Origin of the sequence: Serratia fonticola, assembly GCF_001006005.1 — a bacterium.
GTDB lineage: Bacteria > Pseudomonadota > Gammaproteobacteria > Enterobacterales > Enterobacteriaceae > Chania > Chania fonticola.
This window is the reverse complement of sequence record NZ_CP011254.1, coordinates 1,841,167-1,898,837: the sequence shown is the minus strand read 5'-3', so window position 1 is coordinate 1,898,837 and position 57,671 is coordinate 1,841,167. Positions and strand designations below refer to the sequence as shown.

The 57,671-nt window shown below is 55.2% G+C and carries 47 protein-coding genes and 1 tRNA gene (2 of these 48 only partly in view); 14 read left to right on the top strand and 34 right to left on the bottom strand.

Features of this window, described 5'->3' with window-relative positions; all coding sequences use genetic code 11:
• The 7 genes from WN53_RS08370 to WN53_RS28615 all read right to left on the bottom strand — a co-directional run.
• On the bottom strand, positions 1–1,191 hold the 5' portion of the coding sequence (locus WN53_RS08370) for an AAA family ATPase (RefSeq protein WP_024483240.1). It extends 558 nt beyond the left edge of the window; 1,191 of the gene's 1,749 nt are visible here — the first part of the coding sequence; the start codon lies at positions 1,189–1,191; the stop codon falls past the left edge of the window.
• Position 1,192: 1 nt separating this feature from the next.
• Positions 1,193–3,196 (bottom strand): restriction endonuclease subunit S, encoded by a 2,004-nt coding sequence (locus WN53_RS08365; RefSeq protein WP_024483241.1) that lies wholly within the window; start codon positions 3,194–3,196, stop codon positions 1,193–1,195.
• On the bottom strand, positions 3,196–4,977 hold the full coding sequence (locus WN53_RS08360) for a class I SAM-dependent DNA methyltransferase (RefSeq protein ID WP_024483242.1): 1,782 nt from the start codon (positions 4,975–4,977) through the stop codon (positions 3,196–3,198). The genes WN53_RS08365 and WN53_RS08360 overlap by 1 nt, the downstream gene beginning before the upstream one ends.
• A 109-nt stretch (positions 4,978–5,086) precedes the next feature.
• On the bottom strand, positions 5,087–5,326 hold the full coding sequence (locus WN53_RS27140; RefSeq protein WP_235166931.1) for a type I restriction-modification enzyme R subunit C-terminal domain-containing protein: 240 nt from the start codon (positions 5,324–5,326) through the stop codon (positions 5,087–5,089).
• A 675-nt stretch (positions 5,327–6,001) separates the two neighbouring features.
• On the bottom strand, positions 6,002–7,216 hold the full coding sequence (locus WN53_RS08350; protein ID WP_024483244.1) for a tyrosine-type recombinase/integrase: 1,215 nt from the start codon (positions 7,214–7,216) through the stop codon (positions 6,002–6,004).
• A complete protein-coding gene (locus WN53_RS08345) occupies positions 7,203–7,655 on the bottom strand; it encodes an Arm DNA-binding domain-containing protein (RefSeq protein ID WP_051346228.1) in 453 nt (150 codons plus the stop codon). Before WN53_RS08345 ends, WN53_RS08350 begins: the two co-directional genes overlap by 14 nt.
• Positions 7,656–7,811: 156 nt before the next feature.
• Positions 7,812–7,906: transfer RNA gene (locus tag WN53_RS28615), tRNA-Sec, on the bottom strand.
• Between the two features lie 174 nt (positions 7,907–8,080).
• Here WN53_RS28615 and WN53_RS08340 point away from each other — a divergent pair.
• The 3 genes from WN53_RS08340 (at position 8,081) to WN53_RS08335 (ending at position 10,291) form a co-directional block, all read left to right on the top strand.
• Positions 8,081–8,665 (top strand): DJ-1/PfpI family protein, encoded by a 585-nt coding sequence (locus WN53_RS08340; protein ID WP_024483246.1) that lies wholly within the window; start codon positions 8,081–8,083, stop codon positions 8,663–8,665.
• A 506-nt stretch (positions 8,666–9,171) separates the two neighbouring features.
• On the top strand, positions 9,172–9,336 hold the full coding sequence (locus WN53_RS28610) for a hypothetical protein (protein WP_158645273.1): 165 nt from the start codon (positions 9,172–9,174) through the stop codon (positions 9,334–9,336).
• Positions 9,337–9,346: 10 nt separating this feature from the next.
• The gene (locus WN53_RS08335) at positions 9,347–10,291 is read left to right on the top strand and encodes an Rpn family recombination-promoting nuclease/putative transposase (protein WP_024483247.1); all 945 of its coding nucleotides are present in this window, start codon (positions 9,347–9,349) and stop codon (positions 10,289–10,291) included.
• 366 nt (positions 10,292–10,657) lie between these two features.
• Here WN53_RS08335 and WN53_RS08330 read toward each other — a convergent pair whose 3' ends face one another.
• From WN53_RS08330 to WN53_RS28605, 9 genes are all read right to left on the bottom strand, one after another.
• Complete coding sequence (locus WN53_RS08330) at positions 10,658–12,010, bottom strand: amino acid permease (protein ID WP_024483248.1); 1,353 nt, start codon at positions 12,008–12,010, stop codon at positions 10,658–10,660.
• A gap of 80 nt (positions 12,011–12,090) precedes the next feature.
• On the bottom strand, positions 12,091–14,409 hold the full coding sequence (locus tag WN53_RS08325; RefSeq protein ID WP_024483249.1) for an Orn/Lys/Arg family decarboxylase: 2,319 nt from the start codon (positions 14,407–14,409) through the stop codon (positions 12,091–12,093).
• Between the two features lie 121 nt (positions 14,410–14,530).
• Positions 14,531–15,220 (bottom strand): helix-turn-helix transcriptional regulator, encoded by a 690-nt coding sequence (locus tag WN53_RS08320; protein ID WP_024483250.1) that lies wholly within the window; start codon positions 15,218–15,220, stop codon positions 14,531–14,533.
• Positions 15,221–15,480: 260 nt separating this feature from the next.
• Positions 15,481–16,827 carry an esterase-like activity of phytase family protein gene (locus WN53_RS08315; RefSeq protein WP_024483251.1) on the bottom strand — a complete coding sequence of 449 codons (1,347 nt, stop codon included), beginning with the start codon at positions 16,825–16,827 and terminating at the stop codon, positions 15,481–15,483.
• Between the two features lie 166 nt (positions 16,828–16,993).
• Positions 16,994–18,172: a D-xylose utilization transcriptional activator XylR gene (gene xylR, locus WN53_RS08310; protein WP_024483252.1), complete on the bottom strand. Its 1,179-nt coding sequence runs from the start codon at positions 18,170–18,172 to the stop codon at positions 16,994–16,996.
• 51 nt (positions 18,173–18,223) lie between these two features.
• Complete coding sequence (gene xylH, locus WN53_RS08305) at positions 18,224–19,408, bottom strand: xylose ABC transporter permease XylH (protein ID WP_024483253.1); 1,185 nt, start codon at positions 19,406–19,408, stop codon at positions 18,224–18,226.
• The gene (locus WN53_RS08300; protein ID WP_024483254.1) at positions 19,386–20,927 is read right to left on the bottom strand and encodes a xylose ABC transporter ATP-binding protein; all 1,542 of its coding nucleotides are present in this window, start codon (positions 20,925–20,927) and stop codon (positions 19,386–19,388) included. The genes xylH and WN53_RS08300 overlap by 23 nt, the downstream gene beginning before the upstream one ends.
• Positions 20,928–20,955: 28 nt before the next feature.
• Positions 20,956–21,951 carry a D-xylose ABC transporter substrate-binding protein gene (gene xylF / locus WN53_RS08295; RefSeq protein ID WP_024483255.1) on the bottom strand — a complete coding sequence of 332 codons (996 nt, stop codon included), beginning with the start codon at positions 21,949–21,951 and terminating at the stop codon, positions 20,956–20,958.
• A gap of 135 nt (positions 21,952–22,086) precedes the next feature.
• Positions 22,087–22,329, bottom strand: a complete 243-nt coding sequence (locus WN53_RS28605; protein WP_152526572.1) for a hypothetical protein — start codon at positions 22,327–22,329, stop codon at positions 22,087–22,089.
• Here WN53_RS28605 and xylA point away from each other — a divergent pair.
• From xylA to WN53_RS08275, 4 genes are all read left to right on the top strand, one after another.
• Positions 22,328–23,647: a xylose isomerase gene (gene xylA / locus WN53_RS08290; protein WP_024483256.1), complete on the top strand. Its 1,320-nt coding sequence runs from the start codon at positions 22,328–22,330 to the stop codon at positions 23,645–23,647. The two genes, WN53_RS28605 and xylA, sit on opposite strands and share 2 nt — an antisense overlap.
• Before the next feature lie 51 nt (positions 23,648–23,698).
• Entirely contained in the window at positions 23,699–25,150 is a 1,452-nt protein-coding gene (gene xylB, locus WN53_RS08285; RefSeq protein ID WP_024483257.1) for a xylulokinase, read from the top strand.
• A gap of 157 nt (positions 25,151–25,307) precedes the next feature.
• Positions 25,308–25,865 carry a cysteine hydrolase family protein gene (locus tag WN53_RS08280; protein ID WP_024483258.1) on the top strand — a complete coding sequence of 186 codons (558 nt, stop codon included), beginning with the start codon at positions 25,308–25,310 and terminating at the stop codon, positions 25,863–25,865.
• Positions 25,866–26,174: 309 nt separating this feature from the next.
• Positions 26,175–27,092, top strand: a complete 918-nt coding sequence (locus WN53_RS08275) for a GlxA family transcriptional regulator (protein WP_024483259.1) — start codon at positions 26,175–26,177, stop codon at positions 27,090–27,092.
• Here the strand turns inward: WN53_RS08275 and WN53_RS08270 are convergent.
• Positions 27,089–28,081, bottom strand: coding sequence for an acyltransferase (locus WN53_RS08270; RefSeq protein WP_024483260.1), 993 nt, complete (start codon positions 28,079–28,081; stop codon positions 27,089–27,091). The genes WN53_RS08275 and WN53_RS08270 overlap by 4 nt on opposite strands.
• Before the next feature lie 354 nt (positions 28,082–28,435).
• Here WN53_RS08270 and WN53_RS08265 point away from each other — a divergent pair, with 354 nt between their 5' ends.
• Positions 28,436–29,668, top strand: coding sequence for an MFS transporter (locus tag WN53_RS08265; protein ID WP_024483261.1), 1,233 nt, complete (start codon positions 28,436–28,438; stop codon positions 29,666–29,668).
• Positions 29,669–29,812: 144 nt separating this feature from the next.
• Here WN53_RS08265 and exaC read toward each other — a convergent pair whose 3' ends face one another.
• The 8 genes from exaC to fdnG all read right to left on the bottom strand — a co-directional run bounded on the left by exaC (position 29,813) and on the right by fdnG (position 41,243).
• Positions 29,813–31,351: an acetaldehyde dehydrogenase ExaC gene (gene exaC, locus WN53_RS08260; RefSeq protein WP_024483262.1), complete on the bottom strand. Its 1,539-nt coding sequence runs from the start codon at positions 31,349–31,351 to the stop codon at positions 29,813–29,815.
• A 219-nt stretch (positions 31,352–31,570) separates the two neighbouring features.
• A complete protein-coding gene (selB, locus tag WN53_RS08255) occupies positions 31,571–33,412 on the bottom strand; it encodes a selenocysteine-specific translation elongation factor (RefSeq protein ID WP_024483263.1) in 1,842 nt (613 codons plus the stop codon).
• Complete coding sequence (gene selA, locus WN53_RS08250; RefSeq protein ID WP_024483264.1) at positions 33,409–34,800, bottom strand: L-seryl-tRNA(Sec) selenium transferase; 1,392 nt, start codon at positions 34,798–34,800, stop codon at positions 33,409–33,411. The genes selB and selA overlap by 4 nt, the downstream gene beginning before the upstream one ends.
• A 71-nt stretch (positions 34,801–34,871) precedes the next feature.
• Positions 34,872–35,516: a DcrB-related protein gene (locus WN53_RS08245; protein WP_024483265.1), complete on the bottom strand. Its 645-nt coding sequence runs from the start codon at positions 35,514–35,516 to the stop codon at positions 34,872–34,874.
• Positions 35,517–35,710: 194 nt separating this feature from the next.
• Positions 35,711–36,640: a formate dehydrogenase accessory protein FdhE gene (gene fdhE, locus WN53_RS08240; protein WP_024483266.1), complete on the bottom strand. Its 930-nt coding sequence runs from the start codon at positions 36,638–36,640 to the stop codon at positions 35,711–35,713.
• Positions 36,637–37,275, bottom strand: coding sequence for a formate dehydrogenase cytochrome b556 subunit (gene fdoI / locus WN53_RS08235; protein ID WP_021181336.1), 639 nt, complete (start codon positions 37,273–37,275; stop codon positions 36,637–36,639). The genes fdhE and fdoI overlap by 4 nt, the downstream gene beginning before the upstream one ends.
• The gene (fdxH, locus tag WN53_RS08230) at positions 37,272–38,183 is read right to left on the bottom strand and encodes a formate dehydrogenase subunit beta (RefSeq protein WP_024483267.1); all 912 of its coding nucleotides are present in this window, start codon (positions 38,181–38,183) and stop codon (positions 37,272–37,274) included. The genes fdoI and fdxH overlap by 4 nt, the downstream gene beginning before the upstream one ends.
• A gap of 12 nt (positions 38,184–38,195) precedes the next feature.
• Positions 38,196–41,243, bottom strand: a complete 3,048-nt coding sequence (gene fdnG / locus WN53_RS08225; protein WP_080660652.1) for a formate dehydrogenase-N subunit alpha — start codon at positions 41,241–41,243, stop codon at positions 38,196–38,198.
• A 206-nt stretch (positions 41,244–41,449) separates the two neighbouring features.
• Between fdnG and fdhD the strand changes: the two genes are divergently transcribed.
• The 5 genes from fdhD to WN53_RS08195 all read left to right on the top strand — a co-directional run bounded on the left by fdhD (position 41,450) and on the right by WN53_RS08195 (position 46,766).
• Positions 41,450–42,244, top strand: a complete 795-nt coding sequence (gene fdhD, locus WN53_RS08215) for a formate dehydrogenase accessory sulfurtransferase FdhD (protein WP_390901742.1) — start codon at positions 41,450–41,452, stop codon at positions 42,242–42,244.
• A gap of 128 nt (positions 42,245–42,372) precedes the next feature.
• Positions 42,373–42,996, top strand: coding sequence for a superoxide dismutase [Mn] (gene sodA / locus WN53_RS08210; RefSeq protein WP_024483271.1), 624 nt, complete (start codon positions 42,373–42,375; stop codon positions 42,994–42,996).
• 246 nt (positions 42,997–43,242) lie between these two features.
• Positions 43,243–45,165: a methyl-accepting chemotaxis protein gene (locus WN53_RS08205; protein ID WP_024483272.1), complete on the top strand. Its 1,923-nt coding sequence runs from the start codon at positions 43,243–43,245 to the stop codon at positions 45,163–45,165.
• Positions 45,166–45,265: 100 nt separating this feature from the next.
• Positions 45,266–45,937, top strand: a complete 672-nt coding sequence (yiiM, locus tag WN53_RS08200; protein WP_024483273.1) for a 6-hydroxyaminopurine reductase — start codon at positions 45,266–45,268, stop codon at positions 45,935–45,937.
• A 49-nt stretch (positions 45,938–45,986) separates the two neighbouring features.
• Positions 45,987–46,766 (top strand): class I SAM-dependent methyltransferase, encoded by a 780-nt coding sequence (locus WN53_RS08195; protein WP_024483274.1) that lies wholly within the window; start codon positions 45,987–45,989, stop codon positions 46,764–46,766.
• 467 nt (positions 46,767–47,233) lie between these two features.
• On the opposite strand, the gene WN53_RS08190 is transcribed toward WN53_RS08195, so the two are convergent.
• Together WN53_RS08190 and WN53_RS08185 are read right to left on the bottom strand one after the other, a co-directional pair.
• Positions 47,234–47,596 (bottom strand): YibL family ribosome-associated protein, encoded by a 363-nt coding sequence (locus WN53_RS08190; protein ID WP_024483275.1) that lies wholly within the window; start codon positions 47,594–47,596, stop codon positions 47,234–47,236.
• 67 nt (positions 47,597–47,663) lie between these two features.
• Positions 47,664–49,133 carry an aminotransferase-like domain-containing protein gene (locus WN53_RS08185; protein ID WP_024483276.1) on the bottom strand — a complete coding sequence of 490 codons (1,470 nt, stop codon included), beginning with the start codon at positions 49,131–49,133 and terminating at the stop codon, positions 47,664–47,666.
• Between the two features lie 137 nt (positions 49,134–49,270).
• On the opposite strand from WN53_RS08185, the gene WN53_RS08180 reads away from it, so the two are divergent.
• Positions 49,271–49,879, top strand: a complete 609-nt coding sequence (locus tag WN53_RS08180; RefSeq protein ID WP_024483277.1) for a LysE family translocator — start codon at positions 49,271–49,273, stop codon at positions 49,877–49,879.
• Here WN53_RS08180 and WN53_RS08175 read toward each other — a convergent pair.
• From WN53_RS08175 to glyS, 7 genes are all read right to left on the bottom strand, one after another.
• Positions 49,876–50,433 (bottom strand): MltR family transcriptional regulator, encoded by a 558-nt coding sequence (locus WN53_RS08175; protein WP_024483278.1) that lies wholly within the window; start codon positions 50,431–50,433, stop codon positions 49,876–49,878. The two genes, WN53_RS08180 and WN53_RS08175, sit on opposite strands and share 4 nt — an antisense overlap.
• 164 nt (positions 50,434–50,597) lie before the next feature.
• Positions 50,598–51,746, bottom strand: a complete 1,149-nt coding sequence (locus tag WN53_RS08170; protein ID WP_024483279.1) for a mannitol-1-phosphate 5-dehydrogenase — start codon at positions 51,744–51,746, stop codon at positions 50,598–50,600.
• 62 nt (positions 51,747–51,808) lie between these two features.
• The gene (locus tag WN53_RS08165; RefSeq protein WP_024483280.1) at positions 51,809–53,725 is read right to left on the bottom strand and encodes a PTS mannitol transporter subunit IICBA; all 1,917 of its coding nucleotides are present in this window, start codon (positions 53,723–53,725) and stop codon (positions 51,809–51,811) included.
• Positions 53,726–54,291: 566 nt separating this feature from the next.
• Entirely contained in the window at positions 54,292–54,576 is a 285-nt protein-coding gene (locus WN53_RS08160) for a HigA family addiction module antitoxin (protein WP_024483281.1), read from the bottom strand.
• The gene (locus tag WN53_RS08155) at positions 54,576–54,854 is read right to left on the bottom strand and encodes a type II toxin-antitoxin system RelE/ParE family toxin (protein WP_024483282.1); all 279 of its coding nucleotides are present in this window, start codon (positions 54,852–54,854) and stop codon (positions 54,576–54,578) included. The genes WN53_RS08160 and WN53_RS08155 overlap by 1 nt, the downstream gene beginning before the upstream one ends.
• A 268-nt stretch (positions 54,855–55,122) precedes the next feature.
• Positions 55,123–55,842, bottom strand: coding sequence for a DUF3053 domain-containing protein (locus WN53_RS08150; RefSeq protein WP_024483283.1), 720 nt, complete (start codon positions 55,840–55,842; stop codon positions 55,123–55,125).
• A gap of 197 nt (positions 55,843–56,039) precedes the next feature.
• Positions 56,040–57,671 carry the 3' portion of a glycine--tRNA ligase subunit beta gene (gene glyS, locus WN53_RS08145; protein WP_024483284.1) on the bottom strand. 438 nt of this gene lie beyond the right edge of the window, so the window shows 1,632 of its 2,070 coding nt (coding positions 439–2,070); its start codon lies off the right edge, out of view; the stop codon is at positions 56,040–56,042.

Here is a 57,671-nt window from a genome sequence, read left to right as displayed (position 1 = left end):
GGGTTCATCAAGCAGGAACAGGCATTGGTCGTCACGGGTGATGCGCATCAGGCCCAACACGGTGAGCATTTGCAGCTCGCCTTCTGACAGATGGGTGAAGCTTACCTTGCCGCCGTGTTCATCGCGCTTCTTCACCGTGATGCGCACTTCTTCGATCAGGTCACCAATGTAAGCCCCCTCGGCGTAGCGGAAAAAACTGTCGGTACTGCCGACCAGTTCGCCAAGTAGTTTAAGCTTCTCCTGACTTGGCACGAAAAGGTACAGCTGCTTCTGTTTTTCGGTGCGACCACGGAAGTCGATCTGTTTGGTCGCCTCTTGCTCAATCGGAGCCCAAGCCACTTGCCACAGCTTGTCGAGGAACTCGCTCACCACATTGCCACGCGCATACCAGAAGCGCGGGTCGCCTTCGTTCAGTTCCTGTTCGTCAAACTTGCCACCGCGGCGCTTTTCTCGCAGGCGATGCGGTTCTTTCAGCACGAACAGTGCGGACTCCAGCGACTCAATGTGCAGGTTCTTCAGCACCTTCTGAAACACTGGGTCGTCAGACAGTAGGCAGGCCAGCAGCACCAGTTGGCTATGGCCACCACGACAGTAAAACAGGCGGCGCAGGCGGTCGTCACCTGCTTGTTTCAGCCGCGACTCGCGGCGGTGTTTGGCTTCTTCGACAGCGCGAATATCTGCCTCGGAGCCGGTAAATTTTTCCAGCAGTTGCTCAGACAGCACTTCATCTGTAGTGATTTCCTGGCGCTGGTTGAAGCGGCGCTGGTGTTCTTGAAACAAGGTTTCGATACGCTCGTTGCGGCCCGAGTAATAGGCAAAAATATGCGCAGGCAGCAGCTCACGGTTTTTCAGCAAATAGCCCTGTGATTCGGCTTTACCGTCCACCCACACATAGGGGCGCTTCTGCTTGGCGGTATCGGCCTCAATGCGCACAACATGACCACGAATGCTATATTCCAGCGTGTAATCGAACGCCGATTCGCGGTCCAGATCCACATCGCGAAAGAGGGTGATCAGCGCCTCGATCAGGTTGGACTTGCCGGTGCCGTTTTGACCAATCAGGGCGTGGCTACGGATGGGCTTGAGCGGTGCATCTGTTGTACTCGCCGTTGGCTGTAAGTGCGTTGCGAAAGCGATGTCGAGATCGCGCAGATTGCGAAAAGTTGGGATGAGGATGCGCAGCAATTGCATATCAGGCGCTCACCTTGTCGGTTGGTTTTTCACGCACTTCAGCAGGGGCCGGTTCCAGAATCCAACCGTGCACCACTTCTGTTTTCAATTGCGCGTAGAAGGCATCAATCTCACCGCCAAAGCGCTGCCATAAATCCTTGGCACTCATCTCGCCATGGTGACGAGCCAGAATGGTAGCCAACGGCGCTTGGGCTTTGATGTCGGGTGCTGTTCCCAAGCGTAGTGGGGCGATCAGCTCGGTTTGAGGGGCTTTCATGGGTTCCTCTTCTTGTTCGATGGCAATGCCGGTGAGGCTGGAAACAGACGCGGCTGCAGCCTGTTCTGCCAATCTGTTTTTTTTAAACAGACGCTCGCTATAGCTGTCGATAATCTTCATTATTAGTTCAATCTTTTCTAGTATTCGCCGTTGCTCTTCGATTGGTGGTAACGGAATGGTGATTGAGCGGAGCTTGTCTTGGGAAATGTTCATCTGGCTTTCCGCCATACCAGATTTCAGTCGTTCTACAGTGCGGCCGGGTTCACCCGCCGACAAGCAAACTGCAACAAAGCGTGGATTGATGAGATCGTCAACGATATGAAAGCGAATCAACTTATCCGAGATCATCAACCTCGCAGGGGCCGTATCAGCAACACAGCAAATACCTACACGGTTTCTGGGACCAGCTCGTGTGATCAGAATATCCCCAACCTCGATTTGATACTGGGGACGAGGGTCAAGCGATGCAGGTAATTCTTTATGCTCGTGTGGAAGGAAACGTAGAACCTGTACAGCCGTTGTTTTCAACACAGCCCACTTATTTTCATCATCACGAGGATTGGGGAGACAGGCTGGACTCCAACCCGCATCGATAGTGGAAATGGCCTCATCTAATGTAATGCATTCCCAGTGGGCTGGTAGCATCGTTTCTTCGAGTTTTTCTGGCTTGACGTGTTTCTTTCGGGAGAAAGAGCCGTCTGCAATTCCTCGCTCCTTAGCGGTCAGAATCTTTGCTTTTAAGGTGGAAGACTGCTCATCAAGTTGATTTGGATTGCTCAGATAGCCTGATACGGCCAGATCAAGCACTGCCTTTCGCAACTCATCCACATCCTCTGGCGTATGAAACAGCCGCCCGAAGTTGTTAGCCAAGCGCGTCCAGGTGGTTTGCAGTTCATGCGGGCTAGTGCCGCTGGCGACGGCTTGCAGGATGGACTGGCGCAGTGCGTTTTGTAGTTTGCGGCGGGCTTGCTGCTGCGCCTCCAGCTTGTCGCACAAAGCCATCAGCTCATCGACTTTGTCGACTATGCGGAATTGTTCAGCCGTAGGTGGTAATGGCATGGCGCAAAGCGCGAAGTAATCTGTGGGTAAGCGTTTTTGCCCTGCTGTACCAGTCATACTGGCTTCCCCCTTTACCCGAAACAAAGGTGAGCGCAAGAACAGGTACACATAACCAGGGTAAATAAACTGGCTAATTGAGCGAAAAACATGGAATTCTGTGGAGCCAGCACCGATATCATGTTCGAGGCCGGAAACAACAGCTGCTTTACCGTTTTCAAAACAGGGAGTGATTTTTGCCAAAAGAACATCGCCGTTGGAAAAATGGGTATACCCTTTGTGTATTTTTGACCAAGGTTTTATTTCACCTGATATTTCTTTTGAATGTTTTTCAGAAACTCCAGACATGGGAACGAATGTGGCCATGGCCGCTTCTTCGGCTTGGTTGCGTGGATTGATTTCACCAAGATCTAGTAATCGACTCCAGCGCCAATTGAGGGGAAGATCAATGGCTGGTGGAACAAGATTTGATGACTCCAATTTTGGTGAGCGCTTATATTTTTTTCCGGCAATAAGTTGCTGACGGATGCGGGCAACGTTGTTGAGAACATCGTCCGCATCGCTATCTTTTTCATCTTGGCTGGTTAGTCTACCCGTTACTGCAAGTTGATAAATCAATTCTCGCAGCCGTGCAATCCCTTCCGGCGCATGAGCCACATGTCCAAATTCAGCCAAAAATTGTTTCGCGTCCATCAAGCATCCTCACCAGAAAAGTGGTGAGCTAGGGCTGCGGCTAACTCGCTTTTGAGCTGATTTTCGGTTTCCTCAATCTCTCCCAGCAACTTTTTGTATTTGATCAAAAGTTCTTCGGGATCAAGACCTTCTTCTTCTGGAGCATTGGGGTTTTTTAGGTCAAGATTGAAAATCGGCCAATAATGGCGATCACCCGCCGCTTGGGCATCACGTGCTTTTAAGCGTAGGCCCTCACTTTCATAGCGCAAAATTTCAATTTCATCATCAACAGCTTGGCGCTGGGTTTTATCACTGACACCTTTAATGGAATCGCGCATATCACGGATGCGGTTATCCAATACGCTGGCTTTGTTGTTGAGCGCTTCGGCGACATGCCAGTGCGGTTGCGCAACAGCTTCGGCCTGTTCGCGCTTAGTTTTGAAATCCACCTTCCAAGCGAATTCGTTTTCTACGCGGTCGGCAAAGTCGTTTTCCTCCGAGCCCCACCAGTCTCGTTCGGGTTCGAATTCTTCTAGCCGGATGGGTTTAGTTTTGGAGTAGCTCTTGTAGCCCGTTGGGTAGGGGTGTTCGTAAAACCAGATGGTGTCGGTGTGGAAGTATTCGGTGCCATCGTCCATCGAGCTGCCCTTGGTGAAGAACAGCAGGTTGGTCTTGATGGTGGTGTACGGCGCAAAAACGCCTTTGGGTAAGCGGATGATGGTGTGCAATTTGCAGTCGCGCAGCAGCAGTTTTTTCAGCGTGCCTTTGATGCCATCGCCAAACAGAAAACCATCGGGTAACACCACGGCGGCGCGCCCCTTTTCCTTCAACAGTTTCTTGATGATGAGCGCCATGAACATGTCAGCGGTTTCGCGGGTGCGCAGGTCAGCCGGATAGTCGCTGCCCACGCCATCGTCTTCATACCCTCCGAATGGGGGGTTGGTGATAATGCAGTCAACCTTGTCGCTGGCCTTCCACTCGTTCCAGCCGATGCCTAGGGTATTTTTGTGCTCGATCTGGCTGGGAACGTCAATTCCATGCAGTAGCATGTTGGTGGTGCAGAGCAGGTGCGGCAACTGCTTCTTTTCGATGCCGTGGATCAGCTTTTCAATGGCTCCCTTGTCTTCAGGACGCGGTGATTTCATTGCCGCGAGTTGGTTGCGGAAATGCTCTATGGCGGCAGTCAAGAAACCGCCTGTTCCACAGGCGGGATCCATTACTGTCTCACGCTTATCTAGACGAGGATTGACTCTATCAACCATAAAAGCTGTGATGGCGCGCGGGGTGTAGAATTCCCCTGCATTACCTGCGCCTCGCAAATCGTTGAGTAATTGCTCGTACACATCGCCAATATTGGCGCGGATGGTAAAATCGTGGAAATTGATAGCGTCTTCCAGCTTCTCGATCACGGCCAGCATCTGCGGGCCGGATTTCATGTAGTTATTCGCATCTTCAAAGACACTACGGATGACTTTGTGCTGGGAGCTCTTGTTAGCATCAATCTCTTTGAGCGTTGGGAATAACTCGTTGTTGACGAAGCTAATCAATTCACTACCAGCAATTTGTGGTTTCTTTTTACCATCATCACCCGCTATATAAGCTGCCCAGTTACGCCAGCGGTACTTTCCGGGCAAGGGAGAGGTATACGCCGGGTTATCATCCGCCCATTCCTCCTCACGTTGGTCAAACACCTTGAGGAACAACATCCATGTGAGTTGGCCGAGACGCTGTGCATCACCGTCGACGCCGTCATCTTTGCGCATGATGTCTTGAATGGATTTGATGGTACTGCTGAGATTCATCTTTCTATTCGCTTGTTGAGGGCTCGTTGTTTAATCAGGCCTGTTTTTGTTCGGATATGTTGTAGAGAGCCAGTTCCAGCTCCTTCACAGCTTGGGTGTATTGCTCTACTCAACCAAAAATACCCCGCCGGATTTGTGTTTTGCTGCCAAATTGGTCAAATGGTGGTAATTCCAGTACGTTGGCATCCTCTATGTCTTGTACACCATGATCGGCACATTTTTCGAGTAACGCTTCCAGTACCGCCTTGGCTTGCTCACCATATTTGCCGAACACATCACACTTTTTCACGTTGTTGGCTCGTTCACGCCGAGTGAGTGGCTTCTGGTCAAAGGCGACATGGGTGACCAGATCAAAAGCATCCAGTTCGCTGCCGTTAGCGACAGCCTGTTGCAGGATCTCGAATGGTAAGCTCCTTCAACGTTCCGGTGTGTGTGCCTTAGGTGCTATGAATAAGCATCAAATGTTCAAGTTTGACAGAGTACGCATATGAATGGATATTAATCATCCACAGACCTAAATCCGACAAATAAAATGCCCTCCAAAATGCAAGTTTCATGATACAACACATCTGTTTCATCGGCTCGCTGATCTTCCTGTAGGCTTACAGCCAAGAGCCAGTGCATAGACTCTATGTCCCAGTAGCCCGTACTGCTTCCATGGCCTTTTCAGATGTTAACTTACTGTAACTAATATAATAACGTTGTTCTACTTCCGCCGGTCTCCCCCTTCTTTGACCGGTAGTTTTAAACCGACAGAAACACTGTTCTCGAACAGCTTTTGCTTGAAAAACCATTCATGATGCTCTCATACATACTCGCTGATCTCAGTCCAGCCGCGAGCACCAGCGATGACAGCTCAAAGAGAGCAAAACAGGATATCAACGTAGGTAATCAACTTTTGCGCTCTGACGCACATCACGAATGATGCCTAATGCTCCGTCTTAAAAAATAAGTCCCGCGAAAACTAACAGCACTAGCATCATTGCCAGCGCTGTTGGCCTTCTTCAGAAAATACCACTATCAACTAAGCACGACCCCCAAACTCCCCATGCACCACATTCCCATCACGCTCCAAGTTATCCATATAGTCGGCATACCACTGCAGCATCTCACGTCGCCCATCCAGATACTTCGCATGGTTGTATGTACCACGGATGCTGTTCTTATCCACATGGGCAAGCTGCGTCTCAATCCAAGCCGAGTTATAGCCTTGCTCATGCAGGATGGTACTCATGGTGTGACGGAAACCATGGCCAGTCAGACGTCCCTTGTAACCCAACAACTCGATAACCTGATTGATGCTTTCCTTGCTGATTGGCTTACGCTGATCGTTTCGGCCAATGAACACCAAGGGATAGCCACCAGTCATTGGCTTGAGAGAGCTGAACAGTTCGATAACCTGCGTTGATAATGGAACGACATGGGGCCGCTTCATTTTCATCACTTCAACCGGTATGTTCCACAAGCCCTTATCGAAGTCGATATCCTGCCAACGCGCAAATCTCAACTCCTGGGTTCTTACGCCCGTCAGCATGATGATCTTGGTTGCCGTTTTAGTGATGACACTGCCAGTGTAGCCAGATAGGTCTTTGAGGAAATATGGCAGTTCTTGAGCCGTCAGGAAGGGGAAGTGCTCTTTCTTCGGCGTTGCCAAAGCGCTGGCGAGATCGGGTGCAGGGTTGTAGTTAGCTCTGCCAGTGATAATGGCAAAACGAAAAACCTCTCCGCAGCGTTGGCGAACCTTACGCATCTTCTCCAGCGCCCCGCGCTTCTCCATTTTGCGCAGCGCTTCCAGCAACTCCATCGGCTTGAGATCGGCAATAGGCCGCTTGCCGATATAAGGGAAGATGTCTTTCTCGAAGGTATCAATGATTTCATCACGGTAGCGCAGTGACCAGCGGTCGGCCTTAGTCTGATGCCACTCGCGGGCGATGGCTTCAAAGGTGTTCTCCGCATTCAGCTTCTGAGCGAGTTTCTCGGCCTTTTTGGTTTCACTAGGGTCACCGCCTGCCGCCAGGATCTTTTTGGCTGCATCGCGCTTTTCACGAGCATCTGCCAGTGAAACATCGGGATAAACGCCAAAGGCAAGACGCTTCTCTTTACCGGCAACCCGGTATTTCATGCGCCAGTAACGCGATCCATTCGTTGCCACTTCAACGTATAGCCCCCCGGCGTCACCTAAGCGGTACGGCTTATCTCTTGGCTTTAATGCCCGAACTTTTGCATCAGTTAATGGCATCGTTGTTTCCTCCTGAAAGCAAGAATGCTTTGACGGCCTGAGTTTGCTCTGGCGTAAGCGATAGGGTTTGCTTAGTTGTTTTGATGATCAACCCACCGGGTTCGGTGAGCGAAAGTTGGAAAGCTTGCTTGGTACGTTCCTGGCGGCGTTGTTCCCTCTCCAGAGTTTTATCAATCGCGGGATCATAACCATCTTTGATCTTCGCTCTGGCTTCTTCCCTTAACATGATGGCTTCGCTAATCGTGACAGCAGGGTATGTCCCGAATGCCAGGCTCTTCTCCTTCCCGTCTATGCGGTACTTCAGACGCCAGTATTTTGAGCCTGTAGGCACTACCAGCAGATAGAGCCCCCTACCGATAGAAAACTTGTAGGGTTTGCTACGGGTATCAAGTGACGCTATTGTTTGATTATTAATGGTTTTTATCTGTTTTGGTGGCATGTGATTTTACCCACAGTGGTCGGTTTGCCCAATAGTGCCCCCAGGGGCATATTGATACCAGTAGACTCCTGTTGACTTCGGAATACAAGGAAGGCTTGATACACAAGGGTTTAAAGGGGGTTTAGTTGACGTTGGGAGAGCTCAGAAGAGGTCGAATGGCGGAAGATCACAGGAGTCGAACCTGCCCAGGACCGCTGGCGGCCCCAACTGGATTTGAAGTCCAGCCGCCCCACCGGGGACGAGGATCTTCCTCTAGAACTAGGAAGCAAGTCGCAGATTATAGCGCGAATCCCCCTAGCTGCTAAGAGGGAATTCAAGTTTCCGCGATCCCCTTCGTACACTTGCTCTCCCGCACAAAACTCCCGCCTTTTATCTGCTACCCTAGCCGAGCCCGGGTTATTAACCCGTACATTGCTGGAGATGCTATGACCAAGAAAGTTGCCGTCCTGCTGAGCGAAGGATTTGAAGAGGCCGAGGCGGTTATCGTGATCGACGTGTTACGTCGTATGGAGATAGAGGTAGAGCTGCTGTCCTGCCAGGATAGGCTGGAGCTGCGCAGCTATCACCAGATACGTATGTTTGCCGATGCTCTGTTGGAACGCCGCATGGACCAACTGTACGATGCCGTGGTGATCCCCGGTGGGCCGCAGGCTACTGCCGCAATGGCGGAAAACGAGCTGGTCGTGGAGTTTATCCGCCGCCACGATCGTGCTGCCAAGCTGATCTGCCCGCTGTGTTCTGCCGCCGCTCGCGTGCTGGCTACCAACAAACTGCTGCAAGGCCGCCGTTATGTCTGTTCTGGCGATCTGCATCAGGAGATCGAAGATGGTACCTACGTGGCTGAAAGGGTTGTGGAAGATGGCAATCTGATCAGTGGCCAAGGGTTGGGGGCCGCGTTTGATTTTGCCTTCACCGTGGCCTACCGCCTGACCGGCGATCGCACTACCACGCAAGAGCAAGCCGTACATATCTATCACGAAAACTGGCAAGCCCCACAGGCAGTGCATTAATCGCTACTGCTGCTAACTAGGCGCGGCACAGTTTGCGTTTTCCGGCTCCGATGCCGAAAGCGAAAATTGTTACCGCGCTTTCTGTTTTTTACGGCTACTCCTCGCTATCCAGGTACAACATTTTGATCCCGCTTTTGCTACATTTAGCGGCAACCAACGCATAACAATGACCTGTAACTGTTTTACCAGATTAGCCGAAGCCGTGGTCAGTAATACCACGATCATCTGCACGCCGGTAAAAATCCCCTCTAACCGGCCCATCATTTTTTAACCACGAAAAAGAAATGCGGGAATGAGCTTCACCTTTGGCGAAAATTATTCAGGTTGATGACGATGCGGGTGTTTTTCTGAATTTTTCGGGGCAAATATATTCGACCGTAGGGTCGAAGTCGGTTGAAGAAAACGTGACGTCTCTAATACTTATTCACCTGTAGTGGTCGGTGGTGCATAATTACATCATGTAATGCCTTCACGGGATCTATGCTAAAAAAGAGAGGGAATTCTTTATGGGTATGCCACAAACAAAATCTGAATTAATTTCATATCTTAATAAAAACATCGGTGAATTAATAAATGTCCTGAATACAGGTTCGCCGGAGTTTGCCTCAGATAAATCAATGGAGGGATATGCGAAAAATAATAACGTCAGCTTAAAATCAGTATCGGAGTGAAATGATTATGATGAAAAAGAAAAACAACACGCCAACGCCCCACGATGCCACATGCAGACAGTTCCTGACCCAGCCAGAGGTTGCCCGTGATTTCATGGAACTACACCTCCCGGCAGAGCTGCGTGCCATCTGCGACCTTAACACCCTGAAACTGGAATCAGGCTCCTTTGTGGAAGATAACCTCCGCCAGTACTTCAGCGACGTGCTCTACAGCCTGAAAACCACTGCTGGGGATGACGGTTATGTCCACGTGCTCATCGAACACCAGTCCACCCCGGATCAGCACATGGCTTTCAGGCTCATCAGGTACGCAGTAGCGGCCATGCAGCGCCATCTTGAGGCGGGCCACAAAAAGCTGCCTCTGGTAATACCGATGCTATTCTATACCGGTAAGCGCAGCCCATATCCCTATTCCACCCGGTGGCTGGATGAGTTTGCTAACCCAGAGCTGGCCGGTAAACTTTACAGCGCTGCTTTTCCGCTTGTCGATGTCACCGTCATCCCTGATGACGAAATCGCAGGCCATCGCAGCATGGCGGCTCTGACACTACTGCAGAAGCACATTCATCATCGGGATCTGGCAGAACTGGTGGATAGGCTCGCTCCCATCCTACTGGCCGGATATCTCTCTTCATCCCAGGTAGTATCGCTGGTACACTATATTGTACAGGCGGGCGAAACGTCAGACGCCGAAGCCTTTGTACGCCAACTGGCACAGCGAGTGCCGCAACATGGGGACACACTGATGACCATCGCACAACAGCTTGAACAGAAGGGCATTGAGAAGGGTATCGAGAAGGGTATTCAGCTTGGTCGGCAGGAAGGGCATTCAGAAGGCGAGCGCGATGCTACGCTGAAAATTGCCCGTACCATGCTGCAGAACGGTCTCGATCGCAACACTGTCATGAAAATGACCGGTCTGACTGAAGACGAGCTGGCACAGATCCGCCACTAATCTTATTAGAACAATGTTCTAGCCTTACTGTCGGACCTTGCCAGTAGTCTGAATAGTCGCAAAGGGACTATTTTATGGTGGGACTATTACCTGATGATATAGCAAGGTTTGACAAATAACGGTGGTATGAAGAATTGCCGTGTAGTCTCACCGCCAGATATTACACAAAATTGAACGTAACGCGTTTAATTAAAATGAAAAACTAATACTGGCAGGGTCTTATATCTCCCGAAAAGGGGTGATTCGCTGTATTTTATTTGTCACCGTCATAAAAAGCCTCCCCACCAAGGAGAAGGCTTTGAGATAAAAGAGCCATTCACTGTTGCAGTAATGCCTTCATTGTTACCGCGCTTTCTGTTATTACGGCTACTCCTCGCTATCCAGGTACAACGTTTTGATCCCGTTTTTGCTGCGTTTTGCGGCAACCAGTGCATATAGCGGGATGGTGAGCATCATCATCAATACCCCCCAGAACATGGCATTGCCTCCCGATCCGAACAGGGCAAACAGACTGTAGAGAATGCCAATCACCGCCAATGTGCAGTAGAAAATGAAGCCCCCGCCCTTATTCAAGGATTTGGCCACCATGATGATCGGTAGCGCGACCAGCGCATAGATATAGGGCAGTAAAGAGGCGAACACCGACATCAGCACAATCACCTGAAACTGTTTTGCCAGATTAGGCGAAGCCGTGAACAGTAATACCGCAGTCATCAGCACGCCAGTGAAAATCAGCCCCTTCATCGGTACATCGTTTTTGTTCACCACGGCAAAGAATTTCGGGAATAGCCCCTGCTTCGCGCCAGCTTTTGGGGCTTCAGACTGCAAGATCAGCCAGCCAGAGATCGAGCCAAAACAGGCGATAATGCTCAGTGCGGAAACCACTTCCCCAGCAAATTCACCAAACATATAACGGGCGGCATCGGCAAAGGGGGCGGCGGAATTCACCAATTCACTATGCGGTACTAACCCCATAATCACCGAACAGCTGGTGACATAGCACACGGCGGCAATCAGCAACCCCAATACCGTCGCCTTGGGCACGGTGGATTCGGGGTTTTCCACCTGTCCGCTGGACACCACTGCGGATTCCACACCCAGAAAGCCCCACAAAGCCAAAGACGCGGCGGAGAGGATTGCCGAAGCATCGCTACCCTTGGTGCCATTATAAACTTCGGTGAACAACGCGGGTTTGAACCAGAACCAGCCAATAAAACCGATGCCCAATACCACCACCAGCATGCAGCAGGCGGTGAATGATTGGGAGCGCCCGGCCACCCTTGCCCCCAAAGAAGCCAGAGCGATAAACCCCCAGAGGATAACAATGGCAGTGATCGAGCTGACAAGCGGATCTTTGAGAATGGGGAAGAAATAACTCAGGTAACCCACACCCGCCACCAGCAGCGCCACGTTACCCACCCAGGCGCTGATCCAGTAACAGATGGTGGTCTGAAAGCCAATAAATGGCCCGAACGCGTCGCTGGCATAGGCAATAATGCCACCATCGCGCGGTGTCACCATGCTGTTCTTGGCAAACACCAGCGCCAGGGCAATCACGCCGACAATGGTAATCACCCAGCCAAATAAAGAGATAGACCCGATGCCCGCCAGATTGGTTGGCAGCATAAAGACCCCGGATCCCATCATGTTAGAGGCGGTCACCAACGTCAGGGCGACCAACCCCATTTTTTTCACGGAGGCAGTATTAACAGAAGCCATGATATTTCCCATCATTATTGCGTTGATACACATCTTGAAGAGGGTGCGGATCGCACCCATGGGGATAAAGCGCAGGCCGATTAACGTATGGAAGCGCTGGCAGGCGTTTCTTTTATGCACCGCACCCAATAAGTGCCGTTCTCATCCACTTCCACACCCTGCAGTTCATGTTCAAAGCCGGGGAAGCGCTGGCCGAAGGTCTGCAAGGCCACCAGGTAATCGACGATGGCCCGTGATTCTGATGTCACCTTTTCACCCGGCATGATGAGCGGAATGCCGGGTGGATAAGGGGTTATCATCACGCCCAGCGTGCGGTTGCTTATGTCGGCAGCCTTGACCTGCTCAGTTTGGTCGGAGATCAGGCATTGGTAGGCCTGGGAGGGGGTAAGAACGGGGATGGCCTCTGCAGAACAGGCCAGCTCCAATAGCTCGGCAATTTTCAGTTCGATATTGGCCTGATGGATCGACCGGCATAAATCGCCGATGCCCATGCTGCGATAGGCTGGGGAGCTGGCCGCAACCTGCGGAAGCACCGAGGTCAGCGGGGTATTCTCGTCATAGTGATGTTTAAATATCATCAGCATGTCGATCAGGGTATTCCATTTGCCCTGGGTAGAACCCAATGCAAATAACACCAGAATGGTGTAGTCACCGTTGCGGGCCGGGATAATACGCTGGGTATCCAGGAATTTTGCCACTACCGGCGCGGGGATACCGAAAACATTCATCTTTCCTTGCGCGTTCAGCCCAGGGCAGGTAATGGTGACCTTGATGGGATCCAACATCGCATAACCCTCCGGCAAGTCGCCGAAGCCGTGCCATGCCTCTCCCGCTCGTAGCTGCCAGCAGGTGGGATCGTTGGCTAGCACCTCGTCGGCAACCTGGGTGAAGGGAACCTTTTTGCCCTCCTGCAGCAACGTGCTCGGCTGCCAGACATCGAAGAACCAGCCCTTGTCACTTTTTTCCGCTTTGAGCTTGTCTGCGACGGTCACCAGCGTCTTGCGGAAGCTGATAGCGTCGTGAATAGCTTCATCGACCAATGTCTTACCGGCTTGCCCCTCCATCATGGCGGTCGCCACATCCATCGAGGCAATGATCGGATAGAACGGTGACGTGGTGCCGTGCATCATAAAAGCCTGATTGAAAATGTCGTAATCCACCGGGGCACGTTTGGAATTACGGATATGTATCATCGAGGCTGAAGAAAAGGCCGCCAGCATCTTGTGTGTCGATTGCACGGCATACAGCGTTGGGCCATTGTCTTTATCCTCGGGGACATCCATGGCGAACCGCCCCTGATACAGGGGGTGGAATTTCGCATAGGCATACCAGGCTTCATCAAATTTGATCCGGGGTACCGACTTGGCCAGCTTTTGGGTGACGGCGGTGACGTCATAAATCAGACCGTCGTAAGTGCAGTTAGTGATGATGGCATAAGCGGGGCAGCGGTCTTCTGCCTGATAAGCCAGCACGCTGTCATCGATTTTTTGCTGGATCGCGCTGGCCTCAAACTGATCGGGAGAGATCAAGCCAATAATGCCGAGCCCATTACGCGCAGGCTGGAAATAGACGGGTTTAGCCTGGGTGATGGTCAGCTCATGGTTGACGGACTTGTGGCAATTGCGGTCAACCAGGATGATTTTATCTTTTAAATCAATTGAGTGACCCACTATCTGGTTAGACTGGGATGAGCCCCCTGTCACATAGAAGGTTTTGTCCGCGCCAAACAGTTTGGCAGCTCGCGTTTCCGATTCGCCCGGCGCTCCCTTATGTTCAAGCCAGTCCCCCATTTCTGGCGTAGAGATGCCGATGTCTGCCCGCATCAGGTTTTCACCAAAGTAATTGATAAACTCACGGCCTACCGGGTGCTTAAGATAGGCAACCCCTCCTTGATGCCCCGGGCAATCCCAATAGTAAGGGCTGTCTAACGCGTAACTTTTTAGCGCGGCGAAGTAAGGCGGCAGCAGGTTCTCAATATACTGGCGTATAGCCAGATGAATGCGGCCAGCAATAAACTTGGGTGTATCTTCGCTGATATTGATGTACTCATGGATCTCTTGAATCACCTCCGTCGATAAACGCCCTAACAAAGGCACACTTGACGAAAAGAAGATGGGCACCCGGCTGTTTTTAGCGCGGATCACACGAATAATCTCCTTGATAATGGGAGACCCCTCACCCAGGTTAGCCCCATCACACTCATTAATAATGATACAACCGATACCCGCTTCTTTTCTGGCCATCGCCAGAGCCGTTTCATTGGTTTCAGCGTGGATAAAATGGTAGTTATTTAATGCCAGCACCTCCTTAATCGCATGATAGCTATCATCGACCTGTATTTTATTATCGCGTACAGAAACAATTAATATGGGAAAATCAAGATTGCTTGCATAACTCATTGTATGACCTCTTCTCATCCATGTCATTGAGATATCAACTGGGATGCCAGATGATGAAAGCGAGCATACTCTTGAAGTGCAAACAATAAACTGTACCAAAGGTACAGTTTTAGCAAGATGATTAGCGGATGATATAACAGGGTTTAGAAAATAATGGTGGAATATAGAATTGCCACTGCTTCTTTCTGGCAAAAAATATAAATTCTCTGGTGGTTTCACAATGGACTTTCGCCAGAATGTTACTTTTATGGAACTTTACCGTTCTCAACGTTCTGTTGAGAATATTGGCAATCTCTTTCTCCGCCATGCCTTGTAACAACAGAAAAGCCACGACCCACTCCTTAGCGGATAAAATCTCGGAGGGACAAGCAACGGTTAACTTACCGATGCCATCACCTGAGATAAAAAAACGCGGCGTGATGGAGTGCAGGGGTTTGATATGGCTGATAATACCGGAGCAGTGAGCCTGTTTGTCGTAGTAGGGCATGCGTTCACAATAAAACACGCTGAATATGCGTTTGCTGTCGATAGGGAGGATCCCTACTGCCTCAATCTTCCTCATCTCATCAATAACGCGTTGGTCATGGATGGAGATAAAGGGCTTAAAAGGGGCTAGTGCAGAAGGTCTCCCATTTCCTTCCGGTTTTAGCAATAGGCCATATCTGGCATTGGCATACACAGGCTTTTTATGCACGTCCTTTAAACACCAGGCCTCATCACTAGACTCCCACGCAATCAAAATCTCCAAAGGAATAGCAATAGCTAACGAATTCAATTTCGCAATAATACTTTCGGTACTGACACGAGACATTTTCCCACCTTCAATCCTTGGTGCCATTATTCGCAATGCAAATGGCGACATAGTGTAAAACGCCCAGAGCAGACTACCAGAAAGCCAACCTGAAGCGGCAAGATTGAAAGTAACGTTTTATTAATATGCTTACCTGAAAATGACCGTGTCCTATATCTACTATGCTCCTCAAAAAGCGGGGTCGCTTAACGTATTTCTTCATCATCGGAATAAAAAAGCCCCCACCCAATTAGGAGAAGGCTTGGCGATAAAGGAGAATTTTACGGCTGTAGTAGGGCTTTAACATCCAACAAAATAAATTCGTTATCGTCTGCCACGTTGGGTTCGCGGCTGGAAGAGAACGGGAAGTTATTGTCGTTCCCCACGATAATATGGCTGCCATCCACCACATCGACATTCTCGATAGTGAAGAACGGGAAGGTCAGCACGCCGTTATTCAGCGGTTTACGCGCCAGCTTCTGCGGATCCTGAATGTTCAGCAAATCGATATACGCCAGTTTTTCTACCGGTTTGCCGACGTTGGCATCGGAAAACGCTATTTTGTAGACCCGTTTGAATTTGGCGATCTGGCTGAAGCAGTTATCCGTTGGCGCGCCTGCCGCACAGGCTTTATCGGCGATGCCTTCACCATTATCACGTTCGATCACCAGCCCATGATTGGCGTCGATCATATTGAAATCACCGATGGCGTTCTGATTATCTTCCAAAACGTACTGCCAGCTGCGGCCAGTCCATGCCTGCTGTTTGACGTCAAACTCCAGCACCCGCAGGTAGCGTTTGCCCGCCACGTTCTCAAACTGTTCGCCGTCCCACAGCGCCCCCTCCAGCAGGGGATATAGCTTGCTGCCATCCGGTGATACCGCCATTCCTTCAAAGCCCTTGGAGCGCGCGACCTGGAAGTTCTGCTTGCCGTCCGGCGCACCTGGCAGCGTCAGCGTCGGGTTATCCGGCGATTTCACTACCTTGCCGTCAACCTGGGTATCAAACACCGCCAGCACCTTGCCGTTCAGATCCGCTTTAATCAGGTAAGGGCCAAATTCATCGCCGATCCATAGGGCATCGTCGGCAAACTGGAAGCTTTCCGGGTCGAAATCGCTGCCGGTCAGGTAACGCTTGTCGGTGCTTTCATTGACGATATGGAACGGGACCTTTTTATCGGGATCGTGCAGGAACAGCGTTTTTAGCGGCGTTACCGTGCCTTCCTTGAAATCGATACGGTAATGGTTGAGATACAGCATGGCGTCCTGCGAGTTGGCTTTACTGCCAAAGCCGTTATCGGTCAGCACCCAGTAGGTGCCATCCGGCATGTGTTTGATGCCGGAATGCCCCTGCAACGGCTGGCCATTGATGGGTAGCCCGATGCCGGTCAGCCGATCGGCAGATTTTCCCGCTACGCTGCCCAGTTCGGTGATGCGTTTGCCGCTGGTGTATTTACCGCTCTGTTGCAGATCGGTTGGCGCATCCTGGGGAGCCGTGACGCTGGACTTCACCGGTAATACGGCGTGCCCGGCCAGCACGGCGGGAACTTCCTGAGCCTGCGCCCATAGCGTGGTGCTAAATGCCAAGCAACTGGCCAACAGTGCCAGGCGGGACGGTAATTTATGCATATTATGAATTCCCTGGTGATGGTTTTGCCCAAAGGTAAAAAGCAACGCCACTATAGGGAGCCGTAATGACAGAAATATTATGTGCCGCGTGACACCTTGTCAGCCCCTCCCTAATACCAGGTGGGCGCAGCATGCAGCGCCCCTACGTTTTGAGCCAGCGGGACGTTCAATAGCCGACCTCCCCAAAACGATCGCGGCACTCTTTGGGCGTCATGTCATAGCCTTTCTTGAACACCGAATAGAAGTATTGCAACGATGGGTAGCCACACATCTGGGAAATTTCGTTGATGGGTAACGAAGTCGCGGTGAGTAAATTGCGGGCGCGATCGAGCTTCTCTTGGTGGATGGCGTTATGGATCGTCTGGCCGGTTTCATCCTTGAAGCGTTTTTCCAGATTGGAACGGGACATTCCCACCGCATCCAGTACCTGCTCCACCTTGATCCCCTTGCAGGCATGGTAACGGATATAGTGCATGGCCTGGATCACCGCTGGGTCGCGCAGTGAACGGAAATCGGTGGACCGCCGTTCAATCACCTTCACCGGCGGCACCAGAATACGCTGTAGCGGCAGTTCGCGCTGATCAAGCAGTTGATGCAACAGCTTGGCGGCACGATAGCCCATCTGGCGTGTCCCCTGCACCACCGACGACAACGCCACGCGTGAGAGGTAACGCGTCAACTCTTCGTTATCGATGCCAATCACACAGAGCTTTTCCGGCACTGGAATATCCAGGTGCTCGCACACCTGTAACAGGTGGCGCGCCCGCGCATCGGTAACGGCTATAATCCCGGTCTGCTGGGGCAAGGTCTGCACCCAGTCAGCCAGGCGGTTCTGGGCGTATTGCCAGTTCTCCGGCGCGGTTTCCATCCCTTGATACACCACCCCTTGATACTGTTCCGCCGCCACCAACTGGCGGAAAGCCTGTTCACGCTCCTGCGCCCAGCGCTTACCCCCCTCCACCGGCAGGCCATAGAACGCAAAGCGGTTCAGCCCTTTTTCTTTCAGGTGCATAAACGCTGCTTCCACCAGCGCATGGTTATCGGTGGCGATGTAATGCACTGGCGGGTAATCCGCCTCCCGATGATAAGAGCCCCCGACGCCAACCAGCGGCACCTGGACGTTGCGCAACAGCTGCTCAATATTCCGATCGTCGAAATCGGCGATCACGCCGTCCCCCAGCCAGTCCTTGATATTATCGATTCGGCAGCGAAAATCCTCTTCGATAAAGATATCCCAATCGCTTTGCGACGCCTGTAAATACTCCCCAACGCCCTCCACTACCTGGCGGTCATACACTTTATTGGCGTTGAACAGCAGCGTAATACGGTAGCGCTTCTTAAACATGGGGGCTCCCCAGTAATAAATACGGTCACAGCTACAAGTGTGAAGCCGCGCCTAGACACGGCGTTTGGTCGCGGAATCCATCCACACCGCCAGCAGCAGGATCGCGCCTTTGACGATATATTGCCAGAACGTCGGCACGTCCAACATACTCATGCCGTTATCCAATGAGGCCATGATAAACGCCCCCATCACCGCTCCCGCCACGCTACCGATCCCCCCCGCCAGGCTGGTGCCACCGATCACGCAGGCGGCGATAGCATCCAGCTCGGCAATGTTACCGGCAGAAGGCGAACCGGCCCCCAGGCGCGAACTGAGGATCAGCCCGGCAATCGCCACCATCAGGCCGTTGATGGCAAACACCGCCAGCTTGGTACGCTCAACGTTAACCCCGGAAAGCCGCGCGGCATCGATATTACCGCCGATGGCATAAATGCGACGGCCAAAGGCGGTACGCGACGCCATAAAGATCCCAGCCAGCATCAATGCGGTCAGGATCAGCACCGGCGTTGGCACCCCACGATAGTCGTTCAGCAGGTATATTGCCCCTAATACCAGGATTGCCATAATGCTCTGCCGGGTGACATCGCCGCTCGCTGCCGCCACCGGCAAGCCCAGTTGCGTACGTCTACTACGCCGCCGCCACTGCCAGGCCACAAACAGCATCAGGCCGATAGCGCCAATGCTAAACCCCACTCCGTTGGGCAGGTAGCTCTGGCCAATCTGTGACATGGCATTGCTGGTAGGTGACACGGTGGTGCCATTGGTAATGCCGATCAGAATGCCGCGAAACGCCAACATCCCCGCCAGAGTGACGATAAACGAAGGGACTTTACGATAGGCTACCCACCAGCCATTCCACGCCCCCAGTAACAGCCCCGCCAACAGCGTGACCGCAATGGTCAACGGCAGCGGCCAGCCGAACCAGACGTCAAATATCGCCGCCACGCCCCCCAACAGCCCCATCATTGAGCCAACGGAAAGGTCGATCTCCGCCGAAATAATCACGAACACCATGCCCACCGCCAGAATGCCGGTGATCGCCGTCTGGCGCAGCAGGTTGGAGATATTACGGGCGCTGAGATAGGCCCCTTCGGTGGTAAAGGTAAAGAACAGCATGATGACGGCGATCGCCGCCAGCATCACGAACACCTGCAGGTTGACGGTTTTCAGCCCGAACGGCGGCTTTTTCGCCCCCACTGGCGGCAGGCTGGCTTCAGATTGCGTGCTTTTCAACATGTGTTTCACTCCTTAAGGCCGCTTCCATTACCTGTTCCTGGGTCAGATCGCGGTTCACCAGATCGGCTTTAATCTGCCCCTGGTGCATCACCAATACCCGATCGCTTAACCCCAGCACCTCCGGCAATTCGGAGGACACCACAATCACCGCGAGCCCCCGCTGTGCCAATTGATTGATTAATTTGTAAATCTCTTGCTTGGCACCGATATCAATGCCGCGCGTTGGCTCATCCAGAATGAGGATTTGCGGGTTCAGCAACAGGCACTTCGCCAGGATGGCTTTCTGCTGGTTACCCCCGCTGAGACGGGCAATAGCCAGCTCCGCAGAAGACGTTTTTACCCGTAACCGTGCCAGCGATTGTTGGATAGTCGCCTGCTCCTGCGCATCATCTAGCACCGTCAATGCGCCACTGAAATCCCCCAACGCCGCCAACGTGATGTTGGCCCCCACGCCCATCACCGGCACGATGCCGTCGCGCTTGCGGTCTTCTGGCACCATGGCGATGCCATATCGCATTGCCTCGCGGCAGTTGGTGATGGTGGCGGCCTGCCCTGCGATGGTGATATTGCCCTGCCAACGCCCCGCATAGGCGCCAAACAGGCACTGCATGGTTTCGGTACGCCCGGAGCCAACCAGCCCGGCCACGCCGAGGATCTCCCCACGCCGCAAAGTAAAAGACACATTATCGGCCCGGCGGATATGCCGGTTGACCGGGTGCCAGGCAGTGAGGTTTTCCACCTGCAGGACCACCTCACCGATGGTATGGGGTTCCTGCGGATACAGCTCGGTCAGTTCACGGCCAACCATCATGGCGATGATATCGTCCTCACTCATCTCCGCCGCAGGCCGGGTGCCAATGTGCTTGCCATCGCGGATCACGCAGATAAAGTCCGAGATCGCTTTCACCTCGTTGAGCTTGTGCGAAATATAGATACAGGCGATCCCGTGATCGCGCAGATCCGCAATGATCGCCAGCAACGTGGCGGTTTCACTTTCGGTCAATGAGGCGGTGGGCTCATCGAGTACCAGCAGGCGCACCTGTTTGTTCAAGGCCTTGGCGATCTCTACCAGTTGCTGTTGGCCCAACCCCAGTTCACCCACGCGGGTATTGGGGTCAACCTCCAGCTTGACCTGCGCCAGCATGCGCTGGCAGCGCAGGTACATGTTGTCGTAATCCATCACCCCATAGCGGCCCCACTCGTTGCCGAGAAACAGGTTCTCCAGCACCGTCATCTGCTTCACCAGGGCCAATTCCTGGTGAATGATGGCGATGCCTTTCTGCTCGGTGTCGCGAATGGTTTTCGCCGTAACGATCTCGCCCGAAAAATAAATATCGCCCTGATAACTGCCGTGCGGATATATTCCGCACAGCACTTTCATCAAGGTGGATTTTCCTGAGCCATTTTCACCGCACAAGGATAATACCTGCCCTGCCTCCAAGTGCAGGCTGACATTATCCACGGCTTTCACTGCGCCGAATTGTTTAGTGATATTTCGCATTTCTAACAGGCAGGGCATTATTCATTCCCCCCAGATGGCATGGTCATTAATTAAGGTCCGATTGCTTATGGAAACCATCGGCAATAATCGTACTCTCGATATTCGTTTTATCCACCTGTACCGGGGTTAATAGCCAGGCCGAAACCTCTTTACTGCCATTATTTAATTTGGCGTTGGACTTGGGTTGTTCCCCTTTGCCCAGCTGCACGGCGATATCCGCCGCTTCGTCGGCCAGTTTGCTGATCGGTTTATAGACCGTCATGGTCTGGGTGCCCGCTACGATGCGTTTTACCGCTGCCAGATCGGCGTCCTGGCCAGAGATCGCCACCTTGCCCGCCAGCCCTTGCGCAGCGAGTGCCTGAATGGCTCCACCGGCGGTAGCATCGTTGGAGGCCACGACCGCATCGATATGGTTATTGTTGGCCGTCAGAGCGTTTTCCATAATCTTCAGCGCGTTTTCCGGCAGCCAGCCGTCGGCCCACTGATCGCCCACCACTTTGATCTTGCCGCTGTCGATCAGCGGTTGCAGCACGGTCATCTGCCCCTTGCGGAACAGCTTGGCGTTATTATCCACCGGCGAGCCGCCCATCAGAAAGTAGTTGCCCTGCGGCACGCGCTGCACCAGGCTTTCCGCCTGCATCTCACCCACTTTCTCATTATCAAACGAGATGTAGAAATCGATATCGGCATTGTTGATCATGCGGTCATAGGCCAGGACCTTGATGCCTTCACGTTTCGCCTCGCGGATCACGTTGCTCAGCACCTGGCCGTTATAAGGGATGATCACCAGGACATCGACGCCACGATTGATCATATTCTCGATCTGCGCCATTTGGGTTTCTTCATTGCCGTTGGCCGACTGAACAAACACATCGGCCCCCAGGGCGTTGGCTTTCTTGACAAAAATATCGCGGTCTTTTTGCCAACGCTCCAGACGCAGGTCGTCGATGGCCATCCCGATTTTAATCTGTTGGCTGTAGCCCGGTTGGCTGGCCAGTAGCAGCAGTGCGCAAGCAGAAAGCAAGAGTGGTTTGAATTTCATTTTATAACCCTTGAGTTGTGTAGGGAAATAGTTATCCGTACGCTTTCAAACGGCAAAATTGAAAGGTGACGAGATAAAACACGAAACTTCCAGTGGATTGTTGTCGCTTATGCGGTGTTCAGCAATTACAGATTTTCACCAGTGAATTACGGTTTTTGGTTTAATGTTGATTTTATGATGGCGGTCATGTTTTAAACCTGTGAAATAACCCGCGGCCAGTAAAACCGGCCCTTCGTTGAATAATGAGATCCCGCGCACATTTAATAATTCTGTGAATTTAAGAGTGAAATAACGTAATTGAGCATTCCACCACTTACTCCGAAGATGAGCGCATCCCGCATCCTTTTCGCCGGGCACCGCTACCAAGGAGTCACTCATGCAATCCTATTTTGATCAGCTTGAACAGGTTCGTTACGAAGGCACCAGCAGCAATAACCCGTTGGCTTTCCGCCACTACAACCCCGATGAAATCATCCTCGGCAAGCGTATGGCCGATCACCTGCGCTTCGCCGCCTGCTACTGGCACACCTTCTGCTGGAACGGGGCAGACATGTTCGGCATTGGGGCCTTCGATCGCCCTTGGCAACAGCCGGGCGAAGCGCTGGAGCTGGCTAAACGCAAGGCCGATGTAGCATTCGAGTTTTTCCATAAGCTGAACGTGCCTTATTACTGCTTCCACGATATCGACGTATCACCGGAAGGGGCCACGCTAAAAGAGTATCTGAACAACTTCGCAATCATGACCGACGTGCTGGCAGAGAAGCAGCAAAGCAGCGGCGTGAAGCTGCTGTGGGGCACCGCCAACTGCTTCACCCATCCACGTTACGGTGCCGGGGCAGCGACCAACCCGGATCCGGAAGTTTTCAGTTGGGCAGCAACTCAGGTGTTCACGGCCATGAATGCCACCCACAAACTGGGCGGTGAAAACTATGTGCTGTGGGGCGGGCGTGAAGGCTATGAAACCCTGCTCAATACCGATCTGCGTCAGGAGCGTGAACAGATTGGCCGCTTTATGCAGATGGTGGTTGAACACAAACATAAGATCGGCTTCCAGGGAACGCTGCTGATCGAGCCAAAACCCCAGGAGCCGACCAAACATCAGTACGATTACGACGTCGCCACCGTTTACGGTTTCCTTAAACAGTTCGGCCTGGAAAAAGAGATCAAGGTGAACATCGAGGCCAACCACGCTACGCTGGCCGGGCATTCGTTCCACCACGAGATCGCCACCGCCATCGCGCTAGGGATTTTCGGCTCGGTCGATGCCAACCGGGGCGATCCACAGCTAGGTTGGGATACCGATCAGTTCCCGAACAGCGTGGAAGAAAACGCGCTGGTGATGTTCGAAATCCTCAAGGCTGGCGGCTTCACTACCGGCGGGCTGAACTTCGATTCCAAGGTGCGCCGCCAAAGTACCGACAAATATGATCTGTTCTACGGCCATATCGGCGCTATGGACACCATGGCGCTGGCGCTGAAAGTGGCCGCCCGCATGATCGAGGATGGCCAGCTACATCAGCAGGTTGCCAAACGCTATGCCGGTTGGAACGGCGAGCTGGGCCAACAGATCCTGCAAGGGAAACTGTCGCTCGAAGCGCTGGCACAGCACGCCGAGCAACAGGTGCTGGCCCCACAACATGCCAGCGGGCATCAGGAAAAGCTGGAGAATCTGGTTAACCGCTACCTGTTCGGCTAACTCTCTACGGCGCGGTGGGTCCGCTCAGCGCGCTTCAAAGGATCCGTGCTCATGTACATTGGAATCGATCTCGGTACTTCCGGCGTGAAAGTCATCCTGCTAGGCGAGCAAGGCCAACTGCTGGCCAGCCAGAGTGAACCACTGCCCATCTCACGCCCCCATCCCCTATGGTCTGAACAAGACCCGCAAGATTGGTGGCAAGCCACCGACCGTGCCATGTTGTCATTGGCCAAACAGCATAGTCTGCAACAGGTCAAAGCCATTGGCCTGACCGGGCAAATGCATGGCGCAACCTTATTGGATAAACAGCAGCGGGTATTACGCCCGGCCATCCTGTGGAACGATGGCCGCAGCTTTGCACAATGCCAGGCACTAGAACAAACCGTACCCAACTCACGTGAAATCACCGGCAACCTGATGATGCCCGGCTTCACCGCCCCCAAACTATTGTGGGTCAAGGAGCACGAGCCACAGATTTTCCAGCAGATCGATAAGGTGTTATTGCCGAAGGATTACCTGCGCTGGTGCATCACCGGCGAGTTTGCCAGCGATATGTCCGATGCCGCAGGGACAATGTGGCTGAACGTCGCCAAACGTGACTGGAGCGATGCCATGCTTGATGCCTGCGAGCTGACGCGTGAGCAGATGCCTGCGCTGTTTGAGGGTAACCAGATCACCGGGCAAGTGCATAGCGAACTGGCCCAACGTTGGGGGATGGCACCGGTGCCGGTGGTGGCCGGTGGGGGTGACAATGCCGCCGGGGCGATCGGCGTCGGGCTGTATCAGGCCGGGCAGGCGATGCTGTCACTGGGTACCTCTGGCGTCTACTTCGCCGTCAGCGACGGTTTCCTCAGTAACCCGGCCAGCGCGGTGCACAGCTTCTGCCATGCGCTGCCGCAGACCTGGCACCTGATGTCGGTGATGCTCAGCGCGGCGTCCTGCCTGGACTGGGCCTGCCAGTTAACCAATGTCGACAGTGTTGCCACCCTGCTGCGTAACGTTGAGCAGGCTGCTCCTGCTGAAACGCCGCTGTGGTTCTTGCCCTATCTTTCCGGCGAACGTACGCCGCACAACAACCCGAATGCCAAAGGGGCCTTCTGGGGCTTCACTCATCAACATGGGCCGAACGATCTCGCACGAGCGGTGTTGGAAGGGGTGGGCTTTGCACTGGCGGATGGCATGGACGTGCTGCATGCCAGCGGCCTGCAACCCACGGCTATCACCTTAATTGGCGGTGGTGCACGCAGCCCGTTCTGGCGTCAGATGCTGGCAGATATTAGCGGCCAGCGGCTGGAATACCGCACCGGCGGCGACGTTGGCCCGGCATTGGGTGCCGCGCGTCTGGCGCAGATTGCGCTGAACCCTGGGGTACCTTTGAGCACCCTACTGCCTGAATTGCCGTTAGAGCAGGTGCATGAGCCGGATGCAGAACGACATCAATATTATGTCGCTCAGCGCCACACCTTCCGCGAACTTTACCGCTGCCTGCAGCCGCTGATGTAATCCCCTCCCTAACCACATATAACCCCTCTCAATCGATGAGGGGTTTACCACCCCTCAACGCTGGTCCGCTATTGCCATAATGATGGCCGTTTTTGGCCTTCTTTCTGGACTACCGCAAGCGCAGTATGGTCTTACACCAAATTGAGGAGGGCCGAAAATGTCACGTAGCGCACTATTGATCATCGATGTTCAACAATCCTTTCAGCATCGTCCGTTCTGGCAGGAAGACGACCTGCCGGTGTTTCAACAGGCGCTGACGCGCCTGATCACAGGTTGCCAGCAGCAAGGGGTGCCGCTGGTCGACGTGTTCCATGTCTCGCCTGAGGGGCCGTTCTCTTTGGCGTCTGGGTATGTGAAACGCCTGCCGTTTCTGAGCCATCAGGCTGACGTAACGGTGCAAAAGCGAGTGCACAATGCGCTGACTGAATCTGGCCTGGATGCCTGGCTGCGCGAACGCCAGGTCGACCATCTGATTATCAGCGGCATTCGCACCGAGCAATGCTGTGAAACCACCACCCGCGTCGCCTCGGATCTGGGCTATAAAGTGACGTTTGTGACCGAAGCCACGCTCACTTTCCCGATGCATCATCCGGACGGCAGCCTCTTTACCCCCGAGCAGTTAAAGCGGCATACTGAAACCGTGCTGGTCGACCGCTTTGCCACCATTGCCAGCGTCGATGAAGCATTGGCGCAACTTTTACATGCTCAAAGCTAATGCCCGAACCTGTTGCTGATTTTTTTGGGGCTAGCGTTTTGTCAGTCATCCGGCCACTGTGTTTTCCCCTCACCCCAACCCTCTCCCACAGGGAGAGGGAGCTGGTACGGTGTTGTATTCAGGTACGGGAGCTAACCTGTAGCCCGTTAAATTTCTCGGAGTAGAAGTCAGGAGCGGGAGTAAAGTTGTGGCACGTTCGGTCCCCTCTCCCTACGGGAGAGGGTTAGGGTGAGGGGCGATCACTGAACCAAAGCCATACCTCACACCATACACATGACTACGCATTTCTTTGCCTAACAGGATGGTGTTATGCCCAAGGCCGTTTACTTTCTGATGCTCCCCAACGTGCTGTTACTGGATGTCAGCGGCCCGGCAGAGGTATTGCGGCTTGCCGGACAGTTCCAACTGCACTATGTCAGCCCAGTGCCGCAAGTGACCTGTTCTATCGGCATGACGATCGGCCAGCTAGCTCCCTTACCGCAACGATGGAACGAAGGGGATATTCTGGTGATACCGGGGGTGGCGGACTCTACGCATTACTTTGCTACTGAGGAAGCGGCTCTGGCGCGCAATTGGCTCCGGGCATTGCGCCCGGCTTTGGCCCAGCGGCAGATTAACCTGGTTTGCGTCTGTTCCGGCGCGCTGTTAGCCGCCCAGGCAGGCTTGCTCGACGGCTATCATTGCACCACTCACCACGCCGTAATCGACCGTCTGCGCCAGCAGGCACCGGCCGCGCTGGTGAAGGAAAACCGCATTTTTGTTGAGGATCGTGGGGTGTTTACCAGCGCGGGCATTACCGCCGGTATCGATCTGGCGCTGCACCTGGTCAATCAATACTGTGGGGCTGACCGTGCGCTGGAGGTTGCCCGTGAGATGGTGGTTTATTTCCGCCGCTCTGGCGACGATCCGCAGCTTTCCCCGTGGTTACGCTATCGCAATCATCTGCATCCTGCCGTGCATCGGGCTCAGGATGTCATGGCCGCTGAGCCGGAGGCCGAGTGGTCGGTCCCCCAGGTGGCGGAGAAAGCCCACGTCAGCAGCCGCCATCTGGCCCGGCTGTTCCGTCTGCATATCGGCCTCAGCGTGCGGGAATATCATGAACAACTGCGGCTGGCGGTCGCACAGCAACGGCTGCAGCAGGGCTACGGCCTGGAAAAAGCCGCGCTAACCGCGGGCTTCTCCTCTGGCCGCCAACTGCGGCGGGCACAGCAGCGCTGGCAGGCTTAAGACACCAGCCGCCGGGTATCCACTTTCTGTAACCCCATCGACAGCAGCAGGCTCACGCCAAGCGCCATGCCAAACACCCAGAAGATATCCAGCAGCGGGTAGGCCGGAAACTCCCAGTGGCGGTTACGCATCACGTTAACGATCAGGGCGTGAAAACCGTAGATCGCCAGCGAATGACGGGAGATCACGCCTAACCAGCCGATTGGGTTCGGCAGGCAGTTTTTACACCACACCAGCAGCGAGACCGCCGCCACAAATACCAAGGGGCCGGTGTACATATAAAACGTATCGGCAAAGCTGCCGTTGATAAACATCTGGCTTTTGGTGCCACGGATAATCAGGACCACGCTAGCGACAAAGCACAGCACCGCCAACAGGCTCATACCGCGCCGTTGGGTCGCCATCATGCCAATTGCTCGCCCTGCCAAGGCATACAGCAGGTAATAGAAGGTATCGCCATAGATGTACAGGTTCACCGGCAGTAGCTGGACATTATCCAGGGTCAGCTTGCTGGTATTAGGGTTGGCGATAATCGCCAGAATGACAATCACCCCGGCCAGATAGCGGCCAGAGACCGGTTTGACGCTGATCAGCGGCGAAAGCAGGTAGACCACCGCAATGGCGTAAAAGAACCACAGGTGATAAAACACCGGCTTTTGCAGGATGGCGCGCAACGAGGGCCAAAAGCCGATACGGGTAAAGCAGGCAATATAAATCAGGGCAATGGCGCTGTAGAACAAAATACAGCAGGTAATGCGGATAAAGTGTTTTTGGTTGGCACTGCGCTCACCAAAAAACAGAAAGCCGGAAATCATAAAGAACAGCGGCACCGAAGCCCGTGAAATCGAGTTCAATACGTTAGCCATATCCCAGTTATGTTCGCCCACTGCCACACCGTTGGCGACGTAGTAGGTGGTAGCGTGGATCATCACCACCATCATGCACGCCAGCGCACGCAAGTTATCTATCCAACCAATTTTATTGCTCATTGCTGCCCGTCAGTTGCCTATAATTCTGTCATATACCCTATGGATTTCGAGCTGCAGCTAGGCGCCCAGCTATCTCATCCCCAGGAGCTTACTTTAGTAAGTGACTGGGGTGAGATAGTGCAGGTAACAACGCTGCAGTTTGAAAGACGACGGGTATAGAGAAATGTTAATCAGAGGTTATAGCTCAGGGGGTCGCAGCACAACGCTTAAACGCGCTATTAAGAATGAGCCTAAAATCACCTTATGATTGCCAAGGTGAACAATTGGCGGCAAAATAGCCGCCACAACTCGCTCAGTTTGCGCATCCCCGCCCTGACAGTTCCTTATTTCTTCTTTGCTATCAGTAATATAAAAATGAAAACATCATTACCCCCTGCGGCACTTTTAGGCCGACAGGCGCTTTTATTCCCACTTTGTCTGGTGCTATTCGAATTCGCGACCTATATCGCTAACGATATGATCCAGCCCGGTATGCTGGCGGTCGTGGCCGATTTCAATGCCGGCGTGGAGTGGGTGCCCACCTCAATGACCGCCTATCTGGCTGGCGGTATTTTCCTGCAGTGGCTGCTTGGCCCGCTGTCAGATCGCCGTGGCCGCCGCCCGGTGATGCTGGCCGGGGTGCTGTTCTTTATCGTCACCTGCCTGGCCATTCTGCTGGTCACCAATATCGAACAGTTTATCGTGATGCGCTTCCTGCAAGGGATTGGCCTGTGCTTTATCGGTGCGGTGGGCTACGCCACCATTCAGGAGTCCTTTGAAGAGGCGACATGTATCAAGATCACTGCGCTGATGGCTAACGTGGCGTTGATCGCCCCGCTGCTGGGGCCGTTGGCCGGGGCCGCCTGGGTTCACGTTGCCTCCTGGCAGAGCATGTTTGTGTTGTTTGCCGCCCTGGCCGCGATTGCCTTTGTTGGCCTGTGGAAAGCCATGCCTGAAACCGCCACGCTGCAAGGGGAAGCCTTCTCGGCGGCCAACCTGTGGCGCGACTATCGTCAGGTATTGGTCAATCGGCGCTTTATCTGTGGCTCATTGGCTATCGGCTTTGCCAGCCTGCCGCTGTTGGCCTGGATTGCCCAGTCTCCGGTGATCCTGATTAAGGGTGAGTCGCTCTCGGCGCTGGACTATGGCCTGTTGCAGATCCCGGTATTTGGCGCGCTGATCCTCGGCAACCTGACGCTGGCTCGCATCACCGGCAAACTCAGTATTGAGCGCCCGATCAAGCTGGGCGCATGGCCGATGCTGCTGGGCCTGCTGCTCGCCGCGCTGGCCACGGTATTTTCCGCCCACGCCTACCTGTGGATGACCGCCGGGTTGAGCCTCTATGCTTACGGCATTGGTTTGGCGAACGCCGGTCTGTATCGCCTGACGCTGTTTTCCAGCAACGTGAGCAAAGGTGCCGTTTCGGCCGTGATGGGCATGCTAAGCATGTCGGTGTTTACCATCGGGATCGAGCTGGCCAAGGTGGCCTACGTTTGGGGCGGTAACGGATTATTCAGCCTGTTCAATCTGGTCAGTGGCCTGTGCTGGCTGACGCTGACGGCGATGTTCCTCAGCAAACACCGTGGTGGTGCCACTCTCGCTACGTAGGGGCGCCGCATGCTGCGCCCACTTAACTTACTGATTAAACTTAAATAATTAACGTATTCGTCCAGAGCTAATCCTTTGATTATCTGAACGGGCGCAGCATGCAGCGCCCCAACGTTTCAAGCTGGTTGACGTTAGTCAGGCGGGTCAGAACAGCCCCATCGGTTTCTCGGAGTAGCTCACCAGCAGGCATTTGGTCTGCTGATAGTGCTCCAACATCATCTTATGGGTTTCCCGCCCGATCCCCGACTGTTTGTAGCCGCCGAATGCCGCATGTGCCGGGTAGGCATGGTAGCAGTTGGTCCAGACGCGGCCCGCCTGAATGTTGCGCCCCATCTGGTAGGCAATGTTGCCGTTGCGGCTCCACACCCCGGCCCCCAGGCCAAAATCGGTATCATTGGCCAGCGCCAGCGCTTCATCCATATCCTTGAAAGTGGTCACCGCTAGCACCGGGCCAAAAATCTCTTCCTGGAATACCCGCATGCTGTTCTTACCGAACAGAATGGTGGGTTCCATGTAGTACCCTTGCGCCAAGCCGCCATCCAGCGCCTTGCGGCGTCCACCGGTCAGCACCTTGGCACCTTCCTGCTTGCCGATTTCGATGTAGTTAAGGATGGTCTTCATCTGCCCTTCGGAAACCTGCGCCCCCATTTGGGTGCTGGCGTCCAGCGGGTTGCCGCTACGGATGCTCTCCACCCGTTTGATGGCCCGCTCCATAAAGCGCTCGTAGATCGATTCCTGCACCAGCGCCCGGCTCGGACAGGTACAGACTTCCCCCTGGTTGAAGGCAAACAGCGCAAAGCCTTCCAGCGCCTTGTCGAAGAACGAGTCCTCTTTGTCCATCACGTCGGCAAAGAAGATGTTGGGTGACTTGCCGCCCAGCTCCAGCGTCACCGGAATGATGTTCTGGGTGGCGTAGCCCATGATTTGGCGGCCCACTTCGGTCGAACCGGTAAAGGCCACTTTGGCGATACGCTTGGAGGTGGCCAGATATTCCCCGATTTCACCGCCTGCGCCGTTGACCACGTTGATCACCCCTGGCGGCAGGATGTCCTGGAGCAGTTCCATCAACACCAGCACCGATAGCGGCGTCAGCTTGGCCGGTTTCAGCACGATGCAGTTACCCGCTGCCAGCGCTGGCGCCATCTTCCAGCACGCCATCAGCAGCGGGAAGTTCCACGGAATGATTTGTGCCACCACGCCCAGCGGTTCGTGGAAGTGATAGGCCACCGTTTCTGAGTCGATCTCACTAATCCCGCCCTCTTGCGCTCGTACGCAGGCAGCAAAGTAGCGGAAATGGTCGATAGCTAACGGAACGTCGGCATTGACGGTTTCGCGGATCGGCTTGCCGTTATCCCAGGTTTCTGCCGCCGCCAGCAGATCGATATTCTGCTCCATGCGATCGGCGACCCGGTTAAGCAGGTTGGCGCGCGCCTGCACCGACATTTTCCCCCAAGCCCCTTTGGCATCGTGGGCAGCATCCAGCGCCAACTCGATATCCTGTGAGGAGGAGCTGGCCACTTCGCACAGCGTCTGGCCGGTGATCGGCGTCAGGTTGGTGTAATACTCGCCCTGTACCGGTGCTACCCAGGCACCCCCGATAAAGTTGTCGTAACGTTTTTTCAGCTTGAGAGGAAACCCGGTGTTTTCAGGCGTGAGGTGATTTGCCGTAGTGGTATTCGCCATTTGTATCTCCTTTTAACGTGGCTGCAACCTTACCGCCCGTAGACGGTAAGCAGGTTCACGGCACCATGGCCGCAGATCCAGTGATCAAACTTAAGAAGCGGTGAACTATCTGTAGCCGGAATGATAGGGGTTTATGAGGAGAAATGGCGAAACAATGCTCAAACGCATGAGGGGTGTCACAATCTTTTAAACTGGGCGCAACAATATGCACCCATAATTTCAACCGCCAAACAGCCCGCGATCCCGCAACAGGTGCTGGTTCCCCTTACGCCGGGTAAAGCCGCTGCGATCGAAGAATTCCAATACCTGGATCGCCAGCTTGCGGCCAACCCCCAGCCGATCGCGGAAGTCACCGGCATTGGTGCTGCCTTGCGTGGCGTCCAGCTCGCGGATCATCGCGGCAAACTGTTCGATACGCTGGCTGAGGTAGTAGCGATCGACCACCACGGCGGTGACGTAGCCAAGCTGTGCCGCCTTGCGCAACGCGGCGCGAACGCTGTTTTCCTCTTCGCCCAACGAGGCGGCCAGATCGCGCACCCACCAGGGCTCTTCACCAAACAGCGGCTCAATGCGGCTCCATAGTGCCTGTTGCTCGCTGCTGAATGCCAAACCGTGGTCCGGCAGGTGCAGCCAGCCGCGCGTATTGCGCAGCAAACCCGCCGCCAGCAGCCGATCGATCATCATAAATACCAACGGCTCATGCAGCGCCGGTAACGCCATACGGCGCAGACGAGCGCGCCCCAGGCCTAGCTGATCGGCATGTTGCTGATGATATTCGGCCAACACCTGCAACAGACGCTGCTCATGCGCTTGCACGTTGGCTGGGGCCAACGCCATCTCGCCGGAGATCATCAGGGCATAACCTGCCAGCAGTTCCTGTAGGCCCTCATCCGTCAGCTGTCGTGCCCAGGCAAACGCGGCCAAATCCAGTGCGCCACCCGGCAAACGCAAATCCAGCACCTGCCCATCGCTGGATGCCTTAGCCAGCGCTGCCAGCCAGGCCAGATACTCCGGCTGACGCTTGCCCCGTTTCGGCGAGGAGAGCCCCAGCACGCGTGCAGCGCCCAGTGTTTGGCGCGCGCTGATATCACGCAACACTAGCCGATCGTTTTCCACCAGCCACAGCGGACGATCGAGGATCAGCTCCGCCAGGTTGTCCGCCAGCAGCGCAATGCGCCCGGTGATATGGCTGGCGGCATGGTGAATATGTAGCGACTGCCAGTGCTGGATCGGCGCATCGGCCTCTATCGCCACCAGAATACGCTCTGCCGCCGCTGGCGGTTGTTGCGCCAACAGCCAGTCGCCGCGCGTTAGCTGGTCTTTGCTGACGTCACCGCTGATATTCAGCGCAATGCGCTGCCCGGCAACCGCCTGTTCTGCCACCTGATTCTGCGCATGCAAGCCGCGCACCCGCACCGGCACATCCGCACCGGTCAGCCACAGCGTATCGCCTACCGCGACGCTGCCGCCCAGCGCCGTCCCGGTCACTACAAGCCCGGCACCTTTGACGCTGAAAGCGCGATCCACCGCCAGCCGAAAACGACGGGATAGTAAGTGCTCACCGGGTTGCAGCGCCAACAGATGCTGGCGCAGCTCATCAATACCTTCTCCCAGGGCCGCCGCAGTAACAAACACCGGCACATCATGCCAGCCCTGCTGCGCCAATTCGGCCAACACCTGGGTTTGCACTTCAGCGACTCGCGCAGGATCCACACGGTCGGCTTTGGTTAACGCCACCGTCAACTGCGCTCTGCCGCTCAGGCGCAGGATCGCCAGGTGCTCGCGGGTTTGTGCCATTACGCCATCGTCGCAGGCCACCACCAGCAGCGCATGATCGATGCCGCCAATGCCTGCCAGCATGTTAGCGAGGAATTTTTCATGGCCGGGAACGTCGATAAACCCCAGCACGCGGCCATCGGGCTGCGGCCAATAGGCATAACCAAGATCGATGGTCATGCCACGGCGTTGCTCCTCCGGCAGGCGATCGGCATTGATGCCGGTGATCGCCTGTAGCAGGGTGGTTTTGCCGTGGTCGACATGGCCAGCGGTGGCGATAATCATGCGCTCAGCGCCTCAACCAGTGCGCCCTCCTGTTCAAGGCAACGCAGATCGAGCCACAGTTTGCCGTCGTTGATACGGCCAATGACCGGCTGCGGCAAGCTACGCCACTGCTGGGCCAAGCCTTCTAACGTTGCGCCCCGGCCATCGAGTGGGGTAAAGGTCAACGCGTAGCTCGGCAGGCGATCTACCGGCAACGAACCGCTGCCAATCTGTGACCAGCACGGCTCACTGCGCAGCTCGAAGCGGCCAGCAAACCGCGGAGCCAACTGGCTCTGCAAACCTTCGGCGGTTTGCTGCATCTGTTGCTGTGGGCGGGTCAGTAAGCGCAAGGTAGGTAAATGTTCTGCCAGTAACTCCGGCTGTTGATACAACCGCAGCGTGGCTTCCAGCGCCGCCAGCGTGATTTTGCCGACGCGCAGGGCGCGCTTGAGTGGGTGCTGCTGCAAACGGGCAATGAGATCTTTTTTACCGACGATAATCCCGGCCTGCGGCCCGCCCAGCAGTTTATCACCAGAGAAGGTCACCAGATCGACACCGGCGGCAATCAGGTGTTGCGGCATTGGTTCGGCTGGCAAGCCGTATTGCGCCATGTCGATCAGCGAGCCACTGCCCAAATCGGTCGCCACAGGAATGCCCTGTTCGTGGCCCAACACCGCCAGTTCGCTTTCATCAACCGCAGCGGTAAACCCTTGAATGCTGTAATTACTGGTATGCACCTTCATCAACAGGCCGGTTTGCTCGTTGATGGCGGCACGATAATCTTTCAGATGTGTACGGTTGGTGGTGCCAACCTCCACCAGTTGGCAGCCCGCCTGGCGCATGACGTCCGGGATGCGGAACGCGCCACCAATCTCCACCAGTTCGCCACGTGATACCACCACCTGCTGGCCCGGTGCCACTGCCGCCAGCATCAATAGCACCGCTGCCGCGTTATTGTTGACGATGCAGGCATCTTCCGCCCCGGTGAGCTGGCAGAGCAAATCCGCGATGGCCCGATCGCGATGCCCACGGCCTGCGCCATCCAAATCGTATTCCAACGTCACGGCACTGCTCATGGCACTGACCACCGCATCCACTGCCGGTTGCGCCAACAGCGCTCGCCCCAGATTGGTGTGCAGCACGGTACCGCTGAGGTTAAACACGGGTTGCAACGCCGGGCGCTGCTGTTGTTCCAGGCGTGCCTGTAGCGCCTGCGGCCAGTCCTGACACCAGGCAGGCAGTTGTTGCTGCGTCTTGATAGCTTCACGCGCCTGCGCCTGCATCTGGCGCAGCAGTTCGCTGATAAGCGTCTGGCCGTGTTTGGCGACGGCGGGTTCAACCGCAGGATCGCGCAGCAGGCGGTCGATGGCAGGTAACTGGCTGTATAGGTGCTGGGATTCAGTGCTCATGGTCACTCGATTTTTCAGTGTCCGGTTATCGGCAAACTGGCTTGTTGGCGTGCCGAGCTAAACCAGTCAGGTTATTTAACCTGCATGGTATCAATAATTCGCTGTACCAGGGCATGATGTAGATCCGGTGTTTTAGCTGGCGTTAACAGCTGCAACGTCACGACCCGTTTATTGAACACCGTCAACACGATGGTGGAAACCAGTTTTTGCCCGTTGACCGTCTGTTCGGTATCCAGACGATGGAACTTCTGCTTACCGACGTTGAAATTCTCTTCTTTGGTTTTCTTGATGTTCTGATAACGGTCAGACAGCTCGGTAATGATGCTTTGCGTCAGCTCTTTGAGCATCGCATCACTGGTATTGATCTTCATGTCTGCCGGCGGGATCACTTCCGAAGCGACGGTGCGCTGGCGTGATTTGCTGTCGAGGAACAGCTGAATAGTCGATTTATTGTCGTTGATGATGCCGCTCAGCTTGGTCTGATCGCTGAAGCCCGGCGGCAGTTCAAAGGTGATTTGGCCTTTTTGCAGCGAAACGTTCAGGCCTGGGGCGGGTTTGGGTTCTTCCACCGGCGGAGCTGGCGTTACGGGTTGTGTCACGACCGGTTTTGGCTCGGGTGCGGGGACTTCCGGCTTTTTGCTGTCCTGGTTATCGCAGGCTACCAGCCCGGTAAGCAGCACGGCTAGCGCCGCGCCTTTGGCAAGGGTCTTCAACATCATGTCTTCCTTTCGCGTTACGCGTCTTGACGTAACGGTAGCAACTCGCCTCCCGGTTTGCCAGATGTCTAATCCGAAAGTCGCTGCGGCCCCCTCACCCCAACCCTCTCCCACAGGGAGAGGGGGCTGCAAAAGTGATGGAGTTGAGTTGGGCAATTACAGTGGCAAGGGGCGAACGAAAAAACCAACTGTCATCATTCCCCAGGGAACAGGAACGGGTTGATACTGCTGCGCGCAAAGCCTTCCTCTTCCATCTTGGCATCGAGGATAAGCGAAGCCAGATCGTCGGCCACCGCCTCGACCTTCGGGTCCTTCTCCTGATAGAGGATCTTCAGGTAGGTGCCGCAGTCGCCACAGCTTTCCGCTTTCACCGCGGCCTGCTCACTTTCCAGTGACCAGTAGTTGAGATCGCCGGTTTGTTCGCAGTTGCTGCATTTCACCCGCACCACGTGCCATTCGCTCTCGCACAGGTTGCAGTGCAGATAGCGCAGGCCGTTCACGGTACCAAGATGCACCACGCTGGAAACCGGAATACTGCCGCAAACCGGGCAGAACTGGCGATGTTCGCCGTACTCGGCCCATGCCTTGCCAGGGATCTGGCTGGCCATCTGCGTCCAGTACAACGACAGCGCCGCCCAAAGGAACGGGGCTTTGTCGCTGCCTACTTTGGCAAACTCGCCTTTCAGCAGGGCGCTGGCCAACAGCTCCAGCTCATGGGACGAGGATTTCTCCAGGTTATCCAACACCGCCAGCACGTGTTCCGGTGCCTGCGGGCGCAGTTCTGCGATCAGCGATGCCAGCAGCTTGTGCCAGTGTTCGCTGCGTGGATAGACGCTGATGTCCAACGGCGGCTTGCCGCTGGCGGCGCTCTGGGTCAGCGTTTCGCCGAGATCCAGCTCCAGCGGATTATCGTGGCAGGCGTTGTGCTGCGCTTGCGCAATGCTGGCGGCAAAATTGAGATAGTCACCCAGCGGATGGTCTGCGGCCAGTTGCTGCAGACGTTCGGCTCGGCGGGTATAAAGGCTCTTCAAGTTGGCGAAAAGTAACGGCGGAATAGTTTCCGCCGTTGAAGACTTTTCACGCTGTGCCCCTAACTGCTCTTTAGGAACGATGCGGATACTCATCTGGGTTTGTCTTCCTGTTGTTTCTCGCGGACCTCACGGTACCAGCGCGGGTGATGCTTCTTGGCCCAGGCAGCCGGCACCCAACCTTCCACCATCGCGGTAATGGTGCCTTTTACCCACAACGCGGCGTAAATGTGCACCATAATCACGATGATCAACCCCACCGCTGCCAACGAATGCACCACCAACGCGATGCGGATCAGCGGAATGGAGAAGGATGGGGCAAAGTATGGCCGCCAGATAACGATACCACTGGCCAGCAACAGCACCAGACTGATGATCGCCGCCCAGAATACGCACTTCTGACCGAAATTATAACGCCCAGTGTCACCCACTTCCTCATTCATGGCGATTTTGTGGATGTTTTTCGCCCAGACGATATCTTCCCGGTTGATCAGGTTGTGCTTCCAGTAGCGCAGGAACATCAGCAGGAACGCGACGAACATCAACACCCCGGTGAAGGGGTGAAGGATGCGTGCCAGCTGTGGCGTACCAAAGATATTCATCAGCCAGTTAAAGGACGGGAACAGGAACCCCAGCCCGCTGATGGCGGCAAAAATAAAGCAGAACGCCACAATCCAGTGGTTAATCCGCTCCGGCGCGCTGTAGCGCTGAATTGGCTTTTCCTTCCTCATTTGCGCGTCTCCTCATCATGATGCTCGTCCTTCGGATCCTGCTCTTCCTCTTCTTCAACGCGGTTTGGCCCCACGCCAACGTAGTGGAAAATACTGGCCGCGAAGGTGGCAGCAAACCCGATGGCGGCCAACGGTTTCCAGACCCCTTTCCAGAAGGTCACCGCCGGGCTGATGGTCGGGTTATCCGGTAAACCGTGATACAGCTGCGGTTTATCGGCGTGATGCAGTACGTACATCACGTGAGTGCCGCCCACGCCAGCCGGATCGTACAGACCGGCATTCTGGTAGCCACGGGTTTTCAGTTCATCGACACGTTCCGCCGCGACATTTTTCATCGCTTCTTTGGTGCCGAAGTGGATCGCCCCAGTCGGACAGGTTTTCACACAGGCCGGTTCCTGGCCAACGCCAACGCGATCGACGCACAGGGTACATTTGTACACCCGATTGTCTTCCGCGTTCATGCGTGGCACGTCGAACGGGCAACCAGCGATGCAGTAGCCACAGCCGATGCAATGTTCGGACTGGAAATCGACGATGCCGTTGGCGTACTGGATGATGGCCCCTTCCGCCGGACAAGCCTTCAGGCAGCCCGGATCGGCACAGTGCATGCAGCCATCCTTGCGGATCAGCCACTCCAGCTTGCCGTGCTCCTCAACTTCCGAGAAGCGCATCACCGTCCACGATTTGGCGGTCAGATCGGCGGGGTTATCGTAAACCCCGACGTTGTGCCCCACTTCATCGCGGATATCGTTCCATTCAGAACAGGCTACCTGGCAGGCTTTGCAGCCGATACAGGTAGTGACATCGATCAGCTTGGCCACTTCTTCCTGGTGATCGCGCGCGCGCGGTGCCGGGGTGAAGCCATTGGTGGCGGATTTACGAATGATGTCTTGAGATTGCATTGCCATAATTCGTCTCCGTTACACCTTTTCCACGTTAACCAGGAACGCCTTGAACTCTGGCGTTTGCGTATTGGCATCGCCGACAAACGGCGTCAGCGTGTTGGCGATAAAGCCTTTCTTCGCCACCCCTTCGTAACCCCAGTGGATCGGGATGCCGATGGTGTCCACGTCCTGGCCGTTCACCTGCAGAGTACGAATACGTTTGGTCACCACCGCCTTGGCCTTGATATAGCCACGGTTGGAGCTGACTTTAACCGTATCACCCTGCTTGATGCCTTTCTTCTCGGCCAGCTTCTCGCCAATTTCGATGAACTGCTCTGGCTGAGCGATGGCGTTGATCAACGCATGCTTGGTCCAGTAGTGGAAATGTTCGGTCAGACGATAGGTGGTACCGACATACGGGAACTTGTCGGATTTGCCCATCGCGGCCAGATCGTCTTTGAACACGCGCGCCGCCGGGTTGGACACCACGTTCGGGTGCAACGGGTTGGTGCCGAGCGGCGTTTCAAACGGCTCGTAGTGTTCAGGGAACGGCCCTTCCGCCAGTTTGTCGAGGGCAAACAGGCGGCCCATGCCTTCCGGCTGCATGATAAACGGCCCGACGTCGCTGCCCGGTGCGGCGGCGCTGTAGTCCGGGATATCCACCCCGCCCCACTTGGCACCATCCCACTCCAGCAACTGGCGTTTGGCATCCCACGGTTTACCCGCTGGATCCGCAGACGCACGGTTATACAGGATGCGGCGGTTCAGCGGCCAGGCCCAGGCCCAGCCCAGCGTGTTGCCAAGGCCAGAAGGATCGGCGTTATCACGGCGCGCCATCTGGTTGCCCGCTTGCGTCCAACTGCCTGCGAAGATCCAGCAACCACTTGCCGTGGTGCCATCATCACGCAGGTGCGCAAAGGTACTGAGCAGTTCGCCTTTCTTCGCCAACACTTTGCCGTCTGGATCGAGGACATCCGCCAGCGCCCGGCCGTTGCTCTCCATCGCCACTTCTTCTGGCTTCGGATTTTCCGGGGTCAGGTAATCCCAGGACATGTTCAGCAACTGCTCAGGGACCGCACCGCCGTCACGGGTGTACATTTCGCGCAGACGCGTCAGCAGCCCCGCCAGAATTTCACCGTCGTTCAGCGCTTCCCCTGGGGCATCGGCCCCTTTCCAGTGCCATTGCAGCCAGCGGCCGGAGTTAACGATTGAACCGTTCTCTTCGGCAAAGCAGGTGGACGGCAGGCGGAACACTTCGGTCTGGATCTTCGATGGGTCAACGTCGTTGAACTCATCGTGGTTCTGCCAGAAGTTGGCGGTTTCGGTGTTCAGCGGATCAATGGTCACCAGGAACTTCAGCTTGGCCAGTGAGGCCACCACTTTGTTCTTGTTCGGGAACGACGCAACCGGGTTAAAGCCCTGGCAGATATAGCCATTCACTTTCCCCTGCGACATCATCTCGAAATACTGCAGCACGTCGTAGCCTTTGTCCCACTTCGGCAACCAGTCAAAGCCCCAGCTGTTATCTTTCTGCGCTTTGTCGCCGTAGAAGCTCTTCATCATGCTGACGAAGAATTTCGGGTAGTTGCTCCAGTAGTTGACCTGGCCCGGCAGCAGCGCCTTCGGCGTGTTGGCTTTCAGGTAGGTCTCCAGATCGGCCTGCTTCTCGGAAGGCAGCGTCATGTAGCCCGGCAGGCTTTGTGACAGCAGACCCAGATCGGTCAGACCCTGGATATTGGAGTGGCCACGCAGGGCGTTCACGCCACCACCCGCCATACCCATGTTGCCAAGCAGCAACTGGATCATCGCCATGGTGCGGATGTTCTGCGCACCGACCGAGTGCTGTGTCCAGCCCAGGGCGTAGAGGAACGAGGCCGTCTTGTCGTTGGCGCTGGTTTCGGCGATATATTCGCACACCTTGAGGAAGTCTTCGGTTGGCGTGCCGCAGATGTTGGTTACCACCTCTGGCGTATAACGGCTGATGTGCTTTTTCAGCAGGTTCCACACGCAGTTCGGATCCTGTAGCGTAGTATCACGCTTGGCGAAGCCGTTCTCGTCGAGCTGGTAGTTCCAGGTGGTTTTATCGTATTTGCGATTTTCCGCGTCGTAGCCGCTGAACAGGCCGTCGTCGAAGGTGAAGTCTTCCCGCACCAGCAGGCTGGCGTTGGTGTAGGCGTCCACGTATTCGCGGTTAATCTTGTTATTGGTGATCAGGTACAGCAAGACGCCCGACAGGAAGGCAATGTCGGTACCTGAACGGATAGGCGTGTAGAAATCCGCCACGGATGCAGTACGGGTAAAGCGCGGATCGATGACGATCAGCTTGGCTTTATTATGAATTTTGGCTTCCATCGCCCAGCGGAATCCCACTGGATGCGCTTCTGCCGCATTACCACCCATGACAATAACTAAGTCGGCGTTCTTGATATCAACCCAGTGGTTGGTCATCGCACCGCGACCAAATGTTGGAGCAAGACTTGCTACCGTTGGTCCGTGTCAGACACGCGCCTGGTTATCTACGGCAAGCATGCCGAGAGCGCGACTAAATTTTTGGGTCAGCATACCGGTTTCGTTGCTGGAGGCCGAAGCACACAGCATCCCGGTAGAGAGCCAACGGTTTACCGTTACGCCAGCGGCGTTGGTCGCTTCGAAGTTGGCATCGCGGTCTTCTTTCATCAGTTTGGCGATGCGGGTGAAGGCGTCGTCCCAGCTGATGCGTTGCCACTTGTCTGAGCCTGGAGCGCGATATTCAGGGTATTGGAGACGGCTTTCGCTGTGGATGAAATCCACCAGACCTGCCCCTTTCGGGCACAGTGCACCACGGTTTACCGGATGGTCTGGATCCCCTTCGATATGGAAGATGCTCTCTTTGGCGTTTTTGGCGCCATCACCAAGGCTGTACATCAACAGCCCACAGCCGACGGAACAATACGTGCAGGTATTACGGGTTTCACGGGCGCGCAGCAACTTGTACTGCCGGGTTTCCGCCAATGCCACCGCCGGGCTAAAGCCCAGTGCAGCTACCGTGGTTCCTGCCATACCGCCAGCGCAGATCTTAAAGAACTGCCTTCTGCTGACCTGCATGGGGGGTCTCCTTTCTCTCTCGTGTTGTCACATTGTTTCAAATGACGCTTTCCCCCTCAAAGCGGGAAGCGCTAAAATCACTATTCTTATGTGGGTATTGGCCAAATGGGCCGCAACGGCGCCGCAATAATACCATAGCAGGCGTAGGGTTGTTACAAACAGGTGCCAGGAAAGTGAACAAAATTAACCAAGAGCAGCCCACAAATGTGAACGAGCTCACGGGCCTGATCCAGGCTCCGGTGTACCAGCGCGGGCAACTGACCACCAAAGAGCAAGATTGGCTCGCCGAAGAGGTGCCGGTCGCGCTGGTGTATAACGGCATTTCTCACGTGGTGATGATGTGTACGCCAAAGGATCTGGAGGCGTTCGCCCTCGGTTTTTCCCTCTCGGAAGGGATTATCGACTCGCCACGGGATATCTTCAGTATAGAGGTTAATCCCACCTGCAACGGCATGGAAGTACAAATCGAGCTTTCCAGCCGCCGCTTTGCCGGGCTGAAGGAGCGCCGCCGGGCGATGGCAGGCCGCACAGGCTGCGGCGTTTGTGGCATTGAACAGTTGGCGGATATCTTCCGGCCAGTCACACCATTGCCCTTTACCCAGACCTTCTCTTTGGCCAATCTCGATCGCGCCCTCAGCCAGTTGCGCCAGTTGCAGAACGTCGGCCAGTTGACGGGTTGCACCCACGCTGCAGGTTGGATCTCACCACAAGGTGAACTGCTGGGGGGCTGCGAGGACGTTGGCCGCCATGTGGCGCTAGACAAGATGATCGGCATACGCGCCAAACAGGGCTGGCAGCAAGGGGCAATCCTGGTTTCCAGCCGGGCCAGCTACGAGATGGTGCAAAAATCCGCCATGTGTGGTGCCGAGATCCTGTTCGTGGTTTCTGCCGCTACCTCACTGGCAGTGGAAATCGCCGAGCGCAGCAACCTGACATTGGTTGGCTTTAGCAAGCCAGGCCGGGCAACCGTGTTTACTCATCCGCAGCGTATTACCGATTAACCCCTAAACCACACAGTCTGTAGGGCATTGATAATCATTTTCAATATCATTTAATTAATTATAATGCATCATACTGCTTACGCGGTGCTCACATTTTGCGCCGCCCTACACTACTGGAGATGATGATCATGAGTTATTCACTGCCATCCCTGCCTTACGCATACGACGCACTAGAACCGCATTTCGACAAGCAGACGATGGAAATCCATCACACCAAACACCACCAGACCTACGTCAACAACGCCAACACCGTGCTGGAAGCGTACCCTGAGCTGGCTTCGCTGAGCGTAGAAGAGCTGATCCAGGATCTGGATAAAGTCCCTGCAGACAAGCGCACCTTTATGCGCAACAACGCAGGCGGCCACGCTAACCACAGCCTGTTCTGGAAAGGTCTGAAAACCGGCACCACGCTGGGTGGCGATCTGAAAGCCGCTATCGAGCGCGATTTCGGCAGCGTAGAGAAATTCCAGGAAGAGTTCGAGAAAGCCGCCGCCACCCGTTTCGGTTCTGGCTGGGCTTGGCTGGTGCTGAAAGGCGACAAACTGGCCGTGGTGTCTACCGCTAACCAGGACAGCCCGCTGATGGGCGAAGCCGTCTCCGGCGCTTCAGGCTTGCCAATCGTTGGCCTGGACGTGTGGGAACACGCTTACTACCTGAAATTCCAGAACCGTCGCCCTGACTACATCAAGGCATTCTGGAACGTAGTGAACTGGGACGAAGCGGCCAAACGCTTCGCCGAAGCCAAGAAATAATTTGGCGTTCCCCTATGGATTTCGAGTTGCAGCTAGGCGACAAGCTTACTCATCCCCAGGAGCTTACTTTTAGTAAGTGACTGGGGTGAGTAAGTGCAGGTAACAACGCTGCAGCTTGAAAGACGACGGGGATATCTCCGATGATGCCCGCTGATGCGGGTATCTTTTTGCACGTTGCCCGCTAAAGTTTAACCGCTCCTTGCCGATGCTTTGTTCAATTGACTAACGCCTAAAGAGGGATAAATCATGGCGGCATTGAAAGCTTTGGCAGGAAAAATCGTTCATCTCACCGTAGGTAAAAAACTCGGACTCGGATTCTCTCTGATGTTGATACTGGCGATCGTTATCGCTGGCACCGGGATAACCTACCTCAATCTTATCGAATCACGCAGCGACCGCATCGATTTCAGCTATCAGTTAACGGGCGAAATCAGTCAGGCTAAATACACCCGTGCCATGTTTAGCCAAAGTTACAATACCGACTACCTTGAACGTAACCGCAAACATATCGAGAACGCGTTGCAGCTGGCCAGCCACGCGCAAAACCTGAATTGGGATGAGCAAAGCCGCAAGGATCTGGAGCTCTTGGTGGTGTTGCTGGGTAACTATGAGCAACAACAGAAAATGTTTGCCAAAGCCGTGGGGGATAAAGACGCGGTGCGGGCCAGTTGGAACATGTCTGAAGTGCAAGATAGCCTGAGCCAGGTTGAACGCCAACTGGGTGCTACCGATCTGCAACTGGCATTTACCCAGTTGAACCTGAAGCTGACCCAGATCCGCTACTATGCCCGTGGCCTGGTGCTGCAACCCAATCGCGATGCTGAAACCCCATTGCTCAGCGCTATCGATGACGCCCGCAATGCCGCCAACACGCTCAGCCAACGCCTGAACGAGTCACAGCGCCCGTTGCTCCAACCTCTGTTGAGCGTGCTTGACGAGTATAAAGACCACATCGCGGCCTACCTGCCCGCCGTTGAGAATGAGATCAAGATCAGTAAACAGCTCGGCGGCTACGCTGACGAGATCGGTACGCTGGTTAACAATTTCATGAAGGATGAGTTGACGCAGACCCATAACAATATCAATACCGCACAGTGGCAGATGGGGATCACCACGGCGATCGCCATTCTTGCTGGCCTGCTGATATCATGGCGTATCACGTTACAAATCACCCGCCCGCTGCACAGCACATTGATGCTGGCAGAACGCATTGCCAAAGGTGATCTACGCCAAGCGCAAACCAGCACTCGCCGCGATGAGCTGGGCCAGTTGCTTAACGCCGTCGCCGCCATGAGCCAGAACCTGCGCGATATGATTGAGAAAATCCAGATGGGGGTCAGCCAGGTCTCCACCGCCGCCGGGGAAATCGCTGCGGGCAATACCGATCTCTCTTCACGTACCGAACAGCAGGCTGCCGCGGTGGAAGAAACCGCTGCCAGTATGGAACAGCTCACCGCTACGGTGAAGCAGAATGCCGACAACGCCCATCACGCCAACCAGCTGGCGACCGATGCCTCACAAACCGCACAGCAGGGCGGCAAACTGGTTAACAACGTCGTTAGTACCATGCGGGATATTTCCAACAGTTCGCAGCGGATCGCTGAAATTACTACCCTGATCAACGGCATTGCCTTCCAGACCAATATCCTGGCCCTGAACGCCGCCGTAGAGGCCGCCAGGGCAGGCGAGCAAGGGCGTGGTTTCTCGGTTGTCGCCAGCGAGGTGCGTAATCTGGCTCAGCGTAGTGCCCAGGCAGCGAAAGAAATTGAAGGGCTGATCACCGAGTCTGTCAACCGAGTGCAGAGCGGTACCGCACTAGTGGAAGACACCGGCAACACCATGGAGCAAATCGTCCGCTCGGTCACTCACGTGCGCGATATCATGGCGGAAATAGCCGCCGCCTCCGATGAACAGACCAGAGGCATCGCGCAGATTGGCCAGGCTATCGTGGAAATGGATCACACCACGCAGCAAAACGCCGCGCTGGTGGAAGAGTCTGCCGCCGCTGCCGATTCGCTGGAAGAGCAGGCTGAGATGCTGCTGCAAAGCGTCTCGGTATTCCGCCTGGCGGATAAGGCTGCGCCAGTGGAGGCGAAAGCCACCCAGCTCAAATCGCCATCGATGGCTAAACCGAGCACCAGCGCCGAAGACAACTGGACGACCTTCTAACCCCTCCGCCCGCCCGGCGATCTCCGGGCGGGTTATTCTGTTCCTCCCCCTCGACTCAGGCTATGCTAGACGGCATTAACGAGCGTGAATGGAGGCTAGCATGCACCACCCAGACGTCTATCTCGGTTCGATTCAACCTTATGAAGGTGGCCGCCCCAGCGCTATCGCCAAACGCCTGGTGGAGGGCACGCTGAAGCTTACCCCCTTGGGTCTGGCAGGCGATGAGCAGGCAGAAAAAAGCTACCATGGCGGGCCTGACCGCGCCCTTTGCCACTACCCGCGCGAGCATTACGACCACTGGCGTGAACAGTTCCCCACTCAAGCTGAACAGTTCTGCGCGCCCGCCTTTGGTGAGAATATTTCTACTCTCGGCCTGACCGAACATAACGTGTTTATGGGGGATATTTTCCGCTGGGGCGAAGCGCTGATCCAGGTGACCCAACCGCGCTCTCCGTGTTTCAAGCTCAACTACCATTTCGCTATCGACGATATTTCGGTGCTGATGCAGCAAACCGGCCGCTGTGGCTGGCTGTACCGCGTGGTGTCGGCCGGAGCGGTCAGTGGCGACCAACCGCTGGAACTGGTGACCCGTAATAGCGATGTTTCCGTCGCACAAGCGATCGGCATCGCCTGGCACATGCCGTTCGATGAAGAACAATACCGCCGTTTACTGTCGGTCGCGGGTCTGTCGGCCAGCTGGAGCAAAACCATGCTGACGCGCATCACCAGCGGCAAAATCGAAGACCTCAACCGCCGTCTGCTTGGCCGTTAACCGGCGCCAGGCAGAAGACATCCATCGACCTGGATTAGGGAGTTGCGCTATGGCTACATCACCTCATTCCATTCATCACGCGGCTGCGGCTGGTTATCAGGCCAATGCGGACCGCTACGTTTTAGGCCGCCCGGATTATCCGGCGGAGATCGCCGATTGGCTGCGTGAGGTACTCGAGCTACAGCCCGGTAAGACCGTTATCGATCTGGGTGCAGGCACCGGCAAGTTCACTCCGCGCCTGCTGGAGACCGGTGCCAACGTCATCGCCGTTGAACCGGTGGCGCAGATGCTGGAAAAACTGGCGGCAGCATTTCCTCAGGTGAAAACGCTGGCAGGTACCGCCGAATCTCTCCCGTTGCCGGATGAATCGGTGGATGCCGTGGTGTGCGCGCAGTCCTTTCACTGGTTTGCTACGCGTCAGGCTTTGGCGGAAATTCAGCGCGTGCTGAAACCCGGCGGCAAGCTTGGCCTGGTGTGGAATATGCGCGATGTGCGGGTTGGCTGGGTACGCAAACTCAATCAGATAGTCGATCGCCACGAAGGGGATGCGCCGCGTTTTTATACCGGTGAATGGCGCAGGCTGTTCCCTTACCCGGGTTTTGCCCAGCTACAGGAGCAGGTGTTTATGCTGGGGCATAGCGGAGCGCCGGAGGATGTGATTTATAACCGCGTGCGATCCACCAGCTTTATCGCCGCGTTGCCGCAACGGCAGCAGGAACAGGTGATCGAACAGATCCGCCAGTTGGTGGCAGAGGAAGAGGAGCTGCGGGGGAAGGAAACGCTCACGGTGCCTTACCAGACCTGCGCGTTCTCTACGACCAAGGCCTGAACATGCCCCTCACCCTAACCCTCTCCCACAGGGAGAGGGGACCGATCGAGTTAGGCTGAAAGTATCGTAACTCTTCATCAGCACCGGCTGATTCACCTTGGTTGAGGGGGCGATCGCGGTTGCTGAGATTACCACCGCTCTCTCAACAGAGCAGGGGCTATCCGCTCCCTCTCCCACAGGGAAAGGGGACCGATCGAGTTAGGCTGAAAGTATCGTGACTCTTCATCAGCACCGGCTGATTCACCTTGGTTGAGGAGGCGCTCGCGGTTGCTGAGATTACCACCGCTCTCTCAACAGAGCAGGGGCTATCCGCTCCCAAGGTGAGGGGACCGATCGAGTTCGTTAATTGCTTTGCGTAATACCTTGCCTTTCTTGTTTTGCCCCCTACTTTCCGAAGTTACGCGGACTAACTACGCACTCGGGACAGCTCCCTCTCCCTGTGGGAGAGGGTTGGGGTGAGGGGATAATCAGAACGCTTTTTTGGCGTAACCGGTAACCACTTTCAGGCCCATCTCGCGGCCAAGAGCGGTCATTGGATGCACCACGATCAGGCCACGGGCGCTTTTCTTCAGCGTGCCCATATCCGCCTGCTCTTTCTTGGTGATCTCACGGCTGAACGGCAGCTGGCTCAACTTTTGCGCTTCCGCACTCAGTTTTTCCACGCGCACGTTTTTCAGGCGCTCAATCTCGGTCTTCAGCTTCTCTTTTTCTTTGAGATGTTGCGCAATCAGGTCGGTGTTACCCTGCTGGATCACCACGGTGTCTTTGTGGTTCAGTGCGTCCAGCAAATCGCTCAGGCGCTTAATCTCGGCTTTTTCTTTCTCTTTCATCGTCTCTGGCCTGTTTTGTTCTATGGCGTAAAAAATATTTCGCTAGTGTAGCAAAATGCACGGCAGGTTACTCCTCACCTTGCGCAATTCCCGCTGGCAGGCCGCTCATCTCACAGGCTTTTGCCCCCACCCGCGCCAGCGCCTGGGTATAACGGGCGTTAAATGGATAGCAGCATGAGAGCCGCAGCCCATTATGATAACGCCCACTTGGAGAATATAGCGTACCCGGCGTCAGACAGATCTGCTCATCCAGCAACTGATGGAACAGCGCCACCGTGTCCACCCCTGTTGGGAACTCCACCCAGAATACAAACCCACCGGCAGGCTGGGTGGCTCTTGTCCCGCGCGGGAAATGGCGGGCAATCAGCGCCCTGGCCTCTTCCACCTGCGCCGCATAGCGTTTGCGCAAATTGCGCAGATGATGATCGTATCCCCCCGCCTCCAGGAACATCGCCAGCGTTTCCGACAGCAAGTGCGACTCCGACATCGAAGACACCGCCTTCAGCTTGCGCAGCGCCTCACTGAACCGCCCGCCGACCACCCAGCCGATGCGGAAATCCGGTGCCAGCGTTTTGGTGAAGCTGGAGCAAAACAGCACCCAGCCGTCGCTATCGAACGCCTTCACCGCCGGGCTGAGCGCGCTGCCAAATTGCAGCTCGGCATACAGCCCATCCTCGATCAGTGGCACTTGATGATCGTTCATCAGGCGTGCCAGCCGTTTTTTCGACGCCAGCGGCATGGTGCAGCCCAGCGGATTCTGTATCGTCGGCATGGCGATGACCGCATTCAGCCGTTTCTCCTGCAGCAGCAACTCCAGCGCATCCAGCGACAGGCCATGCTGCGGGTCGGTGGGGATCTCCAACGCTTTCAGCCCCAGGCTGGCAAGCAGCGGCAACAGGTAAAAATAGGTCGGCGACTCCAACCCCACGCAGTCGCCCGGCTTGGTGGTCACCCTGAGCGCCAGCTGTAAGGCTTCCATGCAACCGTGTGTCAGCGTGATGTCACTCGGCTCCAACAACATGCCCAACGTCATCGAGCGCCGGGCGATCTGCTGGCGCAACCGCAGGCTACCCGGCGGCAAGGCGTATTGGCCAATCAGGTTAGGCTGGCGGCGTAACTGTGATGACAACATCCGCCCCAGCTTGCCACCGGGATAAAAATCCACGGTTTGCGGGCAAGCGAGCGACAAATTGGTGAAGGCCGGGTTCTGTTGGGCGGCGAAAACCGTATCGATCAGGGCCAGCACATCATCCGCTGGTTGTTCAACCCGGTTGCTGGGTGCCGACGCCGTTTTCAACGCAGGCAAGGTCGCCCGCACGTAAAAGCCAGACTGTGGCCGTGCCTCGATCAGCCCCCGGTCTTCCAACTGGCGATAGGCTGCCACCACGGTATTGATGCTGACGCTGTGGCTCTGTGCGCAGCTGCGTACCGAAGGCAGGCGGCTACCGGGCGGTAAAGTGCCACGGTGGATAGCGGCCGCCAATGTCTCCGCCAGTTGCAGGTAGCGGGTTTCCGGGATCTCGTCGAGCAGGGTCACAATTTCTCTCCAGGCAATGGGTACAGTTAGAAATTAGCGCAACTGTAACCATGACAATAACTGATTTCTGGTTCTGTCACCATCACCCCCACAGCCCTTATGCTGGTGATCACCCCCAATCATGTATGGAAAACCTCATGCTGGACTCTGCTTTTATCAGTTACGTGACAGTGATGTCGATTACACCTGGCCCCAATAACCTGCTGCTGGCCTCGTCCGGCGTCAATTTCGGCCTGCGGCGTACCCTGCCGATGGTGTTTGGTATCAGCCTGGGCTGCGCAACACAGTTAGCCCTCACCACGCTATTGCTGGCGCTGATCCTGAACTGGGCCGATACCATCCGCTTTCCGCTGGCGGTAATGGGCTGTGCGTACCTGCTGTGGCTATCGTGGAAACTGTATAAGGCGGCCTCACCGGATGCTAAACAGCAGGCGCGGCCAATGCACTTTATCGGCGGAGCCTTATTCCAGGCGGTGAACCCGAAAGCCTGGCTGATGGCCATCAACGTGGCAATCCTGTTCACGCCTCATGAGGGAGCGTCGCTGCATCAAACGCTGTTAACCATCGCAGGCTTCACCGCGGTGAATATCCCCTGCATCTTGATCTGGGCATTGATGGGCGATCGGCTACGCCACGCTCTGCGTGTGACCTGGAAACTGCGGTTATTTAACGGTGTGATGGCGGGCTTAATGGCAGCAACCGCGTTATGGCTGCTGTTTGACGAGTGGCGGACGCTGATGGCTTAAGGCTTTTGAGCACCGAGCGGGGAGAGCCGGGAGGGCTGCTTGGCGCCGATTTCCGCCAGCAGCTCGGTAATCGACAGCACCATGGTGGAACGCACCATCTGCTGGTAACGCTGGTGTTGCATGGCGATCAACGATTCATCCGCCTCGCCGGGCTGTAGAAAAGTGGGGACCGGCGGCAAAGCGCTGACGCAGTGGAGCTCCCCGAAGGGGCCGAGTATCTCATCATCAATAAAGCGATATTCCGAACCGTCGTGGTTCAGCTCTTCACGCATAGCCATCAGCAGTTCGGCATCTTCGTATTCGTGGCGGGAAATCACCCCCAGCCCGTACATCAGCTTCAGACGAACCGAAAGTTCACCAAGCGGCCCGGCACCGGACAACAGAGGTTCGACGGCATATTTCACCGCATAATCATCTTTACGGAAAACCTGCACCACCAGGACGTTCAGCGCTTCTGCCAGCAGCTCGACCGCTGCGATCAGAAAACTGCGCACCGTCTTGCCAGCGTTCAGCTTTTCCAGAACCTTGTTTTCGAATGCCTGTGTCTCGATCATCTTCGCTTTTCGAATCGCGTGGGTGGTGTGGTCACTCGGGCGCTCCCCGTTAACCGCAGGGAGTGAGCCCGAATGGGGGGCAAAGACGCCTTGCCCCCTCACCCTACCCCTTATCCGTGGGGAAAGGGAATGGGTTTGCTTACACTGGTTTGATATCACAGCGTTTACTGCAAGGCGTTATACACAGCAACCGCCTCTTCCACAACCTTGCTGTCGGCCGGTAAACCGGAAATTTGCGCCAGCGCGGCTTTTGGACCCAGTTTTGTCAGCAAGTCTACCAGTTCTTGTGCCTGTGGATCCTGCTCGCTGCGGTAGCTCATGGCGGCGGCGATCCCCTTGATCAGGTTGGCGTGCGGCAAGCCGTATTCCAACGTGCCCAACAGCGGCTTGATCAGGCGATCGCCCGCGCTCAGTTTGCGCAGCGGCTGACGGCCCACACGCTCTACGTCATCATGCAGATACGGGTTTTCGAAGCGGGACAGGATTTTGTTGATATAGGCAGCATGCTTGTCGGCGTCAAAACCGTAGCGCTTGATCAGCACCGCACCACTCTCTTCCATCGCCCCTTTGACCACTTGGCGGATGACCGGATCGAGGATAGCATCACGAATGGTCAACAGCTTGGCGCGCTGGCCCAGGTAGGCGGTGATCGCATGGCCGGTATTGAGGGTAAACAGCTTACGTTCAACAAATGCCATCAGGTTGTCGGTCAGTTCCATGCCGGCGATGGCTGGCGGTTGGCCCTTGAATTGGGTCTGATCGACGATCCACTCGCTGAAGGTTTCTACCGTCACTTCCAGCGGATCGTTGCTGCCCGCCTCGGCTGGCGGCACGATACGGTCTACGGCGGAATCGACAAAGCCGATATGCTGCTCAACCCAGGCCTGTTCATCCTGTGGCAGCGCGTCGAACACGTGCTGTTTGAGCTGGCTGGTACCACGCACCATGTTTTCACAGGCGATGATATTCAGCGGTTGAGCATTGCCTTGCTGATGGCGCAGGATCAGGCCTTTGGCGATAGTCCCGGCAATTCTGGCGAGGATCTGCGGACCAACGGCGGTCGTGACGATATCGGCCTGGGCAATCAGGGCCACCGCCTCTTCGCTACCGCTGTTAACGGCACTGACGTTATTCACCTCTTCAACGCGCGCCTGCTCACCCACCACATGTACCTGGTAGCTTTTGCGTTGGTTCAACGCGTCCAGCACCGTCTGGTTAACGTCAGCAAAAGTCAGTTCGGCGTGCGCGTCGGCAAGCAGTTTGCCAATAAAGCCACGGCCAATATTGCCGGCTCCGAAGTGTAATGCTTTCATATTCCACCCTTTCTTAATGTAGAAAGGTGCAGCAAGCTGCACCCTTTAAAATAATTCTGTTATCAGGCCTTCTTGCCGCCCAGCAAATCCAACACTTCCTGGACGCTGGTGGTATTCGCCAGCCGCTCGATGACGGTTTCATCATCCAACGCATTGGTCAGGCTGGTGATCACCTGGATATGCTCGTTGTTACGCGCCGCGATACCGATAACCAGACGCGCCACCTCATCCTCTTCGTCACCGAAACGTACGCCCTGCGGATACTGGCAGAACACCACGCCGGTACGCAGCACGCGGTCTTTGGCTTCAATGGTGCCATGCGGCACGGCAATGGATTCGCCCAGGTAGGTAGAAGTCAGCTTTTCACGTTCCAACATGGCCGGAACATACTCTGGCTCGACATAGCCGCCCTTCACCAGTTGCTCACCGGCAAAGCGAATGGCCTGCTCTTTATCAATGGCCTGCAAGCCGAGGAACACGTTGCTTTCACCTAGTTTGAACAGGTTCTGTTCGCTGGCGTCAAAGCTGTCATCCAGGGTGGAGATAACCTTCTGCTGGGTTTCGCTGGTCTTGTTAGCGGCCACCAGGCGAGCGGTCAGATCGCTGTACAGATGGCTGTCCAGGAAGTTGGTCAGCGAGATGTGCTGGGCCTGCGGCGCATGGCGCATCGCACGCTCGGTCAGATCGCGGTGAGTGATCACCAGATCCACATCTTCCGGCAGGCTGTTGATCGCGCTGTTAGTTACGGAGATATTCTTCAGCCCCGCGTCCGCCACTTTCTTGCGTAGCACGCCAGCACCCATGGCGCTGGAACCCATACCCGCATCGCAAGCCACGATGATTTTACGCACGGTGCTCAGATCGCCGTCTACGGCTGCGTTTACCGCGGCACCGCCTTTAGACTGGGCTTTCATGTCCTGGATACGGCGGGTCGCTTCTTCCAGGTCGTCTTCCTCTTTCACTTTTGAGGTTTTCAACAGGAAGGCTGAAACCACGAAGGAGACCACGAACGCCGCAAATACCGCCGCCAGGTTAGCGAAGTAGGCGCCTTTTGGCGTCATCGCCAGCACCGCCAGGATAGAGCCAGGGGAAGCAGGAGACACCAAGCCACCGTTCAGCAGGGTCAGGGTGAATACGCCGGTCATACCGCCCAGAATAACCGCCAGGATCAGGCGTGGATTCATCAGCACGTATGGGAAGTAGATTTCGTGGATACCACCCAGGAAGTGGATGATCGCCGCACCGCCAGCAGACTGCTTGGCACTACCACGGCCGAAGAACATATAGGCCATCAGCACGCCCAAACCTGGGCCTGGGTTGGCTTCGATCAGGAAGAAGATCGATTTACCGGTTTCCGTCGCCTGCTGGATGCCCAGCGGTGAGAAGATACCGTGGTTGATGGCGTTGTTCAGGAACAGGATTTTCGCCGGTTCAACGAAGATCGAGGTCAATGGCAGCAGGTTGTTGACCACCATGATATGCACGCCAGCCGCCAGCACTTTAGATATCGCTTCGACCAATGGCCCGATACCCATAAAGGCCAGGATTGCCAGCAGCATACCGATGATGCCTGCGGAGAAGTTGTTGACCAACATCTCGAAGCCGCTTTTGATCTTGCCGTCGACCCAACGGTCAAAATGCTTGATCGCCCAGCCGCCCAACGGGCCTGCAATCATGGAGCCCAGGAACATCGGCATGTCCGCACCGACGATCACGCCCATGGTGGTGATGGCACCGACCACGCCGCCACGCTCGCCGCCCACCAGTTTACCGCCGGTATAACCGATCAATAGTGGCAACAGGTAGGTGATCATTGGCCCAACCAGCTTAGCTAACGTCTCGTTTGGCAGCCAGCCGGTAGGAATGAATAGCGCAGTGATGATACCCCAGGCGATGAATGCGCCAATGTTGGGCATCACCATATTACTCAGGAAACGGCCAAAGTTTTGCACTTTAACCTTGATGTCTGGTGAAAACATAAACACACCCCTATTGTTACGCGCTGACAATAAGAGCGCGCGATAATTGTTGTAACGTTCTAGCCCTGTTGATGCTGTTTGCGAAACGGACTCTACCACGCTCTTTTTACTACGCGAACTTCACGGAATTTTTGTGATCACCATCACTAACATTGCCCCTATACCCTGGTGTATTTAGTGATATACATCACACTTGTGCGGTGTAAAAAAAATACAACGAGAAGATATACCGGCAAAATGCACCAAAAACGTGACCATCGTCACACTTTAAACCTTGCTGTTTGTTTTTAAAATGTGACAAGAATCACAATTTATTTTACATCCGACCACCGGGCCGTGGCCTGAAATGACATCTTCCCTGTGAGCATCCACTCCGTCGGGAAATAACCATGGCTTGGATGAAAGAAAACTACATTAAGAGATGTGATGAATAAGTGAAGTGTAGTACAGAAGTGCGTGGGAGTATTTTGGTGAGCGTTCAAGGCAGTTGCTCCGCCAAACAATGCCGGGCCAGTGAACGCATCCACCGCCCGGCAGAAATAACCCTACCGGCATGGCGGTAGAGGTCAAGCGGCAACCAAACGCTTTAGCTGCGAAGTATTGACTGCTTTTTTGGCGATCCACAGGCTGTAATTATCCTGCAGGTTTAGCCAGAATTCAGGGGAACTGCCCAGCACTATGGACAACTTCACCGCCATCTCAGGGCTAACAGCCGCATTCCCTGCGACCAAGCGCTGTGCGGTGGAGGGTGCCACCATCAACGCCCTGGCAAATACGCGGATACCAACACCCAGTTCTTCCAGCGTTTCAGCGATGATCTCGCCCGGATGCGGGGGGTTATGCATAGCCATTAGTGATAATCCTCATAGTTGACGATATAGGCATCACCGTCGATAAATTCAAACGTGATGCGCCAGTTGCCTGTTACGGTTATTGACCACTGCCCGGCACGGTCACCCGACAATGGGTGAAGTTGATAGCCAGGGCGGTTGATATCACTGATGTCCTTTGCTGCATCAATTACACCAAGCCTCAGACGAATTTTACCGATCTGTTGAGTATTGATGCCAGCCGTAGAGCCTTTCTCAAAAAACTGTCGCAATCCCTTGTGCTTAAAACTCTTAATCATAAGAATGCTCCATCACCCTCGTTGCGCAACACGAAACATTATACAACCTGTTTCGTATTACGCAACATCCAAATATCCGTGAAGAGGTGGGATCGCAGCGCCAGACAGCATGCATGAAGCTTGGTATTCGGTTAATACACTTGAGGAAAGATTAAACCATCGAGAGGTGAGGCGATAAATATATTATATATCAGTAAATTAAAAAGGGCCGAACAAGTTCGACCCCCTACAGTTCCAGCAACATTGCCAATCTGAATATTGCTTAACGCTACTGCATTACCGCCAGCACGGTTTTCTGTGCGTTCAGCAAGTCCTGCTGCTTGGCCACCAGATTGGACATCATGGTGTTGTACTGCGTCGCCTGCTGCTGGGTACGGAACTGCACGCCGCCGTTGTTGAAGCTGACCTGATTGCCCTGGGCCTGCAGGAAATCCCCTACCTGTACCAGATCTTGGACAAAACCGGCGGTGGTTGGGATCGCTGGCATCAGCGCATTGGCCGGTGCGGTAACAATCTTGTCATACACCTGGTTGTATACCGCTTTCAGATCGTCCGGCTGTTTCAGCGCCACACGAGCAGTATCCGCCTGCGCCTTGGCAGTCTGGATCTGCTGGCCCAGCAGGTTTAACGCGCCGATCGACTGTTGCAGGCTATCGCGCTTGCTCATGTAGTCCTGTGCGGTGCGGATCTGATTAACCTGCTCCAGCGCCGGGGTCAGGCTGGCGTCCACCGACTTCGTCAACTGCTGGGAAAAGCCCACCAGAATGGCGTAATCGCCGGTATAAGCACCGAATTTCTGTTTCTGATCTTCGCTCAACGTCGGGATATGTACGCCACTGCGCATGACCGTATTCTGTAAGTAATCAACGAATGCCTTGCGCTGCTCCGGCTCTTTATCGCCGCAGGCGGTCAGTTGCATAACCACCAACAATGCCAACACCGGTGCCAGCCAACGCGCGAAACTTCTGCTCTGGATCCCTACAGCCATGTGACATAACTCCTGTTATAAACGTGTCTTTTATCAGATTCCATGCCGTCTGCCGCCCTCCGTGCGTCTAAAGAATAGATCAACTGCCAGCGATACGAAATGTGATTGTGCGAGGCTCGCAGAATAACTCACCGTTGCGCGGCCGCCATCAGAGAAGAAAAAGCGCCCGCAGGCGCTTTTTCTTGGGCTTTACACCATTATTGCAGTACGGAGATATCCGCGACCTGCAGGAACAGTTCACGCAGCTTGCTCAGCAGCGTCAGGCGGTTCACACGCACCGCTTCATCTTCGGCCATCACCATCACGCCGTCGAAGAACGCATCCACGGTTTCACGCAGTGCGGCCAGTTCTACCAGCGCTTCCTGGTAGCGGCCTTCGGCGAAGAACGGCTCCAGCTTATCGCGCAGCACCACCAAGTGGGTTGCCAACTTCAGCTCGGCCGGTTCTTTCAATACCGAAGCGTGGACGTGGTCCAGCAGCGTATCGTTGGATTTGGCCAGGATATTGGAAACACGCTTGTTGGCAGCCGCCAATGCCGCTGCAGCTTCCAGCGTACGGAAATGCGTCACCGCTTTTACCCGCGCATCGAAGTCGGCTGGCTTGGTTGGGCGACGTGCCAATACGGCCTGGATGGTATCCACCGCATGGCCTTCTTCCTGATACCAGGCACGGAAACGGCCCAGCATAAAGTCGACAACCTCATCCACCACCTTGGCGTTGGTCAGCTTGTCACCATACAGGCGGACGGCCTCTTCGGTGAGGGTTTGCAGATCCAGCGGCAGGTTTTTCTCAACGATAATACGCAGCACGCCCAGCGCAGCACGGCGCAGCGCGAACGGGTCTTTATCGCCTTTTGGATGTTGCCCGATGCCGAAGATCCCGGCCAGGGTGTCCATCTTGTCGGCAATCGCCAACGAGCAGGCCACCAACGATTGCGGCAGTTCATCACCGGCAAAACGTGGTTGGTACTGTTCGTTCAACGCCACCGCCACGTCTTCAGCTTCACCGTCGTGGCGCGCATAGTGCATACCCATGACACCTTGGGTGTCGGTGAATTCGAACACCATGTTGGTCATCAGATCGCACTTCGACAGTAGCCCCGCACGCGTAGCGTGGTTGACGTCTGCCCCGATCTGGCCAGCGATCCAGCCCGCCATGGCCTGGATACGGTCGGTCTTGGCGCGCAGGGTGCCCAGTTGCTGTTGGAACAGCACGGTTTCCAGACGCGGCAGGTTGTCTTCCAGGCGTTGCTTGCGGTCGGTATTGAAGAAGAATTCGGCATCTGCCAGACGCGGGCGCACCACCTTCTCGTTACCGGAGATGATTTGCTGCGGATCTTTCGACTCGATATTGGCGACGAAGATAAAGTTCGGCAGCAGTTTGCCCGCGGCGTCATACACCGGGAAATACTTCTGATCGCCCTTCATGGTGTACACCAGCGCTTCCGCTGGCACCGCCAGGAACTTCTCTTCGAACTTGGCGGTCAGCACTACTGGCCATTCGACCAACGAGGTAACCTCTTCCAGCAGGCTCTCGCTCAGATCGGCTTTACCGCCAATCTGCTGTGCAGCCAGCTCGGCATCACGCTTGATCAAAGATTTACGGGTTTGATAATCCGCCACTACTTTGCCGCGTTCCAACAGGATCTGCGGGTATTGATCGGCGTTATCGATGGTGAATTCGGCTTCACCCATAAAGCGGTGGCCGCGAATAGTGCGGGCAGAGTCGATACCCAGCACGGTGCCAGGGATCAGTTCTGCACCCAGCAGCAGGGTCACGGTATGCACAGGGCGGACGAACTGGGTTTCTTTATCGCCCCAGCGCATCAG

What these genes read in the sequence shown, in the direction of transcription:
- WN53_RS08330 (WP_024483248.1), bottom strand. Translation starts at nt 12,010, where the DNA reads ATGGCTTCTGTTAATACTGCCTCCGTGAAAAAAATGGGGTTGGTCGCC.
- WN53_RS08175 (WP_024483278.1), bottom strand. Translation starts at nt 50,433, where the DNA reads ATGATCGAGACACAGGCATTCGAAAACAAGGTTCTGGAAAAGCTGAAC.
- WN53_RS08350 (WP_024483244.1), bottom strand. Translation starts at nt 7,216, where the DNA reads ATGCCATTAACTGATGCAAAAGTTCGGGCATTAAAGCCAAGAGATAAG.
- WN53_RS08275 (WP_024483259.1), top strand. Translation starts at nt 26,175, where the DNA reads ATGCCCAAGGCCGTTTACTTTCTGATGCTCCCCAACGTGCTGTTACTG.
- WN53_RS08340 (WP_024483246.1), top strand. Translation starts at nt 8,081, where the DNA reads ATGACCAAGAAAGTTGCCGTCCTGCTGAGCGAAGGATTTGAAGAGGCC.
- WN53_RS08190 (WP_024483275.1), bottom strand. Translation starts at nt 47,596, where the DNA reads ATGAAAGAGAAAGAAAAAGCCGAGATTAAGCGCCTGAGCGATTTGCTG.
- WN53_RS08365 (WP_024483241.1), bottom strand. Translation starts at nt 3,196, where the DNA reads ATGGACGCGAAACAATTTTTGGCTGAATTTGGACATGTGGCTCATGCG.
- xylH (WP_024483253.1), bottom strand. Translation starts at nt 19,408, where the DNA reads ATGTTGAAAAGCACGCAATCTGAAGCCAGCCTGCCGCCAGTGGGGGCG.
- xylR (WP_024483252.1), bottom strand. Translation starts at nt 18,172, where the DNA reads ATGTTTAAGAAGCGCTACCGTATTACGCTGCTGTTCAACGCCAATAAA.
- xylA (WP_024483256.1), top strand. Translation starts at nt 22,328, where the DNA reads ATGCAATCCTATTTTGATCAGCTTGAACAGGTTCGTTACGAAGGCACC.
- WN53_RS08165 (WP_024483280.1), bottom strand. Translation starts at nt 53,725, where the DNA reads ATGTTTTCACCAGACATCAAGGTTAAAGTGCAAAACTTTGGCCGTTTC.
- WN53_RS08195 (WP_024483274.1), top strand. Translation starts at nt 45,987, where the DNA reads ATGGCTACATCACCTCATTCCATTCATCACGCGGCTGCGGCTGGTTAT.
- WN53_RS08280 (WP_024483258.1), top strand. Translation starts at nt 25,308, where the DNA reads ATGTCACGTAGCGCACTATTGATCATCGATGTTCAACAATCCTTTCAG.
- WN53_RS08180 (WP_024483277.1), top strand. Translation starts at nt 49,271, where the DNA reads ATGCTGGACTCTGCTTTTATCAGTTACGTGACAGTGATGTCGATTACA.
- xylB (WP_024483257.1), top strand. Translation starts at nt 23,699, where the DNA reads ATGTACATTGGAATCGATCTCGGTACTTCCGGCGTGAAAGTCATCCTG.
- selA (WP_024483264.1), bottom strand. Translation starts at nt 34,800, where the DNA reads ATGAGCACTGAATCCCAGCACCTATACAGCCAGTTACCTGCCATCGAC.
- selB (WP_024483263.1), bottom strand. Translation starts at nt 33,412, where the DNA reads ATGATTATCGCCACCGCTGGCCATGTCGACCACGGCAAAACCACCCTG.
- WN53_RS08335 (WP_024483247.1), top strand. Translation starts at nt 9,347, where the DNA reads ATGAAAAAGAAAAACAACACGCCAACGCCCCACGATGCCACATGCAGA.
- WN53_RS08315 (WP_024483251.1), bottom strand. Translation starts at nt 16,827, where the DNA reads ATGCATAAATTACCGTCCCGCCTGGCACTGTTGGCCAGTTGCTTGGCA.
- WN53_RS08345 (WP_051346228.1), bottom strand. Translation starts at nt 7,655, where the DNA reads ATGCCACCAAAACAGATAAAAACCATTAATAATCAAACAATAGCGTCA.
- WN53_RS08360 (WP_024483242.1), bottom strand. Translation starts at nt 4,977, where the DNA reads ATGAATCTCAGCAGTACCATCAAATCCATTCAAGACATCATGCGCAAA.
- WN53_RS08300 (WP_024483254.1), bottom strand. Translation starts at nt 20,927, where the DNA reads ATGCCCTGCCTGTTAGAAATGCGAAATATCACTAAACAATTCGGCGCA.
- exaC (WP_024483262.1), bottom strand. Translation starts at nt 31,351, where the DNA reads ATGGCGAATACCACTACGGCAAATCACCTCACGCCTGAAAACACCGGG.
- WN53_RS08265 (WP_024483261.1), top strand. Translation starts at nt 28,436, where the DNA reads ATGAAAACATCATTACCCCCTGCGGCACTTTTAGGCCGACAGGCGCTT.
- WN53_RS08205 (WP_024483272.1), top strand. Translation starts at nt 43,243, where the DNA reads ATGGCGGCATTGAAAGCTTTGGCAGGAAAAATCGTTCATCTCACCGTA.
- WN53_RS08170 (WP_024483279.1), bottom strand. Translation starts at nt 51,746, where the DNA reads ATGAAAGCATTACACTTCGGAGCCGGCAATATTGGCCGTGGCTTTATT.
- WN53_RS28610 (WP_158645273.1), top strand. Translation starts at nt 9,172, where the DNA reads ATGGGTATGCCACAAACAAAATCTGAATTAATTTCATATCTTAATAAA.
- WN53_RS08245 (WP_024483265.1), bottom strand. Translation starts at nt 35,516, where the DNA reads ATGTTGAAGACCCTTGCCAAAGGCGCGGCGCTAGCCGTGCTGCTTACC.
- WN53_RS08320 (WP_024483250.1), bottom strand. Translation starts at nt 15,220, where the DNA reads ATGTCTCGTGTCAGTACCGAAAGTATTATTGCGAAATTGAATTCGTTA.
- WN53_RS08155 (WP_024483282.1), bottom strand. Translation starts at nt 54,854, where the DNA reads ATGATTAAGAGTTTTAAGCACAAGGGATTGCGACAGTTTTTTGAGAAA.
- fdhE (WP_024483266.1), bottom strand. Translation starts at nt 36,640, where the DNA reads ATGAGTATCCGCATCGTTCCTAAAGAGCAGTTAGGGGCACAGCGTGAA.
- WN53_RS08325 (WP_024483249.1), bottom strand. Translation starts at nt 14,409, where the DNA reads ATGAGTTATGCAAGCAATCTTGATTTTCCCATATTAATTGTTTCTGTA.
- WN53_RS08270 (WP_024483260.1), bottom strand. Translation starts at nt 28,081, where the DNA reads ATGAGCAATAAAATTGGTTGGATAGATAACTTGCGTGCGCTGGCGTGC.
- xylF (WP_024483255.1), bottom strand. Translation starts at nt 21,951, where the DNA reads ATGAAATTCAAACCACTCTTGCTTTCTGCTTGCGCACTGCTGCTACTG.
- WN53_RS08150 (WP_024483283.1), bottom strand. Translation starts at nt 55,842, where the DNA reads ATGGCTGTAGGGATCCAGAGCAGAAGTTTCGCGCGTTGGCTGGCACCG.
- WN53_RS08160 (WP_024483281.1), bottom strand. Translation starts at nt 54,576, where the DNA reads ATGGCTATGCATAACCCCCCGCATCCGGGCGAGATCATCGCTGAAACG.
- WN53_RS28605 (WP_152526572.1), bottom strand. Translation starts at nt 22,329, where the DNA reads ATGAGTGACTCCTTGGTAGCGGTGCCCGGCGAAAAGGATGCGGGATGC.
- fdoI (WP_021181336.1), bottom strand. Translation starts at nt 37,275, where the DNA reads ATGAGGAAGGAAAAGCCAATTCAGCGCTACAGCGCGCCGGAGCGGATT.
- sodA (WP_024483271.1), top strand. Translation starts at nt 42,373, where the DNA reads ATGAGTTATTCACTGCCATCCCTGCCTTACGCATACGACGCACTAGAA.
- fdxH (WP_024483267.1), bottom strand. Translation starts at nt 38,183, where the DNA reads ATGGCAATGCAATCTCAAGACATCATTCGTAAATCCGCCACCAATGGC.
- yiiM (WP_024483273.1), top strand. Translation starts at nt 45,266, where the DNA reads ATGCACCACCCAGACGTCTATCTCGGTTCGATTCAACCTTATGAAGGT.